This is a genomic window from Paenibacillus sp. JT22N12, from assembly GCF_056269365.1.
The window spans coordinates 1-57,671 of sequence record NZ_JBWDNU010000019.1 but is presented as its reverse complement, the minus strand read 5'-3'; the positions used below and the strand labels follow the sequence as shown (position 1 = coordinate 57,671).

At 51.6% G+C, this 57,671-nt stretch carries 55 protein-coding genes and 1 rRNA gene (1 of these 56 running past the window's edge); 46 read left to right on the top strand and 10 right to left on the bottom strand.

Annotated features, from left to right (window positions below; all coding sequences use genetic code 11):
* On the bottom strand, positions 1–280 hold the 5' end (the start) of the coding sequence (gene pepT / locus AC0YOA_RS35230; protein ID WP_475790576.1) for a peptidase T. 953 nt of this gene lie to the left of the window's left edge; 280 of the gene's 1,233 nt are visible here — the first part of the coding sequence; its start codon is at positions 278–280; its stop codon lies beyond the left edge, outside the window.
* A 254-nt stretch (positions 281–534) separates the two neighbouring features.
* Here pepT and AC0YOA_RS35225 point away from each other — a divergent pair, with 254 nt between their 5' ends.
* The 7 genes from AC0YOA_RS35225 (at position 535) to AC0YOA_RS35195 (ending at position 8,697) form a co-directional block, all read left to right on the top strand.
* Entirely contained in the window at positions 535–1,602 is a 1,068-nt protein-coding gene (locus AC0YOA_RS35225; RefSeq protein WP_475790546.1) for a LacI family DNA-binding transcriptional regulator, read from the top strand.
* A 28-nt stretch (positions 1,603–1,630) separates the two neighbouring features.
* Entirely contained in the window at positions 1,631–3,133 is a 1,503-nt protein-coding gene (locus AC0YOA_RS35220; protein WP_475790545.1) for a response regulator, read from the top strand.
* 124 nt (positions 3,134–3,257) lie between these two features.
* On the top strand, positions 3,258–4,136 hold the full coding sequence (locus AC0YOA_RS35215; RefSeq protein WP_475790544.1) for a carbohydrate ABC transporter permease: 879 nt from the start codon (positions 3,258–3,260) through the stop codon (positions 4,134–4,136).
* 3 nt (positions 4,137–4,139) lie between these two features.
* Positions 4,140–4,976, top strand: coding sequence for a carbohydrate ABC transporter permease (locus AC0YOA_RS35210; RefSeq protein WP_210046089.1), 837 nt, complete (start codon positions 4,140–4,142; stop codon positions 4,974–4,976).
* Positions 4,977–5,044: 68 nt separating this feature from the next.
* Positions 5,045–6,001 (top strand): glycoside hydrolase family 113, encoded by a 957-nt coding sequence (locus tag AC0YOA_RS35205; protein ID WP_475790543.1) that lies wholly within the window; start codon positions 5,045–5,047, stop codon positions 5,999–6,001.
* Positions 5,998–7,218 carry an AGE family epimerase/isomerase gene (locus AC0YOA_RS35200; RefSeq protein WP_475790542.1) on the top strand — a complete coding sequence of 407 codons (1,221 nt, stop codon included), beginning with the start codon at positions 5,998–6,000 and terminating at the stop codon, positions 7,216–7,218. Before AC0YOA_RS35205 ends, AC0YOA_RS35200 begins: the two co-directional genes overlap by 4 nt.
* Positions 7,219–7,362: 144 nt before the next feature.
* Positions 7,363–8,697: an ABC transporter substrate-binding protein gene (locus AC0YOA_RS35195; protein WP_475790541.1), complete on the top strand. Its 1,335-nt coding sequence runs from the start codon at positions 7,363–7,365 to the stop codon at positions 8,695–8,697.
* 109 nt (positions 8,698–8,806) lie between these two features.
* Here the strand turns inward: AC0YOA_RS35195 and AC0YOA_RS35190 are convergent, their stop codons facing one another.
* Entirely contained in the window at positions 8,807–8,947 is a 141-nt protein-coding gene (locus AC0YOA_RS35190) for a hypothetical protein (protein ID WP_475771060.1), read from the bottom strand.
* Between the two features lie 120 nt (positions 8,948–9,067).
* Here AC0YOA_RS35190 and AC0YOA_RS35185 point away from each other — a divergent pair, with 120 nt between their 5' ends.
* A complete protein-coding gene (locus AC0YOA_RS35185) occupies positions 9,068–9,811 on the top strand; it encodes an ATP-binding cassette domain-containing protein (protein WP_475790540.1) in 744 nt (247 codons plus the stop codon).
* Between the two features lie 29 nt (positions 9,812–9,840).
* Here AC0YOA_RS35185 and AC0YOA_RS35180 read toward each other — a convergent pair whose 3' ends face one another.
* Entirely contained in the window at positions 9,841–12,906 is a 3,066-nt protein-coding gene (locus AC0YOA_RS35180) for a family 78 glycoside hydrolase catalytic domain (RefSeq protein WP_475790539.1), read from the bottom strand.
* A 32-nt stretch (positions 12,907–12,938) separates the two neighbouring features.
* Entirely contained in the window at positions 12,939–14,597 is a 1,659-nt protein-coding gene (locus AC0YOA_RS35175; RefSeq protein ID WP_475790538.1) for a response regulator, read from the bottom strand.
* Between the two features lie 196 nt (positions 14,598–14,793).
* On the opposite strand from AC0YOA_RS35175, the gene AC0YOA_RS35170 reads away from it, so the two are divergent.
* The 4 genes from AC0YOA_RS35170 (at position 14,794) to AC0YOA_RS35155 (ending at position 20,365) form a co-directional block, all read left to right on the top strand.
* Positions 14,794–16,452: a type 2 periplasmic-binding domain-containing protein gene (locus AC0YOA_RS35170; protein ID WP_475790537.1), complete on the top strand. Its 1,659-nt coding sequence runs from the start codon at positions 14,794–14,796 to the stop codon at positions 16,450–16,452.
* A gap of 94 nt (positions 16,453–16,546) precedes the next feature.
* Positions 16,547–17,494, top strand: coding sequence for an ABC transporter permease (locus AC0YOA_RS35165; protein WP_475790536.1), 948 nt, complete (start codon positions 16,547–16,549; stop codon positions 17,492–17,494).
* Positions 17,495–17,527: 33 nt separating this feature from the next.
* The gene (locus AC0YOA_RS35160; protein WP_475790535.1) at positions 17,528–18,409 is read left to right on the top strand and encodes a carbohydrate ABC transporter permease; all 882 of its coding nucleotides are present in this window, start codon (positions 17,528–17,530) and stop codon (positions 18,407–18,409) included.
* A 177-nt stretch (positions 18,410–18,586) separates the two neighbouring features.
* Positions 18,587–20,365 (top strand): sensor histidine kinase, encoded by a 1,779-nt coding sequence (locus AC0YOA_RS35155; RefSeq protein ID WP_475790534.1) that lies wholly within the window; start codon positions 18,587–18,589, stop codon positions 20,363–20,365.
* Positions 20,366–20,574: 209 nt separating this feature from the next.
* On the opposite strand, the gene AC0YOA_RS35150 is transcribed toward AC0YOA_RS35155, so the two are convergent.
* The 4 genes from AC0YOA_RS35150 to AC0YOA_RS35135 form a co-directional block, all read right to left on the bottom strand.
* On the bottom strand, positions 20,575–21,183 hold the full coding sequence (locus AC0YOA_RS35150; protein ID WP_475790533.1) for an SRPBCC family protein: 609 nt from the start codon (positions 21,181–21,183) through the stop codon (positions 20,575–20,577).
* 112 nt (positions 21,184–21,295) lie between these two features.
* The gene (locus AC0YOA_RS35145) at positions 21,296–22,267 is read right to left on the bottom strand and encodes a helix-turn-helix transcriptional regulator (RefSeq protein WP_475790532.1); all 972 of its coding nucleotides are present in this window, start codon (positions 22,265–22,267) and stop codon (positions 21,296–21,298) included.
* Between the two features lie 192 nt (positions 22,268–22,459).
* Complete coding sequence (locus AC0YOA_RS35140) at positions 22,460–22,654, bottom strand: type II toxin-antitoxin system antitoxin (protein WP_475790531.1); 195 nt, start codon at positions 22,652–22,654, stop codon at positions 22,460–22,462.
* Between the two features lie 16 nt (positions 22,655–22,670).
* Positions 22,671–23,543, bottom strand: a complete 873-nt coding sequence (locus tag AC0YOA_RS35135) for an SPFH domain-containing protein (RefSeq protein ID WP_210046103.1) — start codon at positions 23,541–23,543, stop codon at positions 22,671–22,673.
* Positions 23,544–23,767: 224 nt separating this feature from the next.
* Here AC0YOA_RS35135 and AC0YOA_RS35130 point away from each other — a divergent pair, with 224 nt between their 5' ends.
* The 26 genes from AC0YOA_RS35130 (at position 23,768) to AC0YOA_RS35005 (ending at position 46,531) form a co-directional block, all read left to right on the top strand.
* On the top strand, positions 23,768–24,391 hold the full coding sequence (locus AC0YOA_RS35130) for a hypothetical protein (RefSeq protein ID WP_475790530.1): 624 nt from the start codon (positions 23,768–23,770) through the stop codon (positions 24,389–24,391).
* A 387-nt stretch (positions 24,392–24,778) separates the two neighbouring features.
* On the top strand, positions 24,779–26,035 hold the full coding sequence (locus AC0YOA_RS35125; protein WP_475790529.1) for a DUF4367 domain-containing protein: 1,257 nt from the start codon (positions 24,779–24,781) through the stop codon (positions 26,033–26,035).
* Positions 26,036–26,182: 147 nt separating this feature from the next.
* Positions 26,183–27,379, top strand: coding sequence for an alanine racemase (gene alr, locus AC0YOA_RS35120; RefSeq protein WP_475790528.1), 1,197 nt, complete (start codon positions 26,183–26,185; stop codon positions 27,377–27,379).
* A gap of 216 nt (positions 27,380–27,595) precedes the next feature.
* Positions 27,596–27,877 carry a CopG family ribbon-helix-helix protein gene (locus AC0YOA_RS35115; RefSeq protein WP_189000792.1) on the top strand — a complete coding sequence of 94 codons (282 nt, stop codon included), beginning with the start codon at positions 27,596–27,598 and terminating at the stop codon, positions 27,875–27,877.
* Between the two features lie 3 nt (positions 27,878–27,880).
* Positions 27,881–28,231: a type II toxin-antitoxin system PemK/MazF family toxin gene (locus tag AC0YOA_RS35110; RefSeq protein WP_189000789.1), complete on the top strand. Its 351-nt coding sequence runs from the start codon at positions 27,881–27,883 to the stop codon at positions 28,229–28,231.
* A 101-nt stretch (positions 28,232–28,332) separates the two neighbouring features.
* Positions 28,333–28,755, top strand: a complete 423-nt coding sequence (locus AC0YOA_RS35105; RefSeq protein WP_475790527.1) for a GNAT family N-acetyltransferase — start codon at positions 28,333–28,335, stop codon at positions 28,753–28,755.
* A 211-nt stretch (positions 28,756–28,966) separates the two neighbouring features.
* Positions 28,967–29,590 carry a YhbD family protein gene (locus AC0YOA_RS35100; protein ID WP_475790526.1) on the top strand — a complete coding sequence of 208 codons (624 nt, stop codon included), beginning with the start codon at positions 28,967–28,969 and terminating at the stop codon, positions 29,588–29,590.
* 19 nt (positions 29,591–29,609) lie between these two features.
* Positions 29,610–30,290 (top strand): polymer-forming cytoskeletal protein, encoded by a 681-nt coding sequence (locus tag AC0YOA_RS35095; RefSeq protein WP_475790525.1) that lies wholly within the window; start codon positions 29,610–29,612, stop codon positions 30,288–30,290.
* Positions 30,291–30,303: 13 nt separating this feature from the next.
* Positions 30,304–30,978 (top strand): hypothetical protein, encoded by a 675-nt coding sequence (locus AC0YOA_RS35090; RefSeq protein ID WP_475790524.1) that lies wholly within the window; start codon positions 30,304–30,306, stop codon positions 30,976–30,978.
* Positions 30,979–31,009: 31 nt separating this feature from the next.
* Positions 31,010–32,554 carry an MDR family MFS transporter gene (locus AC0YOA_RS35085; protein WP_475790523.1) on the top strand — a complete coding sequence of 515 codons (1,545 nt, stop codon included), beginning with the start codon at positions 31,010–31,012 and terminating at the stop codon, positions 32,552–32,554.
* Between the two features lie 213 nt (positions 32,555–32,767).
* The gene (locus tag AC0YOA_RS35080; RefSeq protein ID WP_475790522.1) at positions 32,768–33,502 is read left to right on the top strand and encodes an SAF domain-containing protein; all 735 of its coding nucleotides are present in this window, start codon (positions 32,768–32,770) and stop codon (positions 33,500–33,502) included.
* Entirely contained in the window at positions 33,499–34,335 is an 837-nt protein-coding gene (locus tag AC0YOA_RS35075) for a CpaE/TadZ family protein (RefSeq protein ID WP_475790521.1), read from the top strand. Before AC0YOA_RS35080 ends, AC0YOA_RS35075 begins: the two co-directional genes overlap by 4 nt.
* Positions 34,335–35,735, top strand: a complete 1,401-nt coding sequence (locus AC0YOA_RS35070; protein WP_475790520.1) for an ATPase, T2SS/T4P/T4SS family — start codon at positions 34,335–34,337, stop codon at positions 35,733–35,735. Before AC0YOA_RS35075 ends, AC0YOA_RS35070 begins: the two co-directional genes overlap by 1 nt.
* The gene (locus AC0YOA_RS35065; RefSeq protein ID WP_475790519.1) at positions 35,732–36,667 is read left to right on the top strand and encodes a hypothetical protein; all 936 of its coding nucleotides are present in this window, start codon (positions 35,732–35,734) and stop codon (positions 36,665–36,667) included. The genes AC0YOA_RS35070 and AC0YOA_RS35065 overlap by 4 nt, the downstream gene beginning before the upstream one ends.
* Positions 36,668–36,893: 226 nt before the next feature.
* The gene (locus AC0YOA_RS35060; RefSeq protein ID WP_475790518.1) at positions 36,894–37,775 is read left to right on the top strand and encodes a hypothetical protein; all 882 of its coding nucleotides are present in this window, start codon (positions 36,894–36,896) and stop codon (positions 37,773–37,775) included.
* A 37-nt stretch (positions 37,776–37,812) separates the two neighbouring features.
* Positions 37,813–37,965, top strand: a complete 153-nt coding sequence (locus tag AC0YOA_RS35055; protein WP_210046116.1) for a hypothetical protein — start codon at positions 37,813–37,815, stop codon at positions 37,963–37,965.
* Positions 37,966–38,040: 75 nt separating this feature from the next.
* Positions 38,041–38,172 (top strand): hypothetical protein, encoded by a 132-nt coding sequence (locus AC0YOA_RS35050; protein ID WP_379114270.1) that lies wholly within the window; start codon positions 38,041–38,043, stop codon positions 38,170–38,172.
* Entirely contained in the window at positions 38,169–38,594 is a 426-nt protein-coding gene (locus AC0YOA_RS35045; protein WP_475790517.1) for a hypothetical protein, read from the top strand. Before AC0YOA_RS35050 ends, AC0YOA_RS35045 begins: the two co-directional genes overlap by 4 nt.
* Positions 38,595–38,660: 66 nt before the next feature.
* Positions 38,661–39,137, top strand: a complete 477-nt coding sequence (locus AC0YOA_RS35040) for a hypothetical protein (RefSeq protein WP_475790575.1) — start codon at positions 38,661–38,663, stop codon at positions 39,135–39,137.
* A 190-nt stretch (positions 39,138–39,327) separates the two neighbouring features.
* A complete protein-coding gene (locus tag AC0YOA_RS35035) occupies positions 39,328–40,548 on the top strand; it encodes a M24 family metallopeptidase (protein WP_475790516.1) in 1,221 nt (406 codons plus the stop codon).
* A gap of 478 nt (positions 40,549–41,026) precedes the next feature.
* On the top strand, positions 41,027–41,935 hold the full coding sequence (locus AC0YOA_RS35030) for a sugar phosphate isomerase/epimerase family protein (protein ID WP_475790574.1): 909 nt from the start codon (positions 41,027–41,029) through the stop codon (positions 41,933–41,935).
* Positions 41,932–43,098 carry a Gfo/Idh/MocA family protein gene (locus tag AC0YOA_RS35025; RefSeq protein ID WP_475790515.1) on the top strand — a complete coding sequence of 389 codons (1,167 nt, stop codon included), beginning with the start codon at positions 41,932–41,934 and terminating at the stop codon, positions 43,096–43,098. Before AC0YOA_RS35030 ends, AC0YOA_RS35025 begins: the two co-directional genes overlap by 4 nt.
* 84 nt (positions 43,099–43,182) lie before the next feature.
* Positions 43,183–43,947, top strand: coding sequence for a sugar phosphate isomerase/epimerase family protein (locus AC0YOA_RS35020; RefSeq protein ID WP_475790514.1), 765 nt, complete (start codon positions 43,183–43,185; stop codon positions 43,945–43,947).
* Between the two features lie 18 nt (positions 43,948–43,965).
* The gene (locus tag AC0YOA_RS35015; RefSeq protein WP_475790513.1) at positions 43,966–45,054 is read left to right on the top strand and encodes a Gfo/Idh/MocA family protein; all 1,089 of its coding nucleotides are present in this window, start codon (positions 43,966–43,968) and stop codon (positions 45,052–45,054) included.
* Positions 45,055–45,117: 63 nt separating this feature from the next.
* Entirely contained in the window at positions 45,118–45,993 is an 876-nt protein-coding gene (locus AC0YOA_RS35010; protein WP_475790512.1) for an AraC family transcriptional regulator, read from the top strand.
* A 157-nt stretch (positions 45,994–46,150) separates the two neighbouring features.
* Complete coding sequence (locus tag AC0YOA_RS35005; RefSeq protein WP_475790511.1) at positions 46,151–46,531, top strand: ATPase; 381 nt, start codon at positions 46,151–46,153, stop codon at positions 46,529–46,531.
* 101 nt (positions 46,532–46,632) lie between these two features.
* Here AC0YOA_RS35005 and AC0YOA_RS35000 read toward each other — a convergent pair whose 3' ends face one another.
* Positions 46,633–47,478: a hypothetical protein gene (locus AC0YOA_RS35000; protein ID WP_475790510.1), complete on the bottom strand. Its 846-nt coding sequence runs from the start codon at positions 47,476–47,478 to the stop codon at positions 46,633–46,635.
* Positions 47,479–47,745: 267 nt separating this feature from the next.
* On the opposite strand from AC0YOA_RS35000, the gene gatC reads away from it, so the two are divergent.
* The 6 genes from gatC to AC0YOA_RS34970 all read left to right on the top strand — a co-directional run bounded on the left by gatC (position 47,746) and on the right by AC0YOA_RS34970 (position 55,670).
* On the top strand, positions 47,746–48,033 hold the full coding sequence (gene gatC / locus AC0YOA_RS34995; RefSeq protein WP_210046125.1) for an Asp-tRNA(Asn)/Glu-tRNA(Gln) amidotransferase subunit GatC: 288 nt from the start codon (positions 47,746–47,748) through the stop codon (positions 48,031–48,033).
* Positions 48,034–48,100: 67 nt separating this feature from the next.
* Positions 48,101–49,558 carry an Asp-tRNA(Asn)/Glu-tRNA(Gln) amidotransferase subunit GatA gene (gene gatA / locus AC0YOA_RS34990; protein ID WP_475790509.1) on the top strand — a complete coding sequence of 486 codons (1,458 nt, stop codon included), beginning with the start codon at positions 48,101–48,103 and terminating at the stop codon, positions 49,556–49,558.
* Positions 49,559–49,593: 35 nt separating this feature from the next.
* Positions 49,594–51,036, top strand: a complete 1,443-nt coding sequence (gatB, locus tag AC0YOA_RS34985; RefSeq protein WP_475790508.1) for an Asp-tRNA(Asn)/Glu-tRNA(Gln) amidotransferase subunit GatB — start codon at positions 49,594–49,596, stop codon at positions 51,034–51,036.
* A gap of 245 nt (positions 51,037–51,281) precedes the next feature.
* A complete protein-coding gene (locus AC0YOA_RS34980) occupies positions 51,282–53,282 on the top strand; it encodes a DUF4097 family beta strand repeat-containing protein (RefSeq protein WP_475790507.1) in 2,001 nt (666 codons plus the stop codon).
* A gap of 78 nt (positions 53,283–53,360) precedes the next feature.
* Complete coding sequence (locus AC0YOA_RS34975) at positions 53,361–53,792, top strand: Fur family transcriptional regulator (RefSeq protein WP_475790506.1); 432 nt, start codon at positions 53,361–53,363, stop codon at positions 53,790–53,792.
* A 150-nt stretch (positions 53,793–53,942) separates the two neighbouring features.
* Positions 53,943–55,670 carry a glycosyl hydrolase family 18 protein gene (locus AC0YOA_RS34970; RefSeq protein ID WP_475790505.1) on the top strand — a complete coding sequence of 576 codons (1,728 nt, stop codon included), beginning with the start codon at positions 53,943–53,945 and terminating at the stop codon, positions 55,668–55,670.
* A gap of 78 nt (positions 55,671–55,748) precedes the next feature.
* Here the strand turns inward: AC0YOA_RS34970 and AC0YOA_RS34965 are convergent, their stop codons facing one another.
* On the bottom strand, positions 55,749–56,120 hold the full coding sequence (locus AC0YOA_RS34965) for a YgzB family protein (protein WP_210046131.1): 372 nt from the start codon (positions 56,118–56,120) through the stop codon (positions 55,749–55,751).
* A gap of 137 nt (positions 56,121–56,257) precedes the next feature.
* Between AC0YOA_RS34965 and AC0YOA_RS34960 the strand changes: the two genes are divergently transcribed.
* Entirely contained in the window at positions 56,258–57,139 is an 882-nt protein-coding gene (locus AC0YOA_RS34960) for a nucleotidyltransferase-like protein (protein ID WP_475790504.1), read from the top strand.
* A 434-nt stretch (positions 57,140–57,573) separates the two neighbouring features.
* A 16S ribosomal RNA gene (locus tag AC0YOA_RS34955) occupies positions 57,574–57,671 on the top strand; the annotation flags it as partial.

Genomic DNA, 57,671 nt, shown 5'->3' with positions numbered 1-57,671 from the left:
GTGGTTTGACATTCGTTCCCGTAAAGTCCGTGGCTGTGTCCACGTGAGCCAGAAACCCGATGGTCGGCACCTGTTTATCGGTATTGGCAGGCAGTGTTGCCATGACATAACCGTTATCATCGATGGTGACCTCGCTCATGCCGATCCGTTTAAGCTCGGCGACCAGCTGATTGGCTAATATGAGCTGCCCCGGCGTCGAAGGGCATGTCTCATTGGCGTCGTTCGATTGCGTGTCGACTATGGCGTAAGAGATAAAACGGTCGATTATTTCCTTTTTCACTATTCTCAAATCCCTTCATCCATCGATATTGTTAAAGACATAACGTACATTTGCTTCCATTATATACTGCCTGGGAGCGTTTTGAAAAATTCCTTTACAAACAAAAGGATTGCATATCACATATATCTAACATTCGATGTTATGTATAGGGAGCCTGAACCGTGCCAAGAAAAATGAGCTAACAAATAAAGTGTGTTATCATGGATTGAAGATTGTTAGCTACCTATTTTATGCGACGGGGTTGAGTGTTGATTATGACCAAAAAAATCACCATGCAGGATATAGCCGATCATGTGGGTGTTTCCAAATTCGCCGTCTCGAAGGCGTTGTCTGGCAAGAGCGGCATCAAGCCGGAGACAAGAGACAAAATCGTTCAGGCGGCTGCGCAGCTGGGTTACCGCTTCATCACGAAGGAAGAGCCGGCAGCGGAGGAGCAGCCCAAGGCGGCTGCATTCGGGGAGACGGACCACCGGCAGGTCATTGTGCTGGTCCCGAACGTACGGTACCAGACCAGGCATTCCTATTATTGGGGACGCATTATTGAAGGCGTCCAGCTGGAGCTGGAGGAGCGCGGCATCGGCATGATTCTGGTGACCGAGCATATACGAAGCCAGTTCGCCAATATGATCAATCCGAGGGGGGTCATGGGCATTATCGGGGTCGGTGTCGTATCGTACCAGATTCTGCTGGAAATCCGCAATCTCGGGATTCCATTCGTGCTCATTGACCACGAGGACCCTTTGATCCCGTCGGATGTGCTGTCCATGAACAATTTCGAATGGATGCGCAGAATTACGCATTATCTGGTCGGAATGGGCCACCGCAATCTGCAGTTTGTGGGCAATCTCCGCTATTCCCGAAGCTTCTACGACCGCTGGTTCGGCTACCGCTCCATGACGGAGGAGCATGGACTTGGGGTCAACCAGCATGAGGGGCTGCTGACCATCAGGGGAGATAACCGCTCGGAGATGACCGAGGCGCTGGAGACGATCCTTCAGGAGCTTTCGCGTGAATCCAGGATGCCGACTGCTTTTGCCTGCGCCAATGATTCCATCGCCATGTGCGTCATGACCATTCTGGCGCGGATGAATATCCGCGTTCCCGAGGAGGTATCGGTGACCGGCTTTGACGATATCAAGGATGCGGCATTATCCAGCCCTACGTTGACCACGGTGCATGTGCATAAGCGGGGTATGGGCGTTCGCGCTGTAGAGGCGCTTCTGCGCCGGCTGGAGCATCCGAACAGTCCGAAGGAGAAGATTCTGCTGACCGGGGAACTCGTGGTGCGGCAATCGACTGGGCCCAAGGCGGCCAAAGCCTGATAATCATTAAGACAGGGGAGATTACGTGATGCGAATAGCGGTTATCGATGACGAAGAGCTTATCCGGCTCGGCCTCGCAAAAATCATCGGACGGATCGATCCGTCCTATCAGGTGGTCGGCATCTGGAGCAGCGGACGGGAAGCGCTGGGTTATCTGGAGGAGATGGAGGCGGATCTGATCATCACCGACATCCGTATGCCGCAGATGGACGGACTGGAAATGATCGCAGAGCTGAGAAGGCGCGGCAGTACGGCGCGGATCGCCATTCTCAGCGGCTACAATGATTTCGGCTATGCCCGCGAGGCGCTGCGTCACGGCGTGGAGGATTATTTGCTGAAGCCGGTCAATCAGGATGAGCTGATCCGGCTGCTTGCCCGCGTTGCGGAAAAAGTGGAGGAGGAGCAGAGCCGTCAGCCCTTCGGCCTGGAGTCGCTGATCGAGCTGATGCTGGGAGTGGATGCTGCGCATATTGCCAAGCCCGTTTGGCAGGGAGCTTGCGATCAGCTTGACGAGCTGCCTTTGTTCCGTAATCTGTACACCGTAATGCTGGTCCACAGCGAACCGGAATGCGGTGAGGAAAGGCTCAGGGGCATTGTCGCCGATTGGAAGCGGGAGCACCGCATTCTTATCCGCGAAGGGAAGCTGGCGGCGGTCATTCTGGCTATACGACCGGGCGACCATGCCGATACGGCAAGGGAGCTTGCGCTGACCATGCTGGGCAAGCTGCCCATCGCAACGCGTGTGCGCATCGGCACAAGCGGTGTATACGCCGGCGGCGCGCAGCTGGCGCATGCGTACGGAGAGGCATCGGCTGCCTGCCAGCATGCCTGGTATGAACCGGACGGCCTACCGGTTATGGTTTATTCAACGGATTTTGCACAGCTGCAGCATGAGAAGAAAAGCCTTCACCGCCTGCTGCTGAACGAGCTTGGCCCGGCAATTGCGGGCGGCGACTCCGATCGCGCCGAGGCGGCACTGCAGCGGTGGCTTGGAGAAGCGCAGCTGCTTCGCCTCGGATGGAGTGCCCTGGAATCGGCTGCCGTGGAGCTCGTGCGCGCAGTGGATGAAGGCTTGGAGGATCAGCCGGAGCCATTTCGCAAAGGAAGTGTTCCCAATCCGGATCAATTTGGGGACTATCGTACATATGCGGCGGAGCTGTCGCGGACGGTGATGGACCGTCTGCAGCTTGTAAAGGAATCCCGTCACGCCAGCCGTGCGGTGGAACGAATCAAAATGTACCTCCATGAACAATATAAAGAAGAATTGGACCTGCAGCGGCTGGCGGAGCATGTTCATTTGACTCCGAGCTATTTGAGCAAGCTGTTCAAGGGAGAGACGGGAGAGACGATTACCGACTTTGCGATTTCTGTGCGGATTCATCATGCCAAGCGTTTGCTTCGCGAAGAGCATGGGCTGAAGACTTATGAGGTGGGAGAACAGGTCGGCTATCCCGATCCCGCTTATTTTACCAAGGTGTTCAAACGCATGACCGGAAAGACGCCCAAGGAGTACCGCGATTCTGTTAGGTGACCGTTAGCATAATACAGGACAACAAAAAGAAACACGGTCCATTATCCGCTTCCTTGACCGGCGTTATAATGATGGTATTGATAATGGTCCATTCATCAGCAGCGCAGAAAGGGAGGGAGGCCTCTTGCAACGATTTAATTACAAAACGCAGCGTATGATTATTCTCTTCGGTTTCTTGACGATCCCCGTTCTCTTATCCTTGACCTTTTCCTATTATCCGGCCTTGTCTCTGTTTTATTACAGCTTCACGGACTGGTCGGGCCTGGGATGGGATATGAACTGGATCGGCCTTGACAACTACAAGGAGATCTTCACCAAGCCCGATGTCTTTATGTCCCTGAAGAACAATGCTTATTATTTCGTTGGCGGCCTCCTTCAGACGGCATTTTCATTGTGGTTCGCCGTTATTCTCACGGGCCGGCTGAAAGGACGGAATATTTTCCGCTCGGCCTTGTTTCTGCCTTATGTCCTTCACAGCGTCGCGACGGTGATTATGTTCAAGAATGTGTACCATCTGGACTATGGCTCGCTTAATGCGCTCCTGCGTGAAATCGGGCTCGCCTCCTGGCAGCAGAAATGGCTCGGCAATCCGCATCTGGTGAACATCTCGCTTGCCTTCATCTCGATGTGGAAGTACATGGGCCTGAACATGGTTATCTTCATTGGCGCGCTTCAATCCATCCCCGGTGATATATATGAAGCCGCTTCCATTGACGGGGCTACGGCCTGGCAGAAATTCCGCTACATCACCATGCCAAGCATCAAAAGCGTTCTGTCGCTCATGCTCATCCTGACGCTTACGGGAGCGCTGGAGGCATTCGATATTCCGTATGTCATGCTGCTGGGGGCTAACGGAACCTCAACCTTTGTCATTAAAACGGTCGACACCGCATTCAAATACCAGAACTTCGGTCTGGCCTCCGCTATGGCGGTTGTGCTGCTGGTCATTGTGCTGATCTTCATCGTCATACAGCGCAAAGTTCTGTTCCGGGAGGAGAAATAAGCGATGGATAATGAGAAACAGTCACCGCTGTTTACCACCCTGAAATATGTCACCATTGCACTCGCCTTGTTCGTCGTGTTCTTCCCGATCTATTCGGTGGTGATTGGCGCATTCAAGACGCAGGTTGAATATTATCAGTCCTCCGTCCTCTCGCTGCCAAGCAATTTTCTGAACTTCGACAATTTCAAGAAAGTGTACGACGTCGGAGATTTGGGGCTCGGCTTCCGCAATACGCTGATCATCCTGGTGAGCGCGGTAGCAGGCAATGTGCTGATCGGCACGATGGTTGCCTATGCGCTGGGCCGGTTCGATTTTGCCCTGAAAAAGCCGATTATGGGCATGTACCTGGTCGCCCAGGTCATTCCGATGGTCACAACGCAGGTTGCTACTTTTTCGGTTATTCAGCATTTGGGGCTCTACAACACGATGGGGGCTCCTATCCTGATCTACCTGGGCGCCGATGTGCTGCAAATCGTCATTTATCTGCAGTTCGTCAACAGCATTCCCAAGGATCTGGACGAGAGCGCCATGATGGAAGGGGCATCGCTATTCCGGATTTACCGCTCCATCATATTCCCGCTGCTGCAGCCGGCGACGGCGACGTTGATTATTCTGAAAACCATCTCCATCTATAATGATTTTTACACGCCTTACCTGTATATGCCGAGCCAGAAGCTGAAGGTCGTGTCCACGGCGATATATTCCTTCGTCGGACCGAATGCGGCCCAGGTTAACGTTATCTCGGCAGGCATCCTGATTATTTTCATCCCGACCGTTCTCCTGTTCCTGTTCTTGCAGCGGTATATTTTCGCAGGGGTCACGAATGGGGCGGTCAAATAAGATGGCGGCGCAAGCCGCCTTTCTTCTTACCTTCATCATTTCATGTCCGGAGAGGGGTTAGACAAGCGATGAATATCGAGCAGTTCAACAAGGAAACGGTAAATGGCATGACCTGGGGCTGGACAGGCGTGCGGGGCACCTGGGAAGGATCCGATGCGGAATTCTCGATGAAAGCAATGACGGCTCTGAACGTCAATTGGGCTGCTCTGAGCCTGGGAGCGCTGCAGGCGACTGCCCAATCCACGACGATTTCTTATAAGGAAGAACCGACGGTCACAGACAGCGAGGTGCGGAGCGCTATCCGCCGGGCCAAGGAGCTGGGGCTTAAGGTTTGCCTGAAGCCAGTTGTCAACTGTGCGGACGGAACCTGGCGCGCCCATATTAATTTTTTCGATCATGAGGTTCCCGGAGAGCCCACCTGGTCCGAGTGGTTTGCTTCCTATGAGGAATTTATCCTGCATTATGCGGTGATTGCCGAAGAGGAAGGCTGCGAGATGCTGTGCATCGGCTGCGAAATGGTGCAGACGGACAAACGCGAAGCGCATTGGCGTGCGCTTATTGCCAAGGTCCGTGCGGTGTACTGCGGACTTATTACGTACAATTGCGACAAATATCAGGAGGGCAATGTGGCCTGGTGGGATGCGGTGGACATTATATCTTCCAGCGGCTATTACCCTATTGACGAGTGGGAGCAGCAGCTTGACAGAGTTGAGGCAAGTATAGCGGGCTATAAGAAGCCGTTCTTCTTCATGGAGGCCGGATGTCCGAGCCGTGAGGGTTCACCGCAGCGCCCCAATGACTGGTCGCTGCCTGGCGCTCCCTCGGGAGCGGAGCAGGATCGTTACTATAAGGCGATGTTCGAGACTTGCTCCCGCCGCCCGTGGATGCAGGGATTCATGCTGTGGGACTGGCCTGCCCGGCTCTATGCGCCGCAGGATGCCCCGCAGAATGATGATTACTGCATGTACGCCAAGCCTGCTGAAACCACCGTCAGTGAGTATTATGGCAGAGGAGGCGCCGTATGACACTGACATTATCGCAGTGGAGTGATGAGCTGGAGAGGGAGGTCAAAGATAATATCCTGAGCTTCTGGAAGCGCCATTCGGTTGATGAAGAAAGAGGCGGCTTCATCGGGCGGATGGACAGCGACGGCAGCATTGACCCGGATGCCGATAAAGGGCTCGTCCTCAACGCGCGGATACTCTGGACCTTCGCGGCGGCCTACCGGATTTACGGAGCAGAGGAATATCTGATCATGGCGAGGCGTGCGCTGGACGCTCTGGAAACGACCTTTCTGGACCATGAGCATGGCGGCTTTTATTGGATGATAACACCGCAGGGAGCTCCCTCACAGGATAAAAAGCAGGTATACGGGCAGGCTTTCGTGATCTATGCGCTGGCGGAATATGTACGGGCTACGGGCGACCATAAACCGCTCAAGCTGGCTGAGCAGGTGTACCGTCTGCTGGAGAAGCATGCGTACGATCCGGTTCACCGCGGTTATGTGGAGGCGCTTGCCCGGGATTGGGGCGAGACAAGCGACATGAGCCTGAGCGGCAAGGATCTGAATGAACGCAAATCCATGAATACCCATCTTCACGTACTTGAGGCCTATACGAATCTGTACCGGGTATGGAGGCAGGACGGGCTTCGCGGCAAGCTGCAGGAGCTCATTGAAATTCATCTGGAGCGGATTATCGATCCGCAGAGCCATCACTTCCTGCTGTTCTTCAATGATGAATGGGAATCTAAATCCGGCGACGTATCCTACGGTCATGATATTGAAGGCAGCTGGCTGCTGTACGAAGCAGCCGAGGTGCTGGGCAATCATGAGCTTACGTCGCGAGTGAGGGCCGAAGCGCTTGAAATGGCCAAGGCGACACTTGCCGAAGGCGTGGATGCGGATGGAGCGTTATTCAATGAGCTGCATGAAAACGGGCATTTGGATGATGCTAAGGATTGGTGGCCGCAAGCCGAAGCGATGGTTGGTTTTCTGAACGCGTACCAGCTCTCCAGCGATGTGGATTATATGGAAGCGGCCAAGCGCAGCTGGGCTTTTATCAGTTCCAAGGTAAGCGACCGCAAGGGCGGGGAATGGCATTGGCGGGTATCCCGGGAGGGTGTGCCTGATCCAAGCCAATCCAAGATCAATGCCTGGAAATGTCCTTACCATAACAGCAGAGCCTGCTTCGAAGTGCTGGAGCGGCTGCAATCGCTAACAAATTTGTCTTCGTTAGCATAACTGATGACAACAAAAACAAACGCAGTTCATATTTTTTGACTCCGGCAGACGATAAAATGGTACATGTAAGCGATAACAGGACTGCTTTCCAGGTTCATCAATCTGGTACAAAGCAGAAATCAAACAAAAGGGGTAAAGTGAAATATGAAAAAAATGGCGCTTGTTCTCATTACTGTTCTGTTGTCCATTTCGATGCTGGCTGCCTGCGGCAGCAATAACACCGCGAACAACGGGGGCAATCCAGGCACGAACACACCGAATGACTCGACCGGCAACACTCCCGATGAAACGGCTGGCAATGCAGGCGGAGATGCGAATCTCAGCGGCACGATCAAGGTTCTGACGCACCGTACCGATTTCATCAGTGACGGCACGATGGACAAATACGTGAAGAAATTCCAGGAGAAATATCCGGATGCCAAGGTGGAGTTTGAAGGCCTGACCAACTATGCCACCGACATTCTGACCCGTTTGACAACAGGCGAAACAGGAGATGTGCTGATGATACCAACCAGCATTGCATCCTCCGATTACAGCAAATATTTCGAGCCGCTTCCTGATACGATGTTTGACAATGTATACTTTCCGGACCAAGCCGCTTTCGAAGGCAAACGCTATGGAATTTCCAGCGGTGTGAACACAGCCGGTCTGGTATACAACAAAGCGGCCTTCAAGAAAGCCGGCATCGACAAAGCCCCAACTACGCTTGATGAACTGTATGCGGATGCGCAGAAGCTCAAAGACGCCGGAATTATTCCGCTTTACATGAACTATGGCGCACAATGGCCTATGGGCAACTGGGGAGACGGTTCGGCCTTCTACGTAGCCGGGCAAGCGGATCTGACAACCAAAATGGCTGCCGATGAAGCTCCGTTTCAAATGGATAATGCCTGGGGCACACTGCTGACCATCGCCCGGACCTTCGTGGAGAAGGGCTGGGTCGAGAATGATCTGAACACGAACAACTGGGAAATGTCCAAAGGCGAAGTAGCAGCAGGCAAAGCCGGCATGTATTTCCTGGGCAACTGGGTTATCCCGCAACTGGTGACAGCGGGCGCAGCTCCGGAAGATATCGGATTCGTTCCGTTTCCTTATGACAACAGCGGCAAATACAACGCTCCGCTGGGCTCCGACTACATGGTGGCTGTAAGCAAAAACAGCAAAAATAAAGAATTGGCGACGGCATGGGTGGATTTCTTCGTTAAAGAATCCGGTTATGTGGCTGATTCCGGCTTCATGCCTATCGACAAATCGGAGAAAGCGGACTCGCCGCAGCTGTCCGAGTTCCAGGCGACCAATCCTACCTTTATCGAAGGTCTGCCAACGGACACCAAGTTCAGTGAAATCGCCAATAAAGCTCAAATCGGCATCGGATCAGGCAACTATATTCAGGAGCTCGTTACCGCCAAAGATCTGAAGACTGCATTGGACGGACTGAACAAGAAATGGGCGGAAGCCAAAAAAGCATTGGGCTACTAGAATTGAAACAACGAATATCTGACCTGTAAAAAATAAAGGCAGATAGTCAAGAAAAGGAACGGACGCCTCATCGGCGTCCGTTCCTTTTTGGCAGTTGCGCTTCCTTTAATCAGCAGCTTTTTCCGCTGTCCTTGCCGGGCTTCATTGGCTTTGTTCCTTCATCCTCCGTCAGCTTCTCGCCGAACTGATCGAGCCGCGAAGGGGACGAGGCAGGTCCGTCGTTCTTCGGGTTATTGTTTCTTCCTGTCATGACGTTCACCTCCCAGTCATAACATGAACTCCCGGCCTGATTTTCATGCACATTACGCGTATATAACCTGGATTTCAATATTCACATAATCTAAATCTTCCGTTGATACTGAGTTGATGCGTGAATGTTAACTTGGTAAGAATCAGCAACGGCAGGAAAGAGGTGACGGGAATGCTCCAGGTGATCGGGTTGAAAGCGGATTCCTCCAGCCAAATTATTTCATTCAGCGCGGAAGAGAGCATGCTGGTGGGGATCAAGGGAAGCAGCGGAGCCTTGCAGCTGCTGAATTGTTTGTATCGGACCGTCATTCCCGAAGCGGGTCAAATATGGTATAAATCCTCCCTGCTCGGAAGATTGGACTTGATAAAGGCCACAGTCAGTGAAATCGTGAAATTACGCGTACATGAGATGGGATTATTGAATCCCTTGACGGCGATGATTCCCAAATACAGCCTATCCGTAACCGACATTATAGCTGAGCGCTTACTGCAGCAAGGATGTTCTGTCCGGCAGGCAAGAACCGACTCGCAGAACCTGCTGGAGCGGCTTCGAGTCGATGAGAAGCTGTGGTATACCTCGCCTGCGGTATGCAGCAGTGAGCAGCGGCAGTGCATCGATTGGGCAAGAGCATTAGTTGCCCGCCCCCGGCTTTTTATCCTGAATGAGTCCGCCGCCGATCTGTTGGATGGAATAACAAAGCAGGAGATTTTGTCCGTTTTGAAGGAAATGGCATTGAGTGGGACGACAGTAATCGGGATATTCGAGGAGCATGGCTTATGGGAGAGAGAAGCCGACCAACTGCTTGACATCAGCTGCGGGCCGGCATTGTCAGCTAAGAGGGACAAGCTCGCATACACGTTCTAGCCCCCTGTGCACCTTGAATGATCTTCATTTTAAACTGTTTGAGCTGATCGGGATTCCGGAGGCTGACCGATTCTGATGATGTCGACCGTACCCTCGTATCCGTGAGGAAGATGAACGGCAGCCTCAACATCATACGGCAGCCACACCTGTAACTTCATATGACCCCCCGCATCCAGTGACCAGCTCACATCAATCCGGCCCCGTTCCGGCAGCGGTACGCTGCCTCTGGCCCAGGAAAGTCCGCAGGGCTGCGGTTCAACGATGACAGCACTCCATCCCGGAGCTGCTTCCTTCACGCCCAGCACCCCGATGCCAAGAAAATATGCGGGAGCTGCCGACCAGGCGTGGCAGTGACTGCGCGTCAGCTCCGTCGGGATCGCCCGCCCGTCCTTCTGCTTGGGATACATCTCCCAACAGGTCGTTGCCCCGTATTCGATCATCTGGCCGTACTGCTGTCTCATATCCTTCAGCATAGGGGAGAACTGTCCCATCCCGGCCAGCGCTTCATAATAGAAAAAAGACATGAACGGACTGCCGATCTGCACAAAATGAGGCGGAGGCGACAGGAGATAGCTCTTGATCTGTGATTTTCGGTCATGATCTGCGATGTCGCACAGAAAGGCAACAACCTGAGTCTGCATACTTATAATGTCCGACTTGCGGCCATCGGCATGAATGCAATCCATATACGCCTGCCGTTCCTCGGACCACAAATAGGAATTGATAGCCTCGGATAGCGCTTTCGCTTCTGCTCTGTAAGATAAAGCCTCTTGGAAGGCTCCCGCCAACTCAGCCAATTCCGCCGCACTCCGAAGCGCTTTGACAAGAAACATGTTCTGATGCGAAACCGCACCCTCCCTGGGCTGATCAATGGGCGCCCAATCCAGCAGGTTCCAGCCATCCATATAGAGCAGTCCGCGCTCATCGATGAGATCCAGATAACGGTCCAGTGTGAATGCGACGTGCGGCCATGCCGACTCTGCGAAAGCCTTGTCTCCCGTGCGGGCATAATATTCCAGGCAAGCGATGACCCAAAAGAAGGTCCAGTTCGGAATAACACTGTTCCAGCCGCTTGGCACCTGGTCTGCGTACAGCGGGCTTTGCCCTTTCGAACCGGGTACAAGCTCAAGGGAACGTTTGACCATCTCCTCGCTGCCGAACAAATAGTAGGCGATCAACGCTTCGTTGCGGGCATCCCCTACCCAAAACACCTGTTCATAAGCGGGGCAATCCACGAAGGTATCCTCCATGCACAGCCTTGTGGTCGTCTGGCTGATCCGCCAAATATCGTTGATAAGTGAATCGGAGCACTGGAATTGTCCGATCTCGGCAACGGGGTAATGGCTCTGCTGCAGCTGCACGCCGTACAGCTTGACCGGCTTGATAGCCCCGCGGACGGTTACGGCCAAATAGCGGAATCCGCGCCTTACATACGAGGTAAACCGCTGTCTTCCCTGACGGCAAATATACCGCAGTGAATTGTCGAGATAGTTCATATGCTGGATCCAGCCGTCCCGCATATGCTCGAAGCCGTAGAAATCGATAACAGTGCCGGCATCCGCATCAAGCTCGAATGAAATATAGCCTACAGCCTGAGTGCCGAAGTCCACAATAATCTCGGTATCCGCATGCTCATAGATCGGGACAACGCCAGGTATGGAATTGGCTGCAACCACCTGCTGCAAAGCAGCGGGGACTGGTTCAGGGAAGGAGCGCTTCTTCCATACCGATAACGCGAGTATGGATTCCTTGCTGACCAACCGATCGGGCACAGGCCGTATCCAAGTCTTCCACTGAGCCAGCTGTTCCGCTGAAGCTGCGGCCCCTGCTTCCCGGAACGCGGATACTTTGCGGGCCGCTTGCTCATCCAGGGCAGCGCTAACCTGCTCATTTGAGCTTCCGCAGGCATCGATTGTCCGCTGCCTGCTCCGATCCTCCTGGCTGTATCGATGGTCGATATATTCATAGCATTCGAAAGGCCCAATGGTTATAAAAGGGGAATTATCCGCGAGAGAAGATGTCCCTGAACTTGAAACGTTATCGATCAGGGCGCTAATATCGAAATCCGTTGCACTCTCCACAATAGGCGAATGCAGCTCGAATGCGCTATCGCAATCGATTCCCATGAATAAACCGCGGCCGTGATCCTTGCCGGCCAGCTCGATGAGCAGCAGATTATCGCCTTCGCGTAATTTGATTTCCAGATACTTTTCCGACTTGAACGCGATAAACTCCTGTTTGGCGTACCGTTCTCCGTTGATGATCAAGCCGTTGAAGTGGGGAGGAGCATAAGGGAACCCTACGGTTGCTTTACCCGCAGCCTCGACCCGTATGACCGTGGCAGCATACCCGGCATACATATATTCATTGGCATTGTCTTCGCAGCCGGGTATCATCTGGCTGCGCAGATCAATATTGGTTGTCCAGGTTACCGGAATAACCCGATTCATTGCCTCCACCTTGACCGGATATACCGTTTCCTCGGTGAGCGGCAGAATATCCCGTGGCTTCAGGTTCTCCCATGGTTCTATTCCGGCCTTCCCAATAACAGCCGCATACGGCCATTCCGAATCCGCATAATCGGACAGGAGCCATTCATCGTCCCAAGCCCCCGCATCGATCCGTTCTGTGAAGGCATGCTGGCAGGACATCCTGGAAGCTCTGCTGTCTTGCCACAGGCAGCGGGCGGTCCTCCACGAGCCGTCGGATACAATGCGCTCGGAAGCTCCATCTCTCGCGGACAGGTCCAATTGGACAAGCAGGCCTCCTCTTCCACGGATATAGTAGAAGGTGGATACGCCAAAATGCTGTACCAGGACGGATAAGGTGTTAAGCTGATCCGGCTTCAGCAGGTGGGCGATGTCATAGGTATCGTATGACTGCTCGGAGGGCCAGCTTCGCATCGGCCCCCGGCCGACCTTCACGCCGTTCACATACAGCACATAACGGGAATCTGCCGTTATCGCTAAATTCCCTGAATCCCATGCATCCGGCGGGGTATAAAATGTTTTACGGAAACAGCGCCATTCATTGCGGGGACTGACTTCCGTTCCTCCCCAAATCCACTTGGCATCTCCTGCGAACCAATCCTTCATGCAGCCTTCTCTCCTTCTTTTATGCTTCTCATCTACAGGCGGTCCCTGTACTCTTGGGGGGTGACAAGCATTTCTTTCTTGAACACTTTGGTGAAATAGTGAGCGGATTCAAATCCGACAAGCACCGCTACCTCATGTATTTTCATTCTCGGGTTGGCAAGAAGCTCCTTGGCCTTTGTCAGACGCATATCCTTAAGGTAATCGGAAATGCGCACGCCTGTAATCTGCTTGTAAAGACGGGACAAATAGGTGGGATGCAGGTATACGTGAGAGGCCAGCGCTTCAAGCGACAGGTCCTCCGACAGATGATTTTCAATATATTGATTGACGGCCATTAACACCTTTTGGGTACGGTTCTTCTGATCGTCCGTTCTTTGCTTGAACAAAATGTCGGACAATTCTCTGTAATAAGCGTCCGCTTCCTCCCAGGAACGGAAAGAGCCGCCCTGGAGCAGGAGCCTTATATCCATAGCTTCGGATACGGTGCCCAGAAAGCCCCAATGGTTGATGTAAGCCAGATACATCGCAGCCAAGGCGTATTGGATTTCCACGACAAATGAATAATGAACGGGTGATGTCTGCAGGATCCGGGCGGTTTCAGAAATATCCTTGTATACCTCTGTGAATTTATCCTTCTGGCCGCTGAGCAGCCCGGTTTCCAAATGCCTGATCGAGCTGAGCTTGAGCGCGATATCCTGCCTGGACATGCCTTGCAGCATGGCAGCGGAAGGCTCTTGCGGTTTCAGATCGGTCAGCAGCATCTCCTGGCCATGGCCTAATCCTTGCTGAAACAATCGTTCCAGCTTCAGATTCTGTGCCGCCGTCGCAGTCCAGGAGCAAAAATGGCTGCTGATTGCAAGCGACACGGGCAGCTGCAGATGAGTCCTGCAGGTCTCCTGAATATCGGACATCATCCCCTGAACGAAGGCCAGACATTTATCGCAGTCCTCTCTGCCCAGCTTCCGGCTGGCCGCGATTGGCTGTATCAGCAGGATCAGGTGGGAGGGCTTCATCGAGAACGAAATGGATGCGAGCGTGCTTAAATATTCACTGGCGACATTTTGAATGGCATACATGAACAAGGGCTGGTCCGATTGACTGATATGATCAGGCCAACGGTCCACTCTGCCAATAACCAATAGGACGTCTTCCTCGGCGGCGAGTGGAATCTGCATGTCATTGAAGCGATCCTGACTGATTGACTTGGCGGACAGCTCGCCCTGCAGCAGGCTGGTCAGATATTCTTTCTGGATTAATGAATTAGCAGCTTGAAGCTGCTGCCTGGCTCTGTCAAGAAGCTGCCCGGATACCAGCTCTTCCTGAAGGAGCTTAATCGCTTTGCTGACGGCCGCCAGGATGGGCTCATCGCCCTCAATCTTGAGAATATAATCCAATCCCCCATCCCGCATGGCAGATTGCACATATTCAAAATCACTGTATCCGGTCAGAAAAATAACGTGGCAGCGTGGCCACAGCTTGATGATCTCCTTCTGCATCTCAATGCCGCTCATCCCGGGCATATGAATATCGGTTACGACGATATCCATCTTGGTTGTGCCCAATATCCGCAATGCTTCCATTGAAGAGTACGCACGGTAAACGCCAAGCTCTCCTTGCTTCCAATCCTGAAATTGCTCGTATAGCCCGTTAACGATTCTCGGTTCGTCGTCGACAACCAGCAGGTTGTACATGAGGTATGGACCATCTCCCTTCCATATGGGTTTATTATAAACGCTAACTTCCTCATGGAAATGGCTTTCCGGCAAGAAGTTGACCAATGACATACGATGTCAAAATATTACCGTAGTTGGTGAACCTCCCCGTTTACTATAATGTGAGTGGGAAGCAGCGGCCAACCGTTTTCAAATTTTATGAGGAGGAATACATGTGACACGGAAACAAATGACAGCGTCCTTATTGGTCCTGATGACAATCCTCACGGCTTGTTCGAGCAATTCCGGGACGACAGCGCAAACGGAACCAGGCAAGACCAATGAATCTTCGGGTGCAGCTCCAGGTATGTCTGCCAAATACGATCCCCCGGTTACAGTCACGACTGTACGGGCCCAAGCCGATATCACCGAATTTGCGGAAGGCGACTCGATGGACAGCAATATCTGGACCAAGTATCTGCTGGATACATACGGTTTCGAGCTCAAAAATACCTGGGTTACGGATTCCGCCGGTTACAAGGATAAATTGAACGTAACCATCGCTTCAGGCGATCTGCCGGATTTCTTCAAGGTTGACGCGACTCAATTCAAGCAGTTGGCCGATGCCGGATCTCTTGCGGATTTGACGGATGTCTATGATCAATACGCCTCTGACCTGCTCAAGAGCCGCTTGAATGAAGATGGCGGGATTACGCTTAAAGCCGCTACCATCGACGGTAAACTAATGGCGCTTCCCTATGTAACGGCCACGATGGATGGAGCAGGCATGATCTGGATCCGCAAGGATTGGCTCGACAATGTGGGACTGCCCGCTCCCAAAACGATGGACGACGTACTGGCGATATCCCAAGCATTTACGAAAAACGACCCGGATAAGAACGGGAAGGACGACACCGTGGGTCTGGGCCTCACGAAAGACATTTTCACCGGATTCGGCGGTCTCAACTACTTCTTGAACAGCTTCCATTCCTACGGGAAAATGTGGATCGAAGATCCCAAGGACAAGAGCAAGCTGGTATACGGCGCCATTCAACCGGAAGCCAAGCAGGCGCTCAGCAAGCTGCAGGAGATGTATAAAGCCGGTGAAATCGACAAAGAGTTCTCCGTCAAGACGACGACGCAGTTGACTGACGATATCGTAGCGGGAAAAGTGGGAATGACCTACGGAATCATGGCGAATCCGATCAACTATTTGAGCAAATCGGTGGCCAAGGATCCGAATGCCAAGTGGGAAATGTATCAGTTGGCTTCCGTGGACGACCAGCCAGCCAAATCCCAGATCAGCTCGGGAATCGGAACTTTCTGGGTAGCCAGCAAGAAAAGCAAGTATCCGGATGCGCTGGTGAAGACGATGGATGCGTTCGTACAGAAGCTGTTCAGCGATAAAGCCGAATTTAAATACATGTATGACGGTCCCAATCTGGAATTCCACACGTTCAAATATATGGATGTCCAGGCATGGGGCGCGAGAAAGAATCTGGATGCCTACCTGGCGGTCAACTCGGCCTTGCAGTCCAATGACACCAGCAAGCTGAATCCGGAGCAAAAAGGCTACTATGATCAAGTGAAAGCGTACCAGGGCGGCGATGCGTCGCAGTGGGGAACATATAAGGTGTTTGGACCTGAAGGGTCGCTCAGTCTCCTCGAGAAAATTGTGAAGGACAATCTGATGTATCCGGATCAATACTTCAGCACCCCTACCGATCTTATGGTTCAGCGTCAAAGCACGCTTTCGGATCTGCTTGACGAGACTTATATGGGAATTATATTAGGGGATCCCGTCGATACATTTGATGCCATGATACCGAAGTGGAATCAGCTCGGCGGAGAGGAAATGACGAAGCAGGTCAATGACTGGAAAGCCACACAATAATTGAAGAACGTACAATCGTTTCGGAGGGGCGTCGGTTCCCCTCCGATGCTTATTTCAGAAGGATTGGCAAATTGGCAAGCGAGGAAGATGAACTATGAAAACAACAATCGCAAAGCCGGGAACCGGCTTGAATAAGGCCGCTTTGGGAAGGCGATCCCGTTACAGCCGCTGGCCCCTGCATATGATGATGATTCCCGGCATCATACTGGTGCTTATTTATCATTACGCACCCATGTTCGGGCTGGTCATTGCGTTTCAGAACTTCAAGCCCGCATTCGGCATCTTCCGCTCGGAATGGGTCGGATGGGATAATTTTGAGTATATGCTGCAGCTGCCGAACATGGCCCAGGTGATCTGGAATACATTATATATCGCATCCATGAAAGTCATAACCGGCTTAACGTTCCCCATCGTTATCGCAATCCTGCTCAATGAAATCCGGATAGCCGCCATCAAGCGGAGTATCCAGACGCTGATCTATTTGCCGCATTTTCTTTCCTGGATTATTCTGGGCGGGATCCTGATTGATGTCCTTTCTCCCTCCAAGGGAATCGTCAATCAGCTGCTCCAATGGTTCGGGATCGAGCCCATCTTTTTTCTCGGGGATGCGAGGCATTTCCCATATGTACTCATAACAACGGATCTGTGGAAGGACTTCGGATTTTCGACCATTGTATATTTGGCAGCGCTAACAGGCATTAATCCAAGCCTGTATGAAGCTGCTGTTATAGACGGCGCAAGCCGCTTGAGACAAGCCTGGCATGTGTCTCTGCCCGGCATGACACCCATTATCGTACTGCTCGCCACGCTCAGTCTGGGACAAATCCTCAATGCGGGCTTTGACCAGGTCTTCAACCTGTACAGCCCAACCGTGTACGATACAGGCGATATTCTGGACACATTCGTCTACAGGCTGGGTTTGCAGCAAGCGCAGTACTCGCTGGCGACAGCGGTAGGATTATTCAAATCCGCGGTATCCTTTATATTGATTTCAGTTTCCTATTTTCTGGCTTACCGGATAGCCAATTATAGAATTTTCTAGATTTTTAAACGATTTCAGAGGGGAGAGCAAGAATTGGTACAAGACCGCTCATGGTTTGGACGCTTCTTTGACATCATGAACCATACGTTTCTTATCGGACTATCTCTGCTGTGCATTTTTCCGCTTCTGCATGTACTGGCTATTTCATTCAGCAGCAGCCTGTCGGTGGGGGAAGTTTTCCTATGGCCCGTTGGTTTCACGACAGACGCTTATAAATATGTCCTGGATAAACCGGATTTTCTGAAATCCGTGCTTGTAACGATAAAACGGGTATTGCTGGGTGTCCCCTTCAATATGCTCATGGTGATTCTGCTCGCCTATCCGCTGTCCAAGGACAGCAGGGCTTTTCCTATGCGAACCTTGTATGCCTGGGTTCTGGTCTTTACGATTTTATTCAATGGAGGGCTTATCCCGAATTATCTTGCCGTTCGATATACCGGACTGCTCGATTCGGTCTGGGCATTGGTGCTGCCAAGCGCAGTACCTGTTTTTAACGTCCTTCTGCTGCTCAACTTTTTCCGTAATTTGCCGAAGGAGCTGGAGGAGGCCGCCTTGATAGACGGAGCGGGACACTTTGCTACGCTCATCCGGGTTTATTTGCCCCTATCGCTGCCCGCGCTTGCCACAATCACGTTATTCAGCACGGTGAATCACTGGAACGCCTGGTTCGACGGAATGATTTATATGAACTCGCCTTTACACTTTCCGCTCCAGACCTACCTGCGTACCATCGTGATCGAGTTGGACTTTACATCGCTTGGCTCGGAAGATGTTCTGAACCTGATGAACAGCGTGTCGGAGCGCACGACAAGAGCTGCCCAGATATTCCTGGGCGCACTCCCGATCCTGCTCGTATATCCGTTTCTGCAGCGCTTTTTCATCAAAGGCATTGTACTGGGAAGCGTGAAGGAATAACAACGGCTGCTCCGATGCTTGCATTCTTGGAAATCGGAGCAGACCGCCAGGATGGCAAGCTCCGTTCCCAAACGCATCATCAACCATTGGAGGTCTCGCATGTCCTGCTGTCCCAAGCAGGACATTTTTCCTGTTTTGTCGAAAAGGTCCTACTACACAAGGAGGTCGAGACTTAAAATGCGTTGGCGGGTCAAGCTTTCGAGTATTTATCCCAAGCTGCTGCTGTCTTTTCTTGTCGTGATAACACCGATTTATGTCCTGAGCCTGAAGATGAATGAATATGGGGAGCGGAATGTCAGGCAGGAAATCGAAAATTCGATCCAATCGAGGGTCTCCTTCTACATTCATTTGCTGGATAGCGAATTCACCCGTATTATCAGCATGCAGGAGGAATATGTGAACGACAGGAATCTGCGGACGCTCAGCATCGCTGATCCGATTATTAGCGACAAGGAACGCCGCGAGGCCATTATATCCATCAACAATCAGCTTAACCGGATGATCAACACAAGCCCGTATATTCTGAACGCAGCCGCCTTTTTGCCAAATACACATAGATGGATCACGGATTCAACCCAATACAGCGATCTTCCGGAGGATGAATATACCGCGCTGAAATCGATTAACAACCGCTATGAGAATCCGTTTATCCATTGGCAGAACCGTCTATTCATCAGCTTCCCTTATTCGAATCTGGCACTGATCAACGGGCAGGAGCCCCAATTTCTGATCGGTGTTGAAATCAATCAGGAGCGGTTGAAGGAGGTACTCAATCGTTTCGAAATAGGCGGCAAAGGAGGGTCCATGCTTATCGATCCCGGGGGAGAGTGGGCCGTAACCAGCGACAATGCGCCTATTCCATGGTTCGATATCAAGCCGATTATGGCCGGCTTTCCCAAGGATAGCCCCTCTTACGTGAAAGAGACTACCATCGGCGGGGAAAAATACTGGTTCATCGTGGAGCGTTCCGCATCCCACGGAGTTACGCTGCTGTCCTATATGCCCGAGTCTGCCATATTGGGCTCGCTCAGCGAGTATCGCAACTGGTATTGGGCGCTATCGGCCATTTCCATCATCGTAATCGTATTATTCGCTTATTGGATTTTCCGGCAAATTCATCAACCCATGAGGCGATTATTGCGGGCATTTCAACGGGTGGAGAACGGCAATTGGGGGACGATACTGACACATCGCAGATCAGACGAATTTGGCTATCTGTACAGTCAATTCAACTCCATGGTGGCGAATATGACGGAAATGATTCAAGAGGTGTACGAGCAAAAGTATCGGGCCAACCTGTCTGAGCTGAGGCAGCTTCAGTCCCAAATCAATCCGCATTTTCTCTATAACTGCTTCTTCAACCTCTACAGGATGGCCAAGAATGAGGAGAACGAGAATATCGCCTTGTTTTCTCATCATTTGGGTCATTATTTTCACTACATAACAAGGACGCAGCAGGATGATGTGCCGCTGGAGGAAGAGATTAAGTTTGCCCAAAATTATATCGCCATTCAGACTTTCCGCTTTGAGGATCGCATTGCTGTGCATCTGGAGGCCGTTCCGGATTCGTACCGCGCATTTCGGGTTCCCAAGCTCATTATCCAGCCCTTGCTGGAAAATGCTTATCAATACGGATTTCGCAATACGATCGCAGATGGAAGATTAGAGGTTTGCTTCAAATATGAGAAGGGATATTTGATCATTCTTGTAGATAACAATGGGGAGCATATACCTGAGCCTCAATTCCAGGAGCTGCTGCTGAAGCTGAAGACGAACAGCCTGAATGTAGAAACCACCGGCCTCGTCAATGTACACCGCAGGCTGAAATTAAAGTATGGCCCTGACAGCGGGCTGCAAATCGTGAATGAACCAGGTCGGTTTCAAGTCCGATTGTCGATTCCGGTGGAAGAAGTGAAGAATGGAAGCAACCAGGGACATAACCTGGAATCTATTTAACCGTAATAAAATGAAAAGGAGAGGGCGGCCTTATGCTCCAATATGCCATGACCGCGCCTCTAGGAAAGTCCGTTATTAACCAGCAAAAATATTTATCGTCATTTCTTCCTTAAAGCCCACTTTGGGATAGCGAACCTTTAGTTGGTGCGGTGCAGCGGCTTGAATTTGTTCCTGCTTGTTATCCTCGAAGCAGCAGACATAATACGCGGTTAATCCTCCCTTGTTTCTCTAACAATGGTTTCCGCAGCTTTGTCCCAGTGCAGCCGCATGATCTCTCTCATATAGAGATCCTCCAGCTTCTCCTGGTGGAAACTGATCGTTGTCTTCTGCGCAGACGGGGATAACCAATAAATCTGCAGCGACGAGGGCTTGTCCCAATCCTTTCGCTGCCAGCTCATCCGCAGCTTCTCATACGGTTTGACCACGCCGAGCCTGCCGGAGGTTCCGTCCCGGGACTCGAATACGCTTCCGGCCTCCAGCGTCAGGGAGGGGATTTCACCGATCCACAGCTTCAGACCCTCAGGGGAGAGCATATAGGACCAGACCCGTTCTCGGGGAGCCGCAACGGTTTTTCGGACGCCGATATTGAATCCCACTGCGGCCGTCTGCCCGACAGGCTTGCGTCCAAGGCTCTGACCATACATAGCAGCGATGATAGGCGCCCATTTGGCGCTGACCTCGCGTACTTCCTGCAAATAGGCAATCAGCTGATCATGGGAATATGCCGCGCCGCAATCCTCCTTGAGAAGCTGCGTCCACTTTTCCCAGCTTATGCCGGTTTCGGTTATAATATCTTGCCTGAATATGATGCCTGCCATAGAGGTAACCTCCCGTTTTAATAAACTGCTGTTAGTTATTATATAACACAAAGGCTGACAGCCACGGTCAGCCTTTAATTTTTGATGGGAAAAAAATCAGGTTAGGGTTTGTTTAAGGGGAAGGAGAGCGGTAAATATCATATAAAGCAAAGGCTATCTCGGCCAAGCATTCCCGCAGCTCAGGCGGCTCCTGGACCTGTATCCGGCCTCCGTATGACAGCAGCAGGTAAGGAGCTTGCGTATATAAATTCCATTCATCCAGCTCAAAATCAACTTGATGGGCGGATCGTTCGATCAGAGTGTGCGAGACCAGCCAATGCCTGCTCAAATCGTCCAGGGCTTCGGCATTCCCGGTAACATGCACCGATACCCGGTTCGATTCAAGTTCTGAATCCGGAAGCAGGCTCCCGAGCAGAAAATCACGGGCAGAGAACCCTTCCGGACGTTGAAAGATAAAGTCCGTACCGGATACGGCTTTTATACGGTCAACGCGGAAGCTGCGGATTTCTTCGCGAAGATAGCAGAAGCCGATCAAATACCATTTGCTTTTCCAGTGCACAAGACCGTAAGGATCGATCCGGCGTACTTGCGGTAAGCCTTCAAGCCCGGTCTGGTACGTAATGGACACGGAATGACGGGCGTCCAGGGAGGACTCCAGCTGCTGCAGCATGCGCGACTCATCATCCGGAACAGGCGGTTCAATGATCTCGACATCCGCTTCATGCCGTTCCAGACGCTCTAACTGCTGCGGATTGGTGTACCGCTTTATTTTGCCGACAACGCGCTCCAATACATCGCCTTGGGGGTAGCCCGCTTCCTGAGCGAACAGAGCTGCATGAACGAGGGCCTTCTGCTCCTGTTCATCGAAGAACAGCGGCGCATCTGTAAAATGGTCCGGGATGTAGTAGCCGCCGGCCCGGCCCTTGTCGGAAAGAATGGGAACGCCGCTGGCGCATAATGCGTCGATATACCGGTAAACGCTGCGGACATGGATTTCCAGCTCATCGGCGAGCGCGAAGCCGCTCATTTTCCTGCGGGTCTTCAGCAGCCATAGAATAGACAGCATATGATCAGCTTTGGACATGAGAGGGCACATCCTTTACGGATTAGAATAGGAAGGGGTGTAAATCCTATCCTTTATGGTACCTGTATTTATGTTCAGCAGCAACAAATGCTCCGAGGAGCACGAATCCCCGCACAATACAAAGAAAGTGCCGTCCGAATTTGTTCGGCGGCACTCTCTTTAAGAGTTTTTCTTTCCGTTGGGAAATAAACTTTATGTCTCTTCAGCTTCATCCGGCTGCTGTGGTGGCAGCGGCCGTTTCAGACGCCCCGCCCTGCGCAGGGCATCGCGCAGCAGAAACTCGATATGCGCGTTCACGCTGCGGAACTCGTCTGCAGCCCATTTCTCCAGCGCCTGGTGCAGCTCGACGTCGAGACGAAGCGGGAACGCCTTGCGTTCTTTGGCCATATGAATGATTCAGCCTTCAGGTGTAAAGTGTGCCCGTATTGATGACCGGGGTCGTTCCGCGTTCGGAAACGATGGCCACCATCAGATTGTTGATCATTGCCGCACGGCGTTCGTCATCGAGTACGATGCCGCGTTGCTCCAGTTGCTGCAGGGCTGAATCCACCATACCAACGGCGCCGTCAACGATCATTTGCCTGGCCGATACGATAGCTGCCGCCTGCTGGCGCTGCAGCATCGCATTGGCAATCTCGGGAGCATAGGCCAGATGGGAGAGCCGGGTCTCCATAACCTGAACGCCGGCTACCATAAGTCGGCTTTGGAGCTCCGCCATCAACCTGGAGGATACCTCATCCGCATTGCCGCGAAGGGAGAAGGTTCCATCCTCGTCATAGGAGTCGTAAGGATACTGTGCGGCGATATGCCGTACTGCCGTCTCGCTCTGGATTTCGACGAATTTCTCGTAATTGTCGACGTCGAATGAAGCTTTTGCCGTATCGGTCACCTTGAAAACCACAACAGCCGCAATTTCTACCGGGTTCCCGGAGTGGTCATTGACCTTCAGCTTCTGGGAGTTGAAATTGCGGACTTTCAGAGACACACGCGCCTTGTTGGTGAAGGGGAAAACCAGCCATAATCCGCTGTCTGTGACCGTTCCCTTGTATTTGCCGAAGAAAGTGATGACCTTGGCCTGATTGGGCTGGACGACGCTGAGCGACGTCATGAGCACAAAACCAAGCAGCAGCATCACCACCCCAAGAATGATCAGTCCTGAACCCGGCTCATCCTGCGTTCCGACTGCGATAAACAGAACCACTGCGCCAACGACCAGAACGAGCGATAACAGCAAGGCAAGAAAGCCATTTACGTGCCAGGCTTTGCGTTCCTGCATATTGAACCCTCCCTAATATCAATGTGATATGAATATGATATCACTTTTTTCAATAATTTCAAACCGTTTTATGTTGTGAACGGGAAACTGCCGCGCATCTTTTTTTAACGGGGACTTCCTTTTATTGAGGATTGTCCTTTCTGTGGGGTATAATACAAAGGATATCAGAACATTCAAACATTCAATTATTTATGCTGCCTATAATAGAAATGGAGTGGATGCGAATGTCCGGATTAACCATCAACAGCAGCAAATCGCAGCCTCAACCCGAGCTGAAGCTGGTAACCAGACAGAAGGTCATCGACAACGGTTTGCAGGTCATGCAGGAAATCGGAACGAATCAGATTTGCAAAGTTTGTATCGAGCACGGAGGCTCCTGCTGCAGCGGCTGCAGACATCTGTCCGACCGGGTAGGCTGCCAGCTTCGAAATACGAGCTGTACGGCCTGGTTGTGCGGATTCCTCAAATATATGCTGTTCAAAACAGATCTGCTTCAAACGTGGAATGATTACTGGGAACAAGTTCCCGGACAGGATTTTCGCGAGGACTTTACACCGGAGGTTTTCTTTATACAGCAGCAGCTGGCACTGCCAAATTTGCAGGAGCTGAGCGAAGCGCTGGCCGCTGATCTGAACGAGCTGGCGGAGCAGCAGGCATCTCCCGACTTCATTCTCACTCTCAGAGATAAACTGGACAAGAATGTGGATCAGTTCCTCTATTACAAAAACGTATCCACGAAGAAGCACTTGAAAAGGAACATCGATGTGCTGTCCGGTTCCTTTTTCCGTTTCCATCAAGCGCTGGACAGCTATCTACTGGCAGTGGAAGGCGCAGATAACAGGCTATAACCTCTTGCTGCACCGCCCAAGGATGGAGAAAGCCGTTTCTTCTTAATGGCCGCTTCAATAGGCAGAGTCAAACCGGAAGGCAGACACTTTGAAGAAAAGTGCCCGCCTTCCTTTTTTTTTGCCAAATGCAAGCATCGTCAAAGCCGGAAAAGCCGGGAGCGCCGCGCCAATGCCGCTGTTTGCCCATCTGCAATAATTATCCGTTTCTCACTCCGATTTAATAAGCTTGTCAAACTAGTCCGCATAATTGTCCAAGTCCCCTCATAGACATGTACAAGTCAAGCGTAAACGGCCTTGTCCCGTACGAGCCAGTGTGAATCAGCGCTCGCTCTGGTCACGTACAGCTCCGGATACGTTTAAAAAAACTTGTGATGAGGGGTTGATCTCATGCGTCGTCGAATCAGTTTCATCGCAGCCATCTTGCTGTGCGCCACGGCGGTGCTCGCCGGCTGCGGGACTAAGGACGCGAATTCAGTTGTCAAGGATTTGGACCAGACGGTTAACAAAATGGAAAGCTATCACGGAACAGGCACGATGACTCTGCATACCGGACAGCAGCCTCTGGAGTACCAGGTTGACGTCTCTTACCAGAAGCCGCAGTATTACAGAATTGAACTGACCAATGCCAAGAAGGACATTACTCAAATTGTGCTCCGCAACGATGAAGGCGTGTTTGTCCTGACGCCCCGTCTGAACAAGGTGTTCCGGTTCCAGAGCGATTGGCCGGCCAACCAAGGTCAGGTCTACCTGTACCAGACACTGGTATCCAGTATTTTGCTGGATAATTCCCGTCAATTTGCCGTCGATAAGGACAACTACGTCTTCGATGTCATGGCGAATTATCAGAACGGTTCACTGGCACGCCAGAAAATATGGCTCAATAAATCGGATTATGCGCCAAGCAAGGTGGAAGTGAGCGATACCAATGCCGCCGTCATGGTTGAGGTAGAATTCAACAAATTCGAGTTCGGCTCCAAGCTCGATAAGAGCGTCTTCGATACCCAGCGCAATATGGAGAGCAGCACGAGCAATCAACCGACGACAGCGCAGCCGGATAATGAATCAAATGCTTCGGCAAATGACGAGCCCGTACTCACACCTGAAGCAAACTCACCGCAAAATACGGGCGACAATCAGACGGAAGAAACGCCAACGACGGACGATAACGCCAATGCCAATCCGGATGATGCAGAAGACACCGCGACGAATGCGGATAATACCGGTACCAATAGTGAAACTTCAACACAGGATGAGAACGCGGATGACGCTCTGGCGCCGGCTGCGGAATCCGGCGGGACTGAAGGTCAAATCTTTACCGCGATGGAGCCTTCCTACCTGCCTGAAGGCGTATCGGAGAAGGATCAGCAGGAGATTGTGTTTGGCGGCAATCCGGGCTTTATGATCCGCTATACAGGCGATTACGACTATACGCTGATTGAAACTCAGCCTCGTGACCAGGCTGTCTCCATGATGAAAGGGGATATGGTCGATCTGGGTTTCACACTCGGTCAAATGAGCGGCGACGAGCAGAAAACGCTGACCTGGACCTATAATGGAATTGAATACCGGATCACCAGCGCTACGCTGCCGGATTACGAGATGGTCAAGGTCGCGCAGTCGGTGCAGGGAGAAATCAGTAAATAAAGGAATGGTTCCCCGTTTCATTGACAGCCTCAAGGCTCAACGTATAACATAAGGTTATGGGTTATAAAAGCAAACGCCCGTGCGTAGGGGATACTCCCCATACGAACGGGCGTTTGAGCGTTTAGATGAGGAGAAGGTGGACGTAAGTTGAACGTGTATTACCGCCCCACCAGGGCTGAAATATCTTTGGACGCGCTTGCGCATAATCTGCAGTCCTTTCGCAGTGCGATACCGGAGGGCATGCGGCTGATGGCCTCGGTCAAAGCCAACGCATACGGACACGGCGCCGTAGAAATTGCCAGAGAGGCGGAAGACTGCGGTGTCGATTATCTGGGCGTCGCTTTTCTGGATGAAGCGATAGAGCTTCGCCAGGCTGGCATTCAAATCCCTGTTCTCGTTCTCGGCTATGTACCGCCGGAAGGGCTCGCTGCGGCCAGGGACCTTAATATTGCCATCACGTTGTTCCGTGAAGATGTTCTGGATGCGGCAGCTGGCCTGCCCGATAACGGCAAACGGCTCACCGTTCATGTGAAGGTGGATACCGGCATGGGCCGTCTGGGCCTGCTTCCGGGAGCGGAGGGGCTGGCTTTCATAGCACGTGCGTTAGAGGAGCCGCGGCTGTTTGTGGAGGGCCTGTTCACCCATTATGCCCGAGCGGATGAAGCGGATAAGGCTTATACGCAGCTGCAGTTTGAACGGTTCGCCGCTTTTGTTCGGGATATGAGGCAGGCCGGACACGAGATACCCCTTATACATGCGGCCAACAGCGCCGCGGGGATGGATACGCCCGAGCTTGGCTGCGGAATGCTGAGACTTGGCATCGGCATGTATGGATTGTATCCCTCTGCTGAAGTGAACCGGAGCCGGATTGCTCTTAAGCCTGTATTGTCTCTCAAGACGCAGGTCGTGATGGTAAAGGAAGTTCCGTCAGGCTGGGGAATCAGCTACGGTTCACGTTATGTAACAAGCGCAGAAGGCGAGCGGATCGGGACGCTCCCCATCGGTTATGCCGATGGCTACAGCAGGATGATGACCGGCAAGGCTTCGGCGCTTGTGCGCGGACACCGTGTGCCGATTCTGGGTACAATCTGCATGGACCAATGCATGATTGCGCTGGAAGCGGCTGAAGCAGAAGCATCCGGCAGCGGCCCGGTGATGGCTGGCGAGGAGGTTGTTCTGATCGGCTCCCAGGGCGGTGAGACGATTACGGCCGACGAAGTGGCCGATATTCTCGGAACGATCAACTATGAAGTGACCTGCATGATCGCTTCGCGGGTGCCGCGTATTTATATGCGCGGGGGCAAGCCCGCGGCGGTAGAGAATCCGCTGCTCAAACCGGTTTAAATATTTCCTTTCAAAAAAGGAGTAAGTTTAAGCAGGATATTGGCGATTTACCTCGAATAAGAGTAGGACGAGGGTAAATGGCATACTCCGCATCTGCTAATAGATGCAGCATACTTGATATATCACGCGCATAGATATGATGGTGTATAATACGATCACAACAATGAAATACTGATAGTGCGCTTTTGCTGGAAATGTTTTGGGGGTGCGAGTTTGGTGGCCAATTTGCAAAACACCAAGAGGATAATGATCAGTTTGCCCGATCATTTGTTAGAAGAAGTCGACGGGATCGTTGCCAAAGAAAACTCAAACCGCAGCGAATTTATTCGTCAGGCGATGAAGCTGTATTTAGTTGAACGTAAAAAGCGTCAGATCCGCGAGTCGATGCAGCGCGGTTATTTGGAAATGGCGAAAATCAACCTGGTTATGGCATCGGAAGCTTTTCAAGCGGAGGAAGATGCCGGCGATACGCTTGGCCGACTCGTAAGCGGGGTGTAGAGGTTGATTGTTAAACGCGGCGATGTGTTTTTTGCAGATTTGTCACCTGTAGTCGGATCGGAGCAGGGTGGAGTCCGTCCGGTTCTTGTCATTCAGAATGATATCGGCAACCGTTTCAGCCCAACGGTCATTGTGGCTGCCATTACGGCACAAATTCAAAAGGCGAAGCTGCCTACGCATGTTGAAATTGATGCGGCATCACATGGCTTTGACCGGGATTCGGTCATTTTGCTGGAACAGATCCGGACGATCGACAAGCAAAGATTGACGGATAAGATTACGCATCTGGACGATGAAACGATGCGTAAAGTCGATGAATCCTTGCAGATCAGCGTCGGCCTGATCGATTTTTAAGCTAGTATCGTCTTATATCGGCAGGTTACGAAACAGGGCGATGGCGCCCTGTTTTTTAATTATATTGGAAAATGGACAAACCTGAAGGAGGAATATTTAAGATGAAAATTATAAGAGTCAGCACACCGGAAGAACGGGATAATGCCTATGAAGTCCGCAGAGCGGTTTTCGTGGAAGAGCAGGGTGTTCCGGTCGAGGTGGAAATCGATGAGTTCGAGGATGCGGCGGAGCATTTTGTCATTATCGACGGGGACCGGCCTGTCGGCGCAGCCAGGCTCAGACTGCTCGGCGATACAGCCAAGCTGGAGCGCATCTGCGTATTGATGTCCCACCGCAAATATGGACTGGGCAGAGACATGGTTATCGCAATGGAAGAGGTCTCGAAGGAGCTGGGAGCGGTTCGCGCCAAGCTGCACGGCCAGACGCATGCGGAGCCTTTTTATACGAAATTGGGTTATCAGCCGGCTTCCGAGATCTTCATGGAAGAGGGAATTCCTCATCTGTTAATGGTCAAAACATACTAAACATTAGAATCATAGGGGTGTCGGCAGGCGGCTTGTCAGGGGAAGCAGAAACCCGGGCAAGCCGCCTGTCGGTCTGCAGACGGAGATGCTTTTCGGTCCTGCGACGCTTTGTGCCGGCTCTGGGGTCGGATAAAATAAGAGAGCAGTGGAGAAGAATTTTCGGCTTCACAACGTAACAATGTTATGTTACGCTGTTGGAAGAGGTGAAGAAATGGAACGTGAATTGATTTCGAAGAAGGAGCTGCTTGAGCTTACAGGGATTTCTTACGGGCAGCTTTACAGATGGAAAAGAAAGCAGCTTATTCCGGAAGAATGGTTTATCCGCAAAGCCGTGTTTACGGGACAGGAAACCTTTTTCCCCAGGGATCTGATATTGCCGCGAATCGAGAAAATCCTCCATCTGAAGGACGATGTGTCATTGGATGAGCTGGTGGGGAAGCTTTCCCCGGAACTGAATGACATTCGTATCAGTAAAGGCGACTGCTGGAAACGAAACATTGTTTCGGAGTTGGTCATACGACGCTTTGCAGGGGATTTTCCCGATAACACACTGCTTTCTTTTCAAAGCCTATTATTTCTGTTTATTGCCGATAAGCTGCTGCAGACCGGTGAGATGAGTCTGGAAGAAGGGGCACTGCTGATCCCTACGCTGGAGGAGCATTTCAAGGCTTTTGAGGACAAAGGCTGCGATGTGGTTTTCATCCGGAAGATGGGTGTTGCGATATTTTTACTGCTTGGGCGTTCCGAGAAAATCGGCTTTGACCGCGGGGTTAAGCAGGTGCTGCGGCTTTCGGTAACAGACTGTATAGAAGAGCTGAGAATGAAGCTTACTTAAGTTAAGGAGGGAACAGGGAATGGATGAGAGCAAGCGCAGAGATTTGAATCTTTCCGGTTTTGGCAGCGCGGCGGGAGGCGATTACGGTTCTGTAAAGATTGACGGTATAGGCAAAGTGGAAGGAGACCTCGTCAGCGAAAGCTTTCAGCTTAACGGGGTCGCAACCATAAGAGGTGCTATCCGGTCCCGGCAGCTACGTGTGAAGGGAAAAATGTCCGTGGAGGGCGACGTCTATTCACCTGACTTCCAGATGGAAGGGGATATAAAAGTTCTTGGGCGGATGGCCTGTGATGAGATTCAGCTGGAAGGCTTGCTGCAGCTTCATGGCGATTGCGAGGCAGAGCAGTTTGTTTCCCGCGGGGGGTTCACTATGGACGGCATGCTCAATGCCGAGAGGATTGACATACTGTTGTACGGCCGCTGTCAGGTGAAGGAGATAGGCGGAGAGAGCATTCTGGTCAAGAGGTCCGAGCGGAGCTTGTGGTCTAAGCTGTTTCAATGGTTGATTCCCGTATTCGATCCGCGTTTGGCAACAGGTGCGATTGAAGGGGATAACATTCATCTGGAAGGAACAATAGCTCAGGTTGTCCGCGGCAATCGGATATCTATCGGTCCAGGCTGCATCATCGAGCGGGTGGAGTATCGTACTGAGCTTGCTGTTCATCCGGACGCGAAGGTCAATCAGCGCATTCAGGGATAAAGGGGGAAGCAAAATGAATCAGGATAGGCAGCGTAAATTAACGATTACGGGCACAGGTTCTACATCGGGCGGTGTTTTCCAGAGTGTCCGGATTACCGGAGAAGCTGAAATACACGGGGATACGGAGAGCGATTCGCTGTCCTGTACCGGAAATTGCTCCGTCAGCGGCTCCGTTATATCCCGCACCGCCCGAATCGTGGGGGAGTTTGAGATTGATGGCGATCTCAAGGCCGGCAAGCTGACCGCACTCGGACAATTGAAAATATCGGGCAGCGCCAAGGGCGGCGTTTTTAAAATCAAGGGCCAGCTGGATACAGGCGGTGAATGCGAAGCGGAGCGTTTCGAGAATAATGGAGCCTTCCAAATTCACGGGCTGCTGTCTGCCGACCGGGTGGATATCGGCATGTACGGCCCTTGCTATGCAAGGGAAATCGGGGGTGCGGCAATCAGGGTGAAGCGCGGCAGATGGCAGGGAATCAAGGAGCTTTTCACCCGGGCCGGAGCAGCGCAGCTGAAGGCTGGAACGATTGAAGGCGACAGCATATATGTCGAGCATACCAAGGCGGATGTGATCCGGGGCAATACCGTTATCATTGGCCCTGCGTGCGACATCGGGCTGGTGGAATACCGGAGCTCGCTGGAGCTTAACAAAGGCAGCGTCGTCCATGCTCAGAAACAGAGCAAGTAACAAAGACGCGAAATAAGGAGATGAAAGAAAGATGACACAGCAGCAAAGCAGAATGGGCCTGGTTGTCGTCGGGCTGCTGCTCGGCATCCTTGTGGCGGCCATTGATAATACGATCGTCGCCACGGCGATGGGCACGATTGTCGCTGACCTTGGGGGCGTCGACAAATTCGTCTGGGTGACCTCCGCCTACTTGGTCACGGAAATGGCCGCCATGCCGATTTTCGGCAAGCTGTCGGATATGTATGGGCGCAAACGTTTTTTTGTGCTGGGCATTTTCCTGTTTTTATTGGGCTCGGTTCTGTGCGGCACAGCCCACAATATTGTAGAGCTGAGCATATACCGCGCCATTCAGGGGATTGGCGGCGGCGCCCTGGTGCCGATTGCTTTCACTATTATGTTCGATATTTTTCCTGCCGAAAAAAGAGGCAGCATGGGTGGACTTTTTGGAGCCGTATTCGGCACTTCGAGTCTGTTTGGCCCGCTGCTCGGGGCTTACATTACCGACCATATTAATTGGCGCTGGATATTCTACATTAACCTGCCGGTGGGAATTGTTGCACTTGCGTTAATCCTGCTATTCTACCGGGAGTCTATGGAGCATTCCAGGCAGCGGATTGACTGGTGGGGCGCCGCAACGCTGGTGGGCTCGATCGTCGCTTTGATGTTTGCGCTTGAACTTGGCGGTCAGGAATTCGCCTGGAGCTCCCCGACGATCCTTGCTTTATTCGGGGCTGCCGCCGCTTTGCTTGCCGTATTTCTGTTCGTCGAAACCAAAGCGTCTGAGCCGATTATTTCCTACTCCATGTTCCGCAAGCGGCTGTTTGCAGCCAGTACCTTGACCAGTTTATTTTACGGGGCGGTATTTATCACCTTTGCCATGTATATTCCAATTTATGTGCAGGGTGTAACGGGAGGAACGGCAACGAATTCAGGATTAATTCTGCTTCCGATGACGCTCGGATCCGTTGTGTCTGCCCAGATAGGGGGCTTCGGAGCAAGCAAGACCACCTACCGAAATATCATGATTATCTCCGCTGTCTTGTTTGTCCTCGGCACCTTTCTGATGAGCACCATTACGCCGGAAACGTCCAAATTCCTGCTATCGGTGTATATGGTTGTGGCCGGCTTGGGCGTCGGCTTCTCCTTCTCGGTTCTGGGTATGGCCGGCATTCATGACTTTGACATGCGTCAAAGGGGCTCTGCGAATTCGACGCTTGCTTTCATACGTTCACTCGGCATGACGGTAGGCTTAACCGTTTTCGGTATTCTCCAGCGCAATCTGCTGACAGGCGATATGAAGAATGCCTTTGCCGGCACGCAAGGAAGCACAGAATCCCTTGGCAATATCCGCGAGCTGCTGTCACCGGAGAAGCGGGCTGCGATTCCTCAGGATATTATGGATAAAATCGTCGATTCGCTGTCAAGCTCCATCTCGAGGATGTTCATGTGGGGGCTTATTCCGGCAGGCTTGGCCCTGATGACGGTCTTGTTTATGGGCAACTCGCGACTGGTGATCCCAAACCAGGGTAAAGGCAGGGATAAGGAACGCAAGCCGGTGGAATTTGGTAGTCACTGAGTCCGTGTGAGAATGTGTAAAATCGACAAAAGTGGGCAATTACCGACAATTTTCCAATTTTGTATAGACAGCTTTAAGCTTGTTTGCTATTATGATGTCATCATATAACAGCAGATCAATAGCAACGACTATGCGAAGAACGCATGCTTGGGCATTATGCCCATGCTGCGTTCTTTTTTATTTTCGCTGTCAGGCTGCGGGAAGGAAAAGGCGATGAACAGAAGACGGAATGTGATCATTAGTATTGCTGCGGCTGTGTTATCCGGGTTGCTTGTGTATGGCGTGTATTTGCTGCAGCTGCGGCAGGTGGAGTTTCAGGAGACGGTGAGTGTCGTGGTCCCGAACAGATTCGTACCGGCGGGGGAGCGGATCACTCCGGATATGCTTGAAGTGAAGCAGGTTGCCAAAGCTTCTTACATCTCCGAAATGGTGCTCGATGCGGAATCGGTGGCGGGTATGGAGGCTGTTGTCCCGCTTGGATTAGGTGAGCCTTTGCTCAACTGGAAGGTAGACAAGTTCAGGCTTCTGCCCAGCCGCATCCAATCGACTTTTCAAATCCCGCGCGATTATGTGCTATCGGTCTCCAATGGAATACGGGCGGGCGACAAAGTCATCTTGTATGTAACAGGCGAGGAAGTCGCCTCCGGACGGCTGTTCGACCAGCCGGTGACGGTCGCATCGGTCAAAACCTCGGCCAATATCGAAATTGACGACACGGACAACCCCAATCTATTGTCGCTGGCAAGCGGAGATAAAGAGAAAATGTATGCCTCCAGACGGGACGCCAACGGCATGATCGATTACATAAACCTGAATCTCCAGGAGGAGCAGTGGCTTGAGCTCGATTCGCTGTGCAAGTCCGGAAAAGCCCGGATCGTCATCGCCTATTCCTCTCAATCGCTTGATATTGCGGATGCGGCAGCTGTACAAACGGAGGCGGGATCATGAGAATGCCATCACCGCTTATCACCTTTGTGGGAACAACCCCCAATATCGGAACGTCGATAGCGGCGCTTGCAGCCGCCTGCCGGATAGCCGAGGATACCAAGACCTCAGTAGGCTTCTTGTGTCTGAATCTGAAAAGCGCCAAGTCCCATCGCTACCTGGGTGTGGACAATCCGGTAGAAACTCTGGATTCTCTGAGGCCGGAGCTTAGGTCTTCATCCCTTCTTCCGGAGAAGCTCCTGCTAGCAACGCATCCTGTCATGGAGGGGCTGCACGTCCTGTTCGGCAATGTTCTTCGGGATCAGGCGGAGTTCTTTACCTCGGAGGAAGTGGATCATTTGCTCGATGTGGCTCAGCAAACCTTCGATATAGTCATTGCAGATGTGGGGGCTTACTGGGACAATGCGGCCACCTTGTGCGCGCTGCGTCGTGCCAATACGAGGCTCGTGGCAACAACAGGGGCGCTTTCCCATTTTCAGGAGGACGGACATCGATGGCTGAAGCAGCTTTCCCCGCTTTATGGTATTTCAGCTGATCAATATGAAGCGGTCATCATTCATGCACCAGGAAGAATCGGAGGGTTTCACGTGAAGGAGATTTGTAATGAGCTTGGCGTGCCTTTATTCGGCGAGTTGAAATTGTCTGGACCTATGCTCTCACAGCTCGATAGCGGAACGCTTGATCAGTGGTTAATCTCGGATGAGCAGGGCAAGCAGGCGATGGCGCAGCCGGCGAAGCATATTATCCAGCGTTACGGGCTCACCCGGCGGCCGGGTCTGAATTCACAGCCATGGTACAGGAAGCTCCTGACTCATCGGGACGGGGTGAGCACGTGATGAGTGAAGGGCGCTTCTCTCCGGCAGCTTTTTCTTCTCAAATAAGAGCGCTTGAACAGGATCAATCCGGTGTGAACGAGGAGAAGCAGGGCGGTGAGCAGGATTTTGTCCGGCTCGCCGAGGATATCCGCAGCTATCTGGCGATGCCTCGAGGTGTTACGGAGGATGAGCGCCGGCAGTACAATGAAAAACTGAACCGGGCTGTCATTGGCTACACGGAAGAGCGTGAGCAGATATTGGCGGTCATCGCCGAACGTCTGCTGCGCCAGCGCATTCATGAGCTGCCGGGGTATCAACATCCGTACTCTTCGCTTGCCGAGGCTTTATTCGCGGAGGTCATCGGGCTTAGCGTTCTTGAGCTTGTCCTGCTCAATCGTGAAGGACTCGAGGAAATCCAGGTCGTCGGCACCCGGATATTCGAGGTCAGGGATGGCAGCAGCCGTCCATCGGCCTATTCCTTCGAGTCGGAACGGGAGGTAGAGCGGATCCAGCAGAATCTTGTGCTCTATAACAATGACCGCTTCAGTCCGCGCAAACGATGGGCGGAGGTTATGCTCCGGGACGGCACCCGCGTCACGATGACCGGTTACGGTTATACCTCGCAGCCCACATTAACCTTGCGCTTCTACACCGTGCGGAAATTTCATTTGGATGCTTTATGCGAGCCGCAGTATGGAACGATGAGCCGCGAGATCCGCGATATGGTGCTAGCTGTACTAAAGGCGAGATTCAATGTGGTGGTCATCGGACCGACCAACTCCGGCAAAACCCATTTCATCAAGGCCATGATCGGGGAACTGCCGGATGAGGAACGGATTATCACGATTGAAGGCCGTCATGAAATGATGCTCAGACGTGATTTTCCAAGCAAAAATACGGTGGAATACGAGGCTGACGAAGAGGATCACCTGCACCTTGCAACACAGGCCTTCAAGCTGGCGCTCCGGCAATCCCCGCAGCGGATTATTCATGCGGAGATCCGTGATGAGGATGCGAATATCTATGTAAGAGCCTGCACCCGCGGGCATTCCGGGAGTATGACGACCGTGCATGCCAACGCACTGGAGGATGTGCCTGAAGCGATCGCGGATATGTGCATGCTGGATGGGCGGGGAATGAATCCCGAGCGTCTCACCAAACGGATTGCCGAATATGTCACGCAAATCGGGATCGAGATGCGCTTTGTTGCGGGCAAGCGGCGGGTAGTCCGGCTTGCTGAGCTTGGGTGGGCAGATGGCGAGGTACGGGTGCGGGAATGGGCTGTCTTTAATGAGACTGCGGGTGCTTGGGAATATCCGCATAATCCTTCTCCCAAGGCTGCTGCAAGGATAGCCGCTGCCGAAGGCGCTTTGAGAGCAGGGTATGGGAAGTCCCTTAAGGATGGTGCTGCTGCGCCATGATGAAGATTGCTTTAATTGCTTTTGTGATCACTTTGTTTGTTATGATGTTTATTTGCTTCAGACAGCTGCTGCAGGTGTGGTTTGTCCGTCATCAGCAGCAAAGCCGGTTGCAATACCGCCAGCAGCAGCAGTTCAGACAGCGGTTGGCCCGTTTTCTCGCCCGTTATGAACGGTTGTACCGGCATATGTGCGAGCTGCTCGAATCACTTCGGCTGCGTGTCGATCCCGGAACCATCTTTATCCTGACGCTGCTCCTGCTGCTTGGGGGTTCAACTGCCGGTATTATGCTCTTTCAGAGTATTAAAGGTACGATTCTGCTGGGAACTGTGATGGGGGCCCTGCCATACACACTGCTGCGGATGCTGCTTATTCATCAACAGATGAAGACGCGCATTGATTTCCTTCCGGCTGTGGAGCTCTTCTATCAATGCTGCCTGATCAGCGGCGGCAAGCAAATCCGCACAGCGCTGCAGCGAACGGTGGATGAGAAGCGGCTTCTTGGTCCCATGCAGGCGGTCTTTGAGCAGCTGTACCGGAATGTTTCGGTACGCGGTGACGATGAGGCCAGCCTGCGGATTTTCGCAGCCTCGCTGGGGCATGTGTGGGCTGATTATTTCGTTAATATTGTACGCGCCGGTCTGGCTGAAGGCCATCCGATTGCCGATAATCTGAAGGATTTAATAACGGATATGCGCAAAGCGCGCAGAGCCAATCAGCAGGAGCGGAACAAGCTGCTGGAAATTCGGTTGGCGAACTTTTCGCCGGTGCTGTTTTTGGCCTTGTTTCTGGGCATCAATTTTCATTATACGCCTGAAACCGCTTATCTCTATTATATTGTCGACCCGAAAGGGCGGGATTTGCTGCTGAACTCCATCGTTCTCATCTTTATTTCCTTTGTAATGGGATTATGGCTTTCCCGCAAAAAGATGTAAGCGGAAGCCGGGGGTTGCCTAACGCAAAACGCTAAAAATAAACGCCTGTGAATCTGCTTTTTCTTATGCAGTGCCATTAAAGAATGATTACCAAGCTGAGTTTGCTCAAGCAGAGCGCTAAGTGAAAGCTTGCGTAACTAAGTTTTGTCTTGGCATAACACCAGGGACCGGTGTTACGGAGCTGCATTTCAGCTTAAGCCAAAATGTGTTTTTAGGAGATGAAAAAATGGATCGCTTGGTTATTTGGGGAGCACTGACCGGGCAGTATGTGCTGGGATTTATTTTTGTAAACACGCTGTTCAGAGCGCTGCTTGTGCGAAGACCGAGGTTCGCCTACATCGCAGCTTTTCGGTGGCAGCACAAACGAATTTCTGAGCGGTGGCTGGAGGCCGTCCGCCTCAGCCGCACATCACCATCCTTCAAGGAACGGGAGCGTGTTCTTGCGGGATGCGGCTATACAGGTGATCCTGCTCTGTACATGCTGGCAAGACGGATCTTTCTGATTGCGCTGCCGGTGTGGGCTGCTGCCGCTTACGGTATTTCCTGCTTGCCCCTGGAGGTTTTGCCGCGTTATTTGGCTCCGCTGATGCTGTTTGCAGCTGTGATTCTTGTGCTTTGGGATCTGCCCTGGCTGGAGGCTTTTCGTAAAGCGCGTTCGGAGCGGATGACCGGAGAAATCTATGTCATCAGCAATCAGCTGCTGTATTTGGCGGGATCCTCGCTGCATATTCATACCAAGCTGATGCGCTGCCTGCCGTTTACCCGGACTATGCGCTCTGACCTTCAGGTGATGCTGGGCGAGTGGTATCACGATGCCGAAGGTGCGCTCAGGCGGTTCAAGCTGCGGCTTGGCACGGAAGAGGGGTTAAGCTTTGTCGAAACGATCGACTCCCTTCGGCTGCATGAGAGCGAGCATTATTACGACCTGCTCCGGGACCGGATCAACGATTACAAGGAGAAGCTGGAGCTTGCCAAGGAGAGCCGCAAGGAATCGACTTCTTATTTTCTGTTTGTTCTCGCAGGTATTCCAATTCTATATACGTTTCAAATCTTCATTTATCCATGGGTCAGAGAGGGGCAGAACCTCTTCAGTACGTTAAACCAATGACAATAATACCGGCCGACTATTTGGAGGAGGTGAGAGGATGCGTAATATTCTAATGACGGTTATGATGCTGGTTGTCGTTATTCTGCTGTTCAATGCCATCATCGCAAAAGACACGACAGGAACTCAGGCTCAAATCAATACGCAAGGCAATGCCGCAAATGTGAAAATTGGAGCGATCAATCCTCAATAAATTTGCTGCTATAAGCGGTCAGTTCGCTCTTCATGCTGTTATGTTAAGGAGGTGGCTGGCATACGGGCAATATTGATGTCAGTGCTGCTGATTATCGTGGTCGTTGTTTTATATACAAGCATTACGGGAGGCGAGCAGGGAACTAATGCTCAGCTTGACCGGACAGGCCGTCATATGAGTGATTCGATCCGGAGGCTGAGTCCGTGAAAAGCTTGCTTGTATTTATTTTGTTTGCCGTCATGCTGTGCTGGTTCATGTTTTCGCCGACTTATAAACATGTTCTGATTGTCCGGCAGGCCGTTCTGCAGCAGGAGGTTGATTATATGCTCGAGGTCGCGGCCAATGGCGACCATGGCTATATTGACAGCACGATGATGCAGCAATCACGCCTGCGTCTGGCAAGCTATGGCTTGCAGTCCTCGGATATTGCCTTTGAAGTAAGCTCAACGAACGGTTACGACGCCACCAATGCGGGAAACCCTTTGCCTCGAGGGGTTGGACTGTCTCTGGCAATCAGCTATCCGGTGGAAGGGCTGTTCGAGATTGATCGCCTTATCGGACTTGCTCCACCTTCAGCATCGACGAGGTTAAGAGCTGTCGGAATGAAAATGAGTGAATACGTGCCTTAACGAAGCAGGTTCTTTGCCGCTTCATTCGTATACCCGAGAAGGAGCGGTGAAGCTTACGTGTACAAAATGGTGCTAATTATGCTTATGATGACGGTGTGGATCGTCATGCAGGCCTTGCAGACGGATGAGGAAGTAGCGATGGCCGCCTTGTTTCAAGGGAAGCACGCGGTCAACCGGGCAGCCCATGCTGCCGCGCAGCAGGTGGACCGCGAAGCTCTGGCTGATGGCAGGCTACATATCGATGAATCGGAAGCTTACAGGAATGCCGGTCTTTATTTGCAGACCAATCTTCAATTGAATGCAAATGGAGAGCCGCTGCCGGAGAGCTTTCTGCGGGATCGGGTTGAAGTGCTCATTTTTGATATTATTAATGATGATCATTCGTTTCCGTACACATACCGCAATGCGCTCTACAATTATGAGGTAACCTTGAAGCGTCCGGGCATTGTTATCATTGCAAAAATGGTATACCCGCGCATATTCAACATTATTGAACCGATTGAATGGACCATTAAAGGAACGGCTGAGCTCGTTGCACGCTGATGGGCAGGGCGTTCCACTTTTAATTCGGCTTTGCCGCAAAAGGATAGCCTGAGCCGATTCTCCTTGTTTTGCAAACCATGCTTTTCATATTTAGTTACCCGTGTTGCCGGGTTCTTCTTTGCAGCATAGCGTTTGCCTGCGTTTCTTCTTATAATAAAGGGAGAATCACTAATAGCAGGGAGAGATAGGAATGACGGCGGAAGCGTTTCTAGGACCGGAAGAATTCCATGAACGGATAACACGGCTGCAGCAGCGTATGCAGGCACAGGACATTTCGGGCTTTCTTGTGACGCAGCATGTGGATTTATATTACTTGACCGGTTCCATGCAGGCCGGCATGGCCTTTATTCCAGCAGACGGCCCGGCAACCTTCTATGTCAGGAGGAGTATCGCACGGGCACAATTGGAATCCTCTGTTCAAGTGGAGCCAATGCCTTCCATGCGTGTATTCGGGGCAGCCTTGAGGCAGCGGTATCCGTCGGTATTCGAAGCGGCTGATTCCCGGCGGATCGCCACAGAAATGGATGTTCTTCCAGCACAGGCCTATGCCCGGCTTGCAGCACAGCTGCAAGCTGAAGGTAACCATATGTCACTGATTGATGGCTCATCGCTCATCCGGCAGGTCCGGATGATCAAATCGGCATGGGAGGTCGGCCGGATTGAAGCCGCTGCGCAAGCGGTCGCGGAAGCGCTCCATAGCGCAGTAGGCGATCTGATTGAAGGGATGAGCGAGCTAGAACTGATGGCCCGGATCGAATATCAAATTCGCCTCCGCGGACATATGGGTATGATGCGTACGCGCAGCTACAATATGGAAATTATGACAGGGATGCTTGGCTCCGGAGAAGCGGCGGCTGAACCCAGCGCCTTCGACGGCCCTGCCGGCGGACGGGGGCTTGGCCCAGCCGCTCCGCAGAGTGTCAGCCTAAGGGTAATCAGACGAAATGAGCCGATTCTGATAGATGTCGGCTGCTGCATCGATGGTTACATTATCGACCAGACACGAACAGCGGTGATCGGTTCGCTGCCGGATGATATGGCTGCTGCATATAACCATTCGGAATCCATTATCCGGGAAACGGAACGTCTGATGGTGCCCGGTACGATCTGTGAAGCCCTCTATATCAGGGCGTTGGAACAAGCGGACGAATACGGTTTATCCGCTCATTTTATGGGCTACGGTTCTGATCAGGTGAAATTTCTGGGGCATGGGATTGGGCTGGAGGTCGATGAATGGCCTGTGTTGGCCCGCGGTTTTACCGATCCATTGAAAGCAGGAATGATCTTGGCGGTCGAACCGAAATTCACCTTTCCAGGACGTGGAGTCGTTGGAATTGAGAATAGCTACCTCGTTACAGAGAACGGTCCGCGTGCACTCACCAAGTCTCCTGAAGGGCTGATTATACTGTGATGGCGCTGGGAGAGAATTAAATAATTCTGAAGGAGTCTTGAAGGTTCTGACCTTTAAGGCTTTTTAGTTACCCTATAGGATTTATAAATTTCGCTGTTATATTTTTTTAGCCGCCAGTGGACAGCGAAACCATTATCTTCTTGTCTCATCTAAAGCTGCCGCAGTATACATGTTAACTGAGATATCTGACTTCACTTGATCGTTTGACTGTAGTTAATGTAGTTGACATTAGAACGTTCGTGCCGCTCTCCATGTGCTACAATGGGTTCTGAATTTGAATGTTTCAAAGGTATGAAAACCTTTACTTTTTAAAGAGAGCAGATGCAGCACACTATTTTAAAGTCATGCAATTCATCTGCCTGCCGGACGGAAAACATGCATGAGAGGGTGGTCAGGTACCGATCTGCCTGTTTATCAAGTTTCAAAGTCAAAAACCACAGTCAACATGGATCACGAAAGTGGAGGATGAGTGCATGTGATCAAACTTTCCGTGTTTACAGTTGCAACTCCGGATGTTACCCCTGAGGAGCTCTGCAAGGAAGCGGCGGCGGCGGGAATCGATGGAATAGAGTGGCGCTGCAAGGAAACTTCAGCTGAAACAGCTTTGGAGGAGCCCTCCTTTTGGGGCAATAACCGGTCAACCCTTTCGCCTGCCGCATCAGAAGCGGAGATTAGCCGCTTCAACGAGGCAGTGAAAAATCACGGTCGCACGACGCTTGCTCTTGCCCCCTATATCGGCTGCGGCGATCTGGCAGGCACGGAGCAGGTATTCAGGCTGGCCAAGCAGCTGGATGCATCGATGGTGCGCGTGGGAGTTCCCTCTTATAACCGCACGCTCAGCTATAACGAGCTGTTTACACAAGCCTCCGCTTATTTGCAGGAGGTTGAGGTGCTGGCAAGGGAGCATAACATCAAAGCTTTGGTGGAAACCCACCATCATACGATCGTACCCAGCGCATCGCTCACACACCGGCTTGTCAGCGGCTTCAATCCGGATCAAATCGGAGTTATCTACGATCCGGGGAATATGGTTTACGAAGGCTACGAGAACTATCGGCTAGGGCTTGAGCTGCTTGGCCCCTATCTTGCGCATGTGCATGTCAAGAATGCAGGCTGGCTTCCTGGCAGTGGTGATCATCCCAATTCTGCGGCTGCGGCCGGGACGAAGGAAGCCGAGGGAGACCCGCTAAGTCCCATCGACTGGTCCTGCAGCTGGAGGCCGGTCGCAAGCGGCGTTGTCCCTTGGAAGCAGGTGCTCGCCGACCTGCGGTTTGTGGGATATGACGGGTGGTTTGGCCTTGAGGATTTTAGCGGTACTTACGATACCAGAACTATGCTTGGCAAATACGCACTGCAAATGAATCAATGGATGGAGGAAATCAGATGAGCAAGCTTCGTTATGGAATTATCGGGATCGGGAACATGGGGTCGGGGCACGCCAATTTGCTGCAGGCCGGTAAAATTAAAGACGCCGTACTGACAGCTGTTTGCGACGGATTCGAGTCCAAACGCGACTGGGCCAGAGAGCATCTGCAAGGTGTGAGCGTTTTTGAAGATTCAACGGCAATGATCGATTCCGGTCTTGTGGATGCGGTTATCGTGGCGACTCCGCATTACGATCATCCTTCGGAAGCGGTCAAGGCTTTTGGCAAAGGCATGCATGTTCTGATCGAAAAGCCTGCAGGCGTCTATGTCAAGCAGGTGCGTGAAATGAACGAAACTGCCGCGAAGAGCGGCAAAAAATTCGGTATCGTCTACAACCAGCGGATGAATCCGCTCTATCAAAAGCTCCGCGAATTGATCTCCTCCGGAGAGCTCGGGGAAATCCGCCGGACCAACTGGATCATTACGAACTGGTACCGGTCGCAGGCTTATTACGATTCCGGAACCTGGCGTGCGACCTGGGGCGGCGAGGGCGGCGGCGTTCTGATCAATCAATGCCCCCATCAGCTTGATCTGTGGCAGTGGACCATCGGCATGATGCCAACGCGAATTCGCGCATTCTGCCAGATGGGCAAGCACCGCGATATCGAGGTGGAGAATGATGTGACGGCCTACGCGGAATATGAGAACGGCGCTACAGGCGTCTTTATTACGGCAACGTCGGAGGCTCCGGGCACCAACCGGCTGGAGGTATCAGGCGACCGCGGCAAAATCGTCATCGAGGACGGCAAAATGACCTTCTGGCGGCTTCGTGAATCGGAGACCGAATTCAATAAACGCAATACCAGCTCCTTCGGTTCGCCGGAAGTCTGGAAGTTCGAAATCCCCGCTCAAGGTCCGAGCCCGGAGCATGCCGGCATCCTTCAGAATTTCACGGATGCGGTACTGCATGGAGCGCAGCTGGTTGCCCCCGGTGAAGAAGGAATTGACGGGCTGACGATTTCCAATGCCATGCATCTATCCACCTGGCTGGACGGCTGGGTCGATCTTCCATTTGACGAGAATCTGCATGAGGCCGAGCTGAATAAGCGTATCGCGGAGTCCAGCTTCCAGAAGCAGGCCAGTGCGGAGACAGCCAAGCCTGCCGATCTCAGCGGAACATTTTAATCCATCTACCGTAATCCGCCGTATTTAATCTCGCTTTACGTTCCATCCCATTGGACAAAATCAAGCTGAGGAGTGTTTGCCATTATGAAGAAAAGCCAAATAGCCGCTCAATTATATACACTGCGTGATTTTGCAAAAACCGCCGAGGATCTGGATGCATCGCTCAAAAAGGTCAAGGAGATCGGGTATCAGGCCGTGCAGGTATCCGGTATTGGCCCCATTGATCCGGAAGCTGTCCGGGAAATGTGCCAGCGTTATGGTTTGACGATTTGTGCGACTCATGTTTCCTATGATCGTCTGCTCAATGATATCGACGCTGTTATTAAAGAGCATCAGGCCTGGAACTGCCGTTATGTCGGACTTGGATCAATGCCTTCCGAGTTCAGAACCGGCCTGGCAGGCTATCAGGATATGGCCCGTACTCTGTCCGGTATCGGCGCGAAGCTGTCCGAGGCGGGTCTTGAGCTGATTTATCATAATCATAAGTTTGAATTTGAGAAATTTGAGGGCAAGCCCGGTCTTGGCTGGCTGCTGGATTCAACAGACGCTGCGCATGTCGGCTTTGAACTGGATACGTACTGGGTTCAAGCAGGAGGAGCCGATCCGGTGAAATGGGTCCGCAAGGTTGAGGGACGGATGAAGGTCGTTCATTTGAAGGATATGGCGATCGTGAATGACAAGCAGGTGTTTGCGGAGATTGGCGAGGGCAATATGGACTGGCCGGCCGTTATTGAGGCTTGCAGAGAGACCGGCGTAGAGTGGTATGTGGTGGAACAGGATACATGTCCGGGGGATCCGTTTGAAAGCCTGGCGATCAGCTATCGAGCACTCAGCAATTGGGCCAACTAAGAAAGGGAGTGAGCAGCCATGTCTTCCGCTAACCGACAAGATGGAATGAATTATGCCCCGGTATCGGCCGTGAAGCCGAAGCCGGTTTGCCAGGCGGGGGAATTTGTGTTTGCCGCCATGGCACTGGATCACGGACATATATACGGTCAAACGAACGGTCTGCTCGAAGCTGGCGGGACACTGAAATGGGTCTATGATGCCGATCCTGCCAAGGTGGAACAGTTCATCAAGACCTACCCGCAGGCACAGGCAGCTTCTTCTCCGGAAGTTATTCTGGAAGATCCGGAAGTAAGACTTGTCGCTGCTGCTGCAATTCCGTCTGAGCGCGCTGCGCTCGGCATGCGGGTGATGGATCACGGCAAGGACTATTTTACGGACAAGACACCCTTCACCACCCTGGAGCAAATTGCTGCAGCAAGGGACAAGGTGGCCACAACGGGGCGCAAATATATGGTCTATTACAGTGAGCGGCTGCATGTCGAAAGTGCGGTCTATGCCGGCAAGCTGATTCAGGAAGGGGCCATCGGCCGTGTGCTGCAGGTGATAGGAACCGGACCGCACAGGCTGAACAAGGCGTCCCGGCCGGACTGGTTTTTCCGCAAGCAGCAGTACGGCGGCATTCTGTGCGATATCGGAAGCCATCAGATTGAGCAGTTTTTGTTTTTTGCCGGCTGCAAGGATGCCAAGGTGGTCCACAGCAAGGTAGCCAACTATAATAATCCGGATGTTCCGGAGCTTGAGGATTTTGGCGATGCCACATTGATTGGCGATAACGGGGCAACCAATTATTTTCGTGTAGACTGGTTTACGCCGGATGGTCTTGGGACATGGGGAGATGGAAGAACGATCATCCTCGGTACAAACGGCTTTATCGAGCTTCGCAAATATATCGATATCGCACGTGACAAGCAGGGGGATCATGTTTATCTGGTCAATGGAGAAGGGGAACGCCATTATGCGGTTTCCGGACAGGTTGGTTTTCCATTCTTCGGGGAGCTTATTCTTGACTGCCTGAACCGGACGGAGAATGCCATGACGCAGGAGCATGCGTTCAAGGCTGCCGAGCTTTGCGTTGCTGCTCAAAATATGGCTGTGCGCATAGAGTAGCGGTTCGTGATACACTCTTCATATAAGATGCTGCAACAGGTCTTATATGAAGGGGGTTTTTTTGTGTTGGCACTCTCATCAGCGCCTTGGCTGCTGCCGATTGATTTTGGCTATCGGGTGGATAACCCTATACCGGATGTGCAGTTTCATTCTCATAGTTATTTTGAAATTTACTATTTTCTGGAGGGGGATTGCAATTACCTGATCGGTGATAAAATCATGAGGCTGCAGCCTGGTGATCTTATTCTGCTGCATGGGATGACGCTGCATCGCCCTAATCCTGCTCCCGATAAGCCTTATATCCGTACCATTATCCATTTTGATCCCGCTTACGTGCATAAATTGCTGCAGCCTGAACTTGCGTCCCTGCTGCTGAAGCCCTTTGAAGAGTTGGGGAATATTCGAATTTCACTTTCAGCGCAGGAACAGAGGGAGATGGAGCGCTTGTATGCGGATATGTATGCCTTGTATGAAATCAAGGGCCATCAACGTTCTATTACAGCGTATGACCGGTTTGTCATGCGGTTCCTGGAGCTGCTGCATATGATTCGCGGCTGGTGCAGCCAGCCGGTGAAGGATTATGAGCATCGGTCATACAAGGAGCATCACGTTCAGGGCGTTATCTCCTATTTGGAGAGCTGCTACATGAATGTTGATTTGACACTTGACGATATTGCCGGCGCCCTGCATTTAACCAAGCCCTACCTGTCCAACTTGTTCAAGGAAGTCACAGGGACAACGGTGTTTAAATACTTATATAACAGGCGGATTAATCAGGCTAAAATTCTCTTCAGGCTGGAGCCCGGGCATTCGGTGTCCGAGGTATGCCATTCGGTCGGGTTTACTCATTTGGCGCATTTCAGCCGGTTATTCAAGGCTGCTGTCGGCAGCAGCCCGGAGTCGTACCGCAAAGAAATCGCCATGAGCGTGCGGGCTTGAAGGCTTTTTTGAAAGTTCAATAAAGTTTAAAACCTGCCCCATCCTTTTTATGAATATCCTTAATGTTCCCATGGGTGCAGTCTCTATTGGACTTCTCTTCTTTTTTTTAGTAGGATAGATATTAAATTGAAGGTTACTAGAGACTGAGGTGGAGCAGATGCATAAGCTTGGGATTAGAATTGTAATCGTATCGGACTCATTTGAACAGAGCCTCCCAGTCGGGGAGTATGGATATATAATCGCTTATGACCGGAATGCGGATAATGCGTTTGACTATATTATTCGTGTGCCCAAGGCCAATCGTAACTTTTTTATTCCTGCTGCCGACATTGAGCTGGAAGAAGTGCTTTACCAGCAGGAGGCTGAGCGTGTCGAACGCGAGGCGCTGATTGATTTCGCTTTGGCAACCCATAACGAAAGCCTGTTCCGGCGGTTGATGAATGGCGAAGAGGCCGAAGTAGAGGAAGAGACCACTGCGAATGAAGTGCAAAGCCGTGATGATTTTATCCGCCAGGTTAATTTGAAAGCTTGGATATAAGAACGAAGAGAGCCTCCGGCTGAAGGAGGCTCTTTTTGCAGCTTTTCGGGGGTTTTTTGAACAAAAGCAAACACTGCATGTCTGAACAGATTCAATCCATCTTACCCAGCTGCTGCACTATTGGTTGCGGTCTCGCTTGTTTTGGCTTTATCGGTTTTAGCCTTTTCGGTTTTGACCTTGCCGGCTGCATGGCCATGGCCATCCGGCCGCGGGCCTTTGTCGCCTCTGCCAAAGCCTTTGCCGTTTATGATATCTTCGGCTCTTGCCGCCGCGTTCGCAATCATTTTATCGGCCTGCTCCTGGGTGATTTTGCCGTCTGTCAGCTGTTTATTGATTTTCTCAACGAACGCGGCTTTTTGCGCATCGATCAAGGTCTGCACATCCACGCTTTTTTCTGCCGCCAGATCAGTGATCGATTTTCCGCCTTTTAGCGAGGTCATCAGCTCGTCATTGGTCAGGCCCAGCGCTGTCGCGATAGGGCTTAGATCCCGCTCCATGCCGAACTTGCCTCCAGGGCGGACTCCGCTTCCGGGCTGGTCCTTTAGTTTGCCGTCAAGGACCTTGTCCAGGTTTTCAGTGAACTTCTGCTTTTGTTCTTCCTGCTTCTTCGTAAAAGCGTCCGTGAGCGCTGCTTTTAGCGCGTCCCGCGTTACACCTTGCTCCTCGGCAATCTCACTAAGCGTTTTGCCTTCCTTAATTTTCGTTTGCAGCGCCGTTTTATCGAGCTTCAGCAGATCGAGCACGGATTGGTCAAGCATTCCGCCCGCCCCGCCTTTGAATTCCGGCCTTGGACCTCTTCCGAAATCACCGTCGGCCGGTCTTGTTTGTGCTGCAGTATCTGTGCCTGTTGATGAGGCTCCTGTGTTAGTTGTGGCAGCATAAGCGCTGAGCGGTATCATAACCGCCAGGGCAGCCGTAATTCCGACTGCTTTCATGACTTTCTTCATATTACTTCCTCCTTACAGTTTTTGGTTCATGCCCAGCCAAGTTAGTAATGGCTGCAGAGTTCATTATGTACATCTAACCTTAATTGGAAATGAAATGAATGTAAAAACAACCTTAACGCAATATGAAGCTTTCTTCATATTGATATCCTGGCAAGGCAATTGCGGCGAAGGCGTCAAGCATCAGCGAATCCATTGAGTTTGGGCTGTGTCATACGCTATAATAGAAAGAATGTGAGCAATAGGACCATAAAAGGAGGGGCGCGCCCCATGAGCATTACGCTGAAAGACGTCGAGCATGTCGCCAATTTGGCCAGGCTGGAGCTGTCTGCGCAGGAGAAGGAGCAGTTCACCGGGCAAATGAACGCGATTTTGAAATACGCGGAAAAGCTGAATGAGCTCAATACCGACAATGTTGAGCCGACCAGCCATGTGCTTCCTGTCATTAATGTAATGAGGGAAGATGTAGTGAAGCCATCCGTTAGTGTAGAGACCGCATTAAAAAACGCGCCGGACGATGAAGATGGACAATTTAAAGTGCCGGCGGTACTCGAATAAAATGACCAGGGCGCCGCATATGCGTACGGCAAGAGAATGCGGCCAATGATGAGGGGAGGAACGACTGTTGGCACTTTTTGATCAACGCCTACAGGAAATACATAATCAACTAACCGGAAAAGAGCTGTCTGTCCGCGAGCTGGTGGATGCGTCCTACCAGAGGATCGCACAGACGGATGCTTCCATACAGGCATTCCTGACCCTTAATGAGGAAGAAGCGCGCAGATCTGCTGATGAGCTGGACAAGCAGCTGCAGGGCGGCGGAGAACGCGGACTCCTGTTCGGGCTGCCGGCAGGAATTAAGGATAATATCGTAACCGAAGGATTGCTCACGACGTGCGCCAGTCAATTTCTGAGCAATTATGATCCCATTTACGATGCGACGGCTGTGAAGAAGCTTAAAGCTGCGCAAACCGTTACGATCGGCAAGCTGAATATGGATGAATTCGCCATGGGAGGCTCGAATGAAAATTCCAGCTTCTATCCGACGAGAAATCCATGGAATACGGACCATGTTCCCGGGGGATCCAGCGGCGGCTCCGCAGCTTCGGTTGCCTCGGGACAGGTATACTTCTCGCTGGGCTCCGATACAGGCGGATCAATCCGTCAGCCAGCCGCCTACTGCGGGATTGTCGGTCTTAAGCCGACGTATGGACTGGTTTCGCGTTTCGGGCTTGTTGCCTTTGCTTCGTCATTGGATCAAATCGGTCCGCTGACGAAGAACGTCGAGGATTCGGCGTATGTCCTGCAGGCTATCGCAGCCTACGATCCGTCTGACTCAACCTCGGCCAAAGTGGACATACCGGATTACGTAGGCCAGTTGAGCGGAGACGTAAAAGGGCTGCGCATCGGTGTTCCCAAGGAATATTTGGGAGCAGGCATAGATCCGAAGGTGAAGGAAGCTGTTCTGGCGGCCCTCAAGCAGTTCGAGAGCCTTGGCGCAACGTGGGAGGAAGTTTCCCTTCCGCATACGGAATACGCTGTGGCAACCTACTATCTGCTGGCTTCATCGGAGGCTTCATCCAACCTGGCCCGCTTTGACGGCGTACGCTATGGGGTGCGGACCGATAATCCGGACAATCTGGTGGATTTGTACCGCAAGTCGCGCAGCCAGGGCTTCGGGCCTGAAGTAAAGCGCCGCATCATGCTTGGAACCTATGCGCTCAGCTCCGGCTATTATGACGCCTATTATTTGAAAGCGCAGAAGGTGCGTACGCTGATCAAGCAGGATTTTGACAAGGTGTTTGAGAACTACGATCTCGTTATCGGACCAACAGCTCCAACGCCTGCATTCCGCATCGGCGAGCAGGTTGGCGATCCGCTAACGATGTATTTGAACGATATATGTACGATACCGGTCAGCTTGGCCGGCATTCCGGCTATCAGCGTGCCTTGCGGCTTCGCGGACGGGCTGCCGATCGGGCTGCAAATCATAGGCAAAGCGTTCGATGAGAGCACGGTGCTCCGCGCCGCGCATGCCTACGAGCAGCATACGGATCATCACAAACAGCGTCCGCCGCTATAAAGCAGCGTAGTATAGGAAGCAGGAGGGGCTTAGGAATGTACGAACCAAACAAATATGAAACAGTAGTTGGGCTGGAGGTGCACGTAGAGCTGCACACGAAGACGAAAATCTTCTGCGGCTGCTCCACATCATTCGGCGCCCCGCCGAATACCCATACCTGTCCGGTCTGTCTCGGACATCCCGGTGTGCTGCCGGTGCTCAACCGCCAGGCACTGGAATATGCGATGAAAGCAGCGATGGCGCTCAACTGCCGGATTGCCGACATAAGCAAATTCGACCGCAAGAACTATTTCTACCCGGATTCGCCAAAAGCATATCAAATTTCCCAGTTCGACCAGCCGGTCGGCGAACATGGATGGATTGATATTGAAGTGAATGGCAAGACCAAGCGCATCGGCATTACCCGTCTTCATTTGGAAGAGGATGCCGGCAAGCTGACTCACGTCGATGGCGGCTTTGCCTCTTTGGTAGACTTCAACCGCGTCGGTACGCCGCTTGTAGAGATCGTCTCCGAGCCGGATATCCGTACGCCTGAGGAAGCGAAAGCTTATTTGGAGAAGCTGAAGGCCATTATGCTCTATTGCGATGTATCCGACGTGAAGATGGAGGAAGGCTCGCTGCGCTGCGATGCCAACATCAGTATCCGTCCTTACGACCAGAAGGAATTCGGCACGAGAGCGGAGCTGAAGAACATGAACTCGTTCCGCGGCGTTCAGCGCGGGCTGGAATATGAGCAGATGCGCCAGGCCGATGTGCTTGACAACGGCGGCAAAGTCGTCCAGGAGACGCGGCGCTGGGACGAAGCCCAGGGGAAAACCTTCACCATGCGGAGCAAAGAAGAAGCGCATGATTACCGGTATTTCCCGGATCCTGACCTGGTCCAAATGCATATCGATGAAGAGTGGAAAGAGCGCGTCCGCGCTTCGATTCCGGAGCTTCCGGATGCCCGGAAGGCACGGTACACAGCGGAGTACGGACTGCCGTCCTACGATGCCGAGGTGATTACTTCCTCCAAGAAGGTTGCCGATTTCTTTGAGGAAAGCCTTGTTTATACCAAGGATGCCAAAGCGGTCGCAAACTGGATTATGGGGGATCTGCTTGGGTACCTGAATGCCAATGGGCTGGAGCTGGACGGGGTGAAAATCACAGGCCAAGGGCTTGGCGAGATGATTGGGCTTATGGAAAAGGGTACGATCAGCAGCAAAATCGCCAAAACCGTCTTCAAAGCGATGCTGGAGAGCGGAAAACGCCCGCAGCAGATCGTTGAGGAGCAGGGACTCGTCCAAATCAGCGACGAAGGCGCGATTGCCGAAGTGGTTAACCGGATCGTTGAAGCGAATCCGCAATCTGTCGAGGATTTCAAGGCAGGCAAGGATAAAGCAATCGGCTTCCTTGTTGGTCAAGTCATGAAAGAAACCAAAGGTAAAGCGAACCCGGCGCTTGTCAACAAGCTGCTGCAGGAGCGGTTAAATCAATAATGTTAAGGCAGGGCCGAACAGGGTCCTGCTTTTTTATTTAAGATTTTGAAATAAATGCGCTGGGATAGCCCTCTGTTTGAATTCAAATTGCCGGGAGGGATGGCAGTTGTTACTTCGTAGCTGGGCAATTGTTTCAAATCTCACCAAATAGAATATGTTACAATATAGGTTATTATAAGAAAAGCAGGAAAGTATGAGATGCTCTAAAGGAAAGCCATGAGTCAAGGACAGGAGGCGGTGCCAAGATGCAAACAGATAATAAAAACCCTTATCGAAAACTGGCGCCGTTGTTCGCATTTCTCATCCCGGGAGCGGGACATCTGGCACTTGGCCTGCATCTGAGAGGGCTGCTGCTGCTGACAGGCACGCTGACAGACATCGTGGCCATGATTCGATTCGCGGATGACAGCGGAGGCAAATTTGCGCTGCTGCTTGTGTATCTGGGCATGGCGCTTCCTTTATTTTGGTTTTTCAGCGTATTTGACACCCTTCAGCAATCCGTCAAGCTGCGTAACCCGGTTGAGGGGCAGCTTCAGGAGCCGCAGCGTTCAGGGGCGCTTGCCTGGTTTCAGGGCGTTGCGATCATTGCAGTGGGCATGCTTTTGCTGGGGCTGGTACGTGCTCCTTCGATGCTGATTCCATGGGTTGATGCGGTTGGGACCTTTGCGCCGGGCATTGGTCTTATTGTGCTTGCAGCCGTGCTGGCGCTCAGGAAGCGGCAAGAGGTGTTCAAAATGGGCCGGATTACCGCAGCGATTGTTATCATTGTCGTAGGCGGCATGCTTTTGTCCGATCAATTCCGCGGAAGAAACGATATTGAGCTGCTTGGACAATGGTGGCCGGCCGTTTTTATTTTATTGGGGATCGAAGTCGTAATTTTGAGCCTGGTTCCCCGAAGAGGCGGCAGGCGTCTGTCCTTTGACATTGGCGGTACCTTTCTGGCCTTGATCATTGCGGTCACAGCCTATGGCATCACGCATTATTCCGCCATGCCGTTCAGCTGGCTGGATAATTTTAAGGTCAATATATCAGGGATGAACGGCTACGGCGAAGAAAAAGGCTTCAAATACGAGAAGGAAATACTTGCCGTTCCCATAAACGAGGAAACCTCGTCCATCTCCATTAATAATCACAACGGGAAGGTTTTGCTTAAAAAAGGAAAGGTCAGTGAATTAACCATTGAGACTGTGGTTTGGGTTGATATGGAGGATAAGCAGCAAGCCGATCAAGTAGCGGAGAATTCCAATGTGGAGATAAGCGGTGACAGCAAGCTGAAAATTGATGCAAAAGGCCAGACATTCGGAGATAATGGGGCACTAGCGCCAAGAATGAATCTTACAATAACGATTCCGGAGGATTCACATATTGGTCAACTGCCGATACAAACCGTAGAACCGCCTTCTGACGAAAATTCTGAAACTTCAGCGCTTGATGACTCGTCTATAATAGAGAGCAATGAGCAGCAATCATTGAATAACATTATAGGAGATATCCCTCCTTTTTCTGAAATGGACGGCACCCGGAGTAATACAGCCCTCCTACCGGATCGTTCGATATTGGAAAATCAGCAATCTGCTGATCCGCCGAATGATGAAGAGAACGATAAAGGAGCAGATTCTGACACCAAAGCGGTTCAAACCGAGATCAGCATTCAAGTCGATAATGGTTCGGTTGATGTTACCGGGCTGGTTCTTCCTGGCGGACTGGTCGTCAAGCTGACGATTGGTGAAATCGTGATTGCAGATGTAACGGGTCCAATCAATGCCGAGACGAGGAATGGCGGCATAAATGTAACGGACAGCTATGGGCTCCTTCAACTCCAAACCTACAACGGCGCGGTCAAAGCAGAGCGGATTCATGGAGATGTGGAAAGCACCACCCTCAGTGGCAATATCGATCTTGGTCATATTACAGGCTATATCGATGCCGGAACCAAAAATGGAGGAATCACCATCAATGAAGCCGAAGCCGCGGTCAAAGCCGATACGCTTAATGGCGATATACTGATCCACAGTTCAACCGTTGGTGGAAACTGGAATATTGACAGTTCCATTGGCATTATTAATATTTTTATCCCCACTGATGGCGATTATTCAGTGAACGGCTCGGTTACCTTCGGGAATGTTTCCACAGATCTGCCGCTGGATGCCAAGGAAAAAACAATAACCGGCGACATCGGCGAAGCGACCTATCGGATTAATATTGATGCAAACAGCAGCATAGAAATAAATCACTATACCCCTTAATTTGATCCCCTGTTCATTGACAAAATGAAAAGCAAGCACGTACAATGGTTCTAACGAAGCAGAAAGGACGTGAAGGGCATGGGCACGACCGTTGAGCAAGCACTGGAACAGCTGAAAAGTACCGGCGTACGTATGACCCCCCAGCGTCATGCGATCTTGAGTTTTCTGATGGCTTCCATTACACATCCGACAGCTGATGAGATTTACAAATCACTCTCACCCGCTTATCCGAGTATGAGCGTAGCGACGATATACAACAATTTGCGTTTGTTTGTTGATGCCGGGCTCGTGCGGGAGCTGACCTACGGCGACGACTCAAGTCGGTTTGACGCTGATTTATCCGAACATTATCATGCCATTTGCCGCTCCTGCGGAAAAATTGTTGATTTTGATTACCCGCCATTGACCGAAGTAGAGGAAGCAGCCTCCAGGGAAACGGGTTTTCGGGTTGAAGGGCATCGTATGGAAATTTATGGGCAATGCTCCGATTGCTGCAAGCCTGCGAATTAACACATTATATTGGAAATAAAGTCTTCTTCATAACATGCGGCTCTTCAGCCGATTATTTATCGTGTCATAACGTGCAGGGGTAGAGACAACTCGCCTTACTGCACGTTTTTATTTGATTTTTATATATACCGGCAGGAGGGAATCATAAACGTGGAAACGGTTAGGATCCGCACTCGAAGGCGGCGTGATGGCGGCTCGCTGAGATGGCTTGTACTCATTAGCGGAATATTGGCAGCAGGGATTGGGATGTGGTTCGGATGGCAGCGTTTTGTGCCGAACAGCGAGGAAATCAAGCCGGATTACGGTTCACCTAATCCGATTATATATAAGGGACAGGTCATGGGGGCAGGTGCTGTTGTCGATGGAGATGCCGTCAAATTGCCATTGCCCTTCATTCAAGAAAATCTCGGACTCAAGGAAGCTGTATATTACGAAGAGAAAACCGGTTCCATTGTGCTTACCAATACGGATAAGGTATTGCGCCTCAGGACAAATGTGTTGACGGCAACCATCAACAGCAAGCCTTACGATATGAGAGTAGCAGCGGAACTGAAGGATAAGCTGGTTTATATTCCAATAACTCCATTAGAAGAGCTTTACGGCATAAAAGTGGAATATAACAAAGATACCGGTGTCGTCACTGTTTTGCGCGCCGGTGATGCTGTTCAACGGGCAGTAGCCGAAGAGGTTACGGAAATTCGGAATGAACCCACGATTCGAGCTCCCATTGTGCAGCATCTTCCGGCACAAGGTGATGTCCGTTTGTGGGATGAGGAGAAGGGCTGGTACCGGGCTCAAAGCGAGAATGGAATTATCGGATATGTAGCCAAGAAGGATGTTTCGCTCACAGAAGTGGAGAAAACGGAACAGATAAAAGCCGAGGAGCCCTTTGTTGCTTGGAAGGTCGTCGGCAGTAAAGTCAATATGACCTGGGAAGCGGTCTATCAGAAAACGCCCAATCCTGCCAATATTCCGGACATGCCTGGCGTTAATGTCGTCAGTCCATCGTGGTTTGAATTATTGAATGGAGAGGGGCAAATTCAAAGCAAGGCTGATCCCGTATATGTGGACTGGGCCCATAAGAAAGGGATGCAGGTATGGGCCTTATTCAGCAACGGATTTGAAGCGGAGCGGACAACCAAAGCGCTTTCGAGCGCGGATACTCGCTTCAAGATGATTCAGCAGCTGCTCGCCTACGCCCAAATGTACAAGCTGCAAGGCATCAATCTGGACTTCGAGAGTGTGGCGACAGTCGATAAAGCCAATCTCGTTCAATTTGTCCGGGAACTGACCCCCTTGCTTCACGAGGAGGGAGTTGTGGTTTCGATCGATGTAACTCCCAAATCCAATAGTGAGCTGTGGTCGCTATTTCTCGATCGTGCTGCGCTGGGCAAAGTCGTTGACTATATGATGGTTATGGCTTATGACGAGCATTGGGCTTCAAGTCCAACATCGGGATCAGTCGCTTCCCTTCCTTGGGTGGAGCAATCGCTTGCCCGTATCCTGGAAGAGGATAAGGTTCCACCAGGCAAGGTGGTTCTGGGAATGCCGCTCTATGCGCGTGTCTGGTCAGAAACCAAAGACAAGAGCGGAGCTGTCAAAGTAAGCTCCAAGGCGCTTGGAATGGAAGCTGTACAAAAAATCATTGCTGAGCGCAAGCTGAAGCCAGTACTGGATGGCAAAACGGGACAGCATTATGTGGAATATACGGAAGATGGCGCATTGAAGCGGATCTGGATCGAAGATGCGTTATCGGTACAGGCCCGTGTCGCACTGGCGAAGAAATATAATCTGGCTGGTGTAGCGACCTGGCAAAGAGCCTTTCAGTCAGATGATATATGGCATGTCATTCATCAATCCTTAACAAAACTGCCTTAATTACCTCATAATATGCATGCACATAAAAAGACACGCCCCGATCACGGCTGCAGCCGTGATCGGGCGTGTCTTTGCGATTTAAGGTTGAGGCTGCTCAGGTGCTTCATCAAATTCGCTTGGCATATGCGTGGCTTTATCCGGATCAAGAGTAATCATCGTTTTGCAAAACATGCAGCGATCGGTTTTACCGAGCATCTTGGTCTGTCTTCCGCATTCCGGGCAAGTCAAAATGACAGCGCTTGTCGACAGCATGCCGGCCCAGAAGTAAATGCCGACGCTGACGAGCATCGCGATCATGCCGATAACCATAAAAACCCCTGCAAATATTTTGCCGGCTTGTCCCCAAAATACAATACCGGCCGTCCCCAGAATCATAAGACCCATCCCGATTAAGGTTAGTAATAGTCCCCAAAGCCTAAACTCATTAATTTTACTGGATTTTGCAAACATATTTCAGATCCTTTCTCGCACTTTTAGCACGATTTCTCACGAACAGGCAGGAAACCGGACAGGTATTGTCGAACATAATTAAACGTGCGAAATCATTATAGCTCAAATAGAGGTTTGAAGCTATACGGGGGATAGACGTGGAGCGTATAAAAGAACATTTCAAAACCTGGTTCGAGCAGGATAAGCGCTTACTCAGCTTGCTTGCCATCGACAATCCGTTTCCGTATAACCCGCTTATTGACGGCCTTGATCTGCTGTTGCTTGCCGTCCTGACAGAGACATCGCCATCCGGGGAAGCGTCTCATGTCAGCTATGAAGGGGAACGTGTACAAATTCGCACAGTCAGCCCTGCTGTTCTGGAGCAATGGCTCTCAGGCGGAGAGAACCGCAGTATCATACAATGGCTCGTTCGGGGGGATATCCTGTTGGATCGAGACAACTATTTGCTGCAAATCAGGGAAACCATATTGGATTTTCCAGCTTCGCTGCGGGAGAGGAAGCAGCTGGTCGAATTTTCTGGCTTCATTCGTACCTATCTTCAGGCAAAGCAGGACCTGAAAGACAATAATATGCTTGATGCATACGGTCATATCTTATCAGCGCTTCACCATTGGGCACATATCGCACTAATAGAAGCGGGGATTCATCCGGAGCTTACCGTATGGAGGCAGATGCGTCGGTTTAACCCCGGCATTTATAAGCTTTATGAAGAATTGACCATCAGTCCGGAGACATTGGAACAGCGTGTGAAGCTGGTTTTGTTGGCTTGCGAATTCTCTGTTATGAACAAAATGAAATCATGCTGTGAGCTGTTGTTCACCATTCTGATGAGCCGTGAGGAACCATGGAGTGTCATGGATCTTCAGCTTCATCCACTGCTCACTGATTTGCATATCGATTTATCGCTGCTGCTTCAAAAGCTGGTCAAACGCGGATATATCCGCGAAGTCGCAGTTTTACCGCCCTCCGGCGATATTGATGCATTGGAGCTACGCTACCGTTGCGAAGCGGCCAAGTAGAAGTTCCCCATCAACACTAAATGAATGAAGAACGCCCATTATGAGAGGACGTTCTTTTTTATTCTGTCATGCGCGTGGAACGACACTTTAAAGTGGCCTTATCCAGGAGAATAGTTGCCATGAGAAATCTATTGACTTGTTAAAGCCATCTATGATAAATTATTTATTATCGCCTCCGGAACAACTTTTTTGGTTGGATGGAGCAGCAAAAATTAAAATAAAAAAAGTACTTGCAATGAGTTAGGCGGATGTGATATATTAATCAAGTCGCCGCTGAAGCGAACGACGAGAGCTTACGAAGCAGAAAAGCCTTGCGGCGCCTGCAAGAAGAAGCATTTGTTCTTTGAAAACTGAACAATGAGCGACCTGTCAAACAGGTTTTAAAGAATGAGCTGTTTTAGCTTATCTGTAAGTTATGAGGTCTTCGGATCTCTTTTATGGAGAGTTTGATCCTGGCTCAGGACGAACGCTGGCGGCGTGCCTAATACATGCAAGTCGAGCGGATTTCGTTGAAAGCTTGCTTTCAACGGGG

Coding starts and splice junctions, on each gene's coding strand:
- AC0YOA_RS35225 (WP_475790546.1), top strand. CDS start 535: ATGACCAAAAAAATCACCATGCAGGATATAGCCGATCATGTGGGTGTT.
- AC0YOA_RS35220 (WP_475790545.1), top strand. CDS start 1,631: ATGCGAATAGCGGTTATCGATGACGAAGAGCTTATCCGGCTCGGCCTC.
- AC0YOA_RS35210 (WP_210046089.1), top strand. CDS start 4,140: ATGGATAATGAGAAACAGTCACCGCTGTTTACCACCCTGAAATATGTC.
- AC0YOA_RS35205 (WP_475790543.1), top strand. CDS start 5,045: ATGAATATCGAGCAGTTCAACAAGGAAACGGTAAATGGCATGACCTGG.
- AC0YOA_RS35200 (WP_475790542.1), top strand. CDS start 5,998: ATGACACTGACATTATCGCAGTGGAGTGATGAGCTGGAGAGGGAGGTC.
- AC0YOA_RS35195 (WP_475790541.1), top strand. CDS start 7,363: ATGAAAAAAATGGCGCTTGTTCTCATTACTGTTCTGTTGTCCATTTCG.
- AC0YOA_RS35190 (WP_475771060.1), bottom strand. CDS start 8,947: ATGACAGGAAGAAACAATAACCCGAAGAACGACGGACCTGCCTCGTCC.
- AC0YOA_RS35180 (WP_475790539.1), bottom strand. CDS start 12,906: ATGAAGGATTGGTTCGCAGGAGATGCCAAGTGGATTTGGGGAGGAACG.
- AC0YOA_RS35175 (WP_475790538.1), bottom strand. CDS start 14,597: ATGTACAACCTGCTGGTTGTCGACGACGAACCGAGAATCGTTAACGGG.
- AC0YOA_RS35165 (WP_475790536.1), top strand. CDS start 16,547: ATGAAAACAACAATCGCAAAGCCGGGAACCGGCTTGAATAAGGCCGCT.
- AC0YOA_RS35155 (WP_475790534.1), top strand. CDS start 18,587: ATGCGTTGGCGGGTCAAGCTTTCGAGTATTTATCCCAAGCTGCTGCTG.
- AC0YOA_RS35150 (WP_475790533.1), bottom strand. CDS start 21,183: ATGGCAGGCATCATATTCAGGCAAGATATTATAACCGAAACCGGCATA.
- AC0YOA_RS35145 (WP_475790532.1), bottom strand. CDS start 22,267: ATGTCCAAAGCTGATCATATGCTGTCTATTCTATGGCTGCTGAAGACC.
- AC0YOA_RS35140 (WP_475790531.1), bottom strand. CDS start 22,654: ATGGCCAAAGAACGCAAGGCGTTCCCGCTTCGTCTCGACGTCGAGCTG.
- AC0YOA_RS35135 (WP_210046103.1), bottom strand. CDS start 23,543: ATGCAGGAACGCAAAGCCTGGCACGTAAATGGCTTTCTTGCCTTGCTG.
- AC0YOA_RS35130 (WP_475790530.1), top strand. CDS start 23,768: ATGTCCGGATTAACCATCAACAGCAGCAAATCGCAGCCTCAACCCGAG.
- AC0YOA_RS35125 (WP_475790529.1), top strand. CDS start 24,779: ATGCGTCGTCGAATCAGTTTCATCGCAGCCATCTTGCTGTGCGCCACG.
- AC0YOA_RS35105 (WP_475790527.1), top strand. CDS start 28,333: ATGAAAATTATAAGAGTCAGCACACCGGAAGAACGGGATAATGCCTAT.
- AC0YOA_RS35100 (WP_475790526.1), top strand. CDS start 28,967: ATGGAACGTGAATTGATTTCGAAGAAGGAGCTGCTTGAGCTTACAGGG.
- AC0YOA_RS35095 (WP_475790525.1), top strand. CDS start 29,610: ATGGATGAGAGCAAGCGCAGAGATTTGAATCTTTCCGGTTTTGGCAGC.
- AC0YOA_RS35090 (WP_475790524.1), top strand. CDS start 30,304: ATGAATCAGGATAGGCAGCGTAAATTAACGATTACGGGCACAGGTTCT.
- AC0YOA_RS35085 (WP_475790523.1), top strand. CDS start 31,010: ATGACACAGCAGCAAAGCAGAATGGGCCTGGTTGTCGTCGGGCTGCTG.
- AC0YOA_RS35080 (WP_475790522.1), top strand. CDS start 32,768: ATGAACAGAAGACGGAATGTGATCATTAGTATTGCTGCGGCTGTGTTA.
- AC0YOA_RS35075 (WP_475790521.1), top strand. CDS start 33,499: ATGAGAATGCCATCACCGCTTATCACCTTTGTGGGAACAACCCCCAAT.
- AC0YOA_RS35070 (WP_475790520.1), top strand. CDS start 34,335: ATGAGTGAAGGGCGCTTCTCTCCGGCAGCTTTTTCTTCTCAAATAAGA.
- AC0YOA_RS35065 (WP_475790519.1), top strand. CDS start 35,732: ATGATGAAGATTGCTTTAATTGCTTTTGTGATCACTTTGTTTGTTATG.
- AC0YOA_RS35060 (WP_475790518.1), top strand. CDS start 36,894: ATGGATCGCTTGGTTATTTGGGGAGCACTGACCGGGCAGTATGTGCTG.
- AC0YOA_RS35055 (WP_210046116.1), top strand. CDS start 37,813: ATGCGTAATATTCTAATGACGGTTATGATGCTGGTTGTCGTTATTCTG.
- AC0YOA_RS35050 (WP_379114270.1), top strand. CDS start 38,041: ATGTCAGTGCTGCTGATTATCGTGGTCGTTGTTTTATATACAAGCATT.
- AC0YOA_RS35040 (WP_475790575.1), top strand. CDS start 38,661: ATGGTGCTAATTATGCTTATGATGACGGTGTGGATCGTCATGCAGGCC.
- AC0YOA_RS35035 (WP_475790516.1), top strand. CDS start 39,328: ATGACGGCGGAAGCGTTTCTAGGACCGGAAGAATTCCATGAACGGATA.
- AC0YOA_RS35025 (WP_475790515.1), top strand. CDS start 41,932: ATGAGCAAGCTTCGTTATGGAATTATCGGGATCGGGAACATGGGGTCG.
- AC0YOA_RS35020 (WP_475790514.1), top strand. CDS start 43,183: ATGAAGAAAAGCCAAATAGCCGCTCAATTATATACACTGCGTGATTTT.
- AC0YOA_RS35015 (WP_475790513.1), top strand. CDS start 43,966: ATGTCTTCCGCTAACCGACAAGATGGAATGAATTATGCCCCGGTATCG.
- AC0YOA_RS35005 (WP_475790511.1), top strand. CDS start 46,151: ATGCATAAGCTTGGGATTAGAATTGTAATCGTATCGGACTCATTTGAA.
- AC0YOA_RS35000 (WP_475790510.1), bottom strand. CDS start 47,478: ATGAAGAAAGTCATGAAAGCAGTCGGAATTACGGCTGCCCTGGCGGTT.
- gatC (WP_210046125.1), top strand. CDS start 47,746: ATGAGCATTACGCTGAAAGACGTCGAGCATGTCGCCAATTTGGCCAGG.
- gatB (WP_475790508.1), top strand. CDS start 49,594: ATGTACGAACCAAACAAATATGAAACAGTAGTTGGGCTGGAGGTGCAC.
- AC0YOA_RS34980 (WP_475790507.1), top strand. CDS start 51,282: ATGCAAACAGATAATAAAAACCCTTATCGAAAACTGGCGCCGTTGTTC.
- AC0YOA_RS34975 (WP_475790506.1), top strand. CDS start 53,361: ATGGGCACGACCGTTGAGCAAGCACTGGAACAGCTGAAAAGTACCGGC.
- AC0YOA_RS34965 (WP_210046131.1), bottom strand. CDS start 56,120: ATGTTTGCAAAATCCAGTAAAATTAATGAGTTTAGGCTTTGGGGACTA.